Annotated in this window: 52 protein-coding genes (1 of these 52 only partly in view); 30 read left to right on the forward strand and 22 right to left on the reverse strand. The window is 71.5% G+C overall.

Annotated elements, in window-relative coordinates; all coding sequences use genetic code 11:
* Positions 1-74: 74 nt before the first annotated feature.
* Genes NUV38_RS00725 through NUV38_RS00735 form a run of 3 tightly spaced genes read left to right on the forward strand, consistent with a single transcriptional unit; the run spans position 75 to position 3371 of the window.
* Complete coding sequence (locus NUV38_RS00725) at positions 75-848, forward strand: ATP-binding cassette domain-containing protein (RefSeq protein WP_257727299.1); 774 nt, start codon at positions 75-77, stop codon at positions 846-848.
* A complete protein-coding gene (locus tag NUV38_RS00730; RefSeq protein WP_257727300.1) occupies positions 845-2134 on the forward strand; it encodes a sugar ABC transporter permease in 1290 nt (429 codons plus the stop codon). The genes NUV38_RS00725 and NUV38_RS00730 overlap by 4 nt, the downstream gene beginning before the upstream one ends.
* A 7-nt stretch (positions 2135-2141) precedes the next feature.
* Complete coding sequence (locus NUV38_RS00735) at positions 2142-3371, forward strand: ROK family protein (protein ID WP_257727301.1); 1230 nt, start codon at positions 2142-2144, stop codon at positions 3369-3371.
* Between the two features lie 21 nt (positions 3372-3392).
* On the opposite strand, the gene NUV38_RS00740 is transcribed toward NUV38_RS00735, so the two are convergent.
* The 3 genes from NUV38_RS00740 to xylB are packed head-to-tail and all read right to left on the reverse strand — an operon-like array spanning position 3393 to position 7145.
* Complete coding sequence (locus NUV38_RS00740) at positions 3393-4541, reverse strand: ROK family protein (RefSeq protein ID WP_257727302.1); 1149 nt, start codon at positions 4539-4541, stop codon at positions 3393-3395.
* A gap of 2 nt (positions 4542-4543) precedes the next feature.
* Positions 4544-5704 (reverse strand): xylose isomerase, encoded by a 1161-nt coding sequence (gene xylA / locus NUV38_RS00745; RefSeq protein WP_257727303.1) that lies wholly within the window; start codon positions 5702-5704, stop codon positions 4544-4546.
* A 46-nt stretch (positions 5705-5750) separates the two neighbouring features.
* Positions 5751-7145 carry a xylulokinase gene (gene xylB, locus NUV38_RS00750; RefSeq protein WP_257727304.1) on the reverse strand — a complete coding sequence of 465 codons (1395 nt, stop codon included), beginning with the start codon at positions 7143-7145 and terminating at the stop codon, positions 5751-5753.
* 146 nt (positions 7146-7291) lie between these two features.
* On the opposite strand from xylB, the gene NUV38_RS00755 reads away from it, so the two are divergent.
* From NUV38_RS00755 to NUV38_RS00770, 4 genes are read left to right on the forward strand one after another with little or no spacing between them, the layout of a single operon-like run.
* Entirely contained in the window at positions 7292-9010 is a 1719-nt protein-coding gene (locus tag NUV38_RS00755) for an alkaline phosphatase (RefSeq protein ID WP_257727305.1), read from the forward strand.
* Positions 9011-9060: 50 nt separating this feature from the next.
* Positions 9061-9564, forward strand: coding sequence for a flavin reductase family protein (locus tag NUV38_RS00760; RefSeq protein WP_257727306.1), 504 nt, complete (start codon positions 9061-9063; stop codon positions 9562-9564).
* Positions 9565-9610: 46 nt separating this feature from the next.
* Positions 9611-11500: a 1-deoxy-D-xylulose-5-phosphate synthase gene (gene dxs / locus NUV38_RS00765; RefSeq protein WP_257727307.1), complete on the forward strand. Its 1890-nt coding sequence runs from the start codon at positions 9611-9613 to the stop codon at positions 11498-11500.
* 10 nt (positions 11501-11510) lie between these two features.
* A complete protein-coding gene (locus NUV38_RS00770; protein ID WP_257727308.1) occupies positions 11511-12413 on the forward strand; it encodes a PAC2 family protein in 903 nt (300 codons plus the stop codon).
* A 24-nt stretch (positions 12414-12437) separates the two neighbouring features.
* Here NUV38_RS00770 and NUV38_RS00775 read toward each other — a convergent pair whose 3' ends face one another.
* Complete coding sequence (locus NUV38_RS00775; protein WP_257727309.1) at positions 12438-13100, reverse strand: hypothetical protein; 663 nt, start codon at positions 13098-13100, stop codon at positions 12438-12440.
* 105 nt (positions 13101-13205) lie between these two features.
* Between NUV38_RS00775 and NUV38_RS00780 the strand changes: the two genes are divergently transcribed.
* On the forward strand, positions 13206-14072 hold the full coding sequence (locus NUV38_RS00780) for an acyl-CoA thioesterase II (RefSeq protein WP_257727310.1): 867 nt from the start codon (positions 13206-13208) through the stop codon (positions 14070-14072).
* 12 nt (positions 14073-14084) lie between these two features.
* Here the strand turns inward: NUV38_RS00780 and NUV38_RS00785 are convergent, their stop codons facing one another.
* From NUV38_RS00785 to NUV38_RS00795, 3 genes are all read right to left on the reverse strand, one after another.
* Positions 14085-16001 (reverse strand): CocE/NonD family hydrolase, encoded by a 1917-nt coding sequence (locus tag NUV38_RS00785; RefSeq protein ID WP_257727311.1) that lies wholly within the window; start codon positions 15999-16001, stop codon positions 14085-14087.
* A 69-nt stretch (positions 16002-16070) separates the two neighbouring features.
* Complete coding sequence (locus NUV38_RS00790; protein ID WP_257727312.1) at positions 16071-16949, reverse strand: MaoC/PaaZ C-terminal domain-containing protein; 879 nt, start codon at positions 16947-16949, stop codon at positions 16071-16073.
* Positions 16946-18292 (reverse strand): 3-oxoacyl-ACP reductase, encoded by a 1347-nt coding sequence (locus NUV38_RS00795; RefSeq protein ID WP_257727313.1) that lies wholly within the window; start codon positions 18290-18292, stop codon positions 16946-16948. Before NUV38_RS00795 ends, NUV38_RS00790 begins: the two co-directional genes overlap by 4 nt.
* Before the next feature lie 247 nt (positions 18293-18539).
* Between NUV38_RS00795 and NUV38_RS00800 the strand changes: the two genes are divergently transcribed.
* Positions 18540-19955, forward strand: a complete 1416-nt coding sequence (locus NUV38_RS00800) for an acetyl-CoA C-acetyltransferase (protein WP_257727314.1) — start codon at positions 18540-18542, stop codon at positions 19953-19955.
* Between the two features lie 98 nt (positions 19956-20053).
* Here the strand turns inward: NUV38_RS00800 and NUV38_RS00805 are convergent, their stop codons facing one another.
* A complete protein-coding gene (locus NUV38_RS00805; protein ID WP_257727315.1) occupies positions 20054-20794 on the reverse strand; it encodes a TetR/AcrR family transcriptional regulator in 741 nt (246 codons plus the stop codon).
* 81 nt (positions 20795-20875) lie between these two features.
* Here NUV38_RS00805 and uvrB point away from each other — a divergent pair, with 81 nt between their 5' ends.
* From uvrB to NUV38_RS00830, 5 genes are all read left to right on the forward strand, one after another.
* Positions 20876-22960: an excinuclease ABC subunit UvrB gene (uvrB, locus tag NUV38_RS00810; protein ID WP_257727316.1), complete on the forward strand. Its 2085-nt coding sequence runs from the start codon at positions 20876-20878 to the stop codon at positions 22958-22960.
* On the forward strand, positions 22957-23775 hold the full coding sequence (locus NUV38_RS00815) for an aldose 1-epimerase (protein ID WP_257727317.1): 819 nt from the start codon (positions 22957-22959) through the stop codon (positions 23773-23775). The genes uvrB and NUV38_RS00815 overlap by 4 nt, the downstream gene beginning before the upstream one ends.
* Before the next feature lie 52 nt (positions 23776-23827).
* Entirely contained in the window at positions 23828-24562 is a 735-nt protein-coding gene (locus NUV38_RS00820; protein WP_257727318.1) for an N-acetylmuramoyl-L-alanine amidase, read from the forward strand.
* Positions 24563-24616: 54 nt separating this feature from the next.
* The gene (locus NUV38_RS00825; RefSeq protein ID WP_257727319.1) at positions 24617-26266 is read left to right on the forward strand and encodes a hypothetical protein; all 1650 of its coding nucleotides are present in this window, start codon (positions 24617-24619) and stop codon (positions 26264-26266) included.
* A 197-nt stretch (positions 26267-26463) separates the two neighbouring features.
* Positions 26464-27537, forward strand: a complete 1074-nt coding sequence (locus tag NUV38_RS00830) for a TerC family protein (RefSeq protein WP_257727320.1) — start codon at positions 26464-26466, stop codon at positions 27535-27537.
* A 31-nt stretch (positions 27538-27568) separates the two neighbouring features.
* Here the strand turns inward: NUV38_RS00830 and NUV38_RS00835 are convergent, their stop codons facing one another.
* The gene (locus NUV38_RS00835) at positions 27569-27883 is read right to left on the reverse strand and encodes a putative quinol monooxygenase (protein ID WP_257727321.1); all 315 of its coding nucleotides are present in this window, start codon (positions 27881-27883) and stop codon (positions 27569-27571) included.
* Complete coding sequence (locus NUV38_RS00840) at positions 27876-29324, reverse strand: APC family permease (RefSeq protein WP_257727322.1); 1449 nt, start codon at positions 29322-29324, stop codon at positions 27876-27878. The genes NUV38_RS00835 and NUV38_RS00840 overlap by 8 nt, the downstream gene beginning before the upstream one ends.
* Positions 29325-29435: 111 nt before the next feature.
* Here NUV38_RS00840 and NUV38_RS00845 point away from each other — a divergent pair, with 111 nt between their 5' ends.
* Positions 29436-30716, forward strand: coding sequence for a cytochrome P450 (locus NUV38_RS00845; RefSeq protein WP_257727323.1), 1281 nt, complete (start codon positions 29436-29438; stop codon positions 30714-30716).
* A 19-nt stretch (positions 30717-30735) separates the two neighbouring features.
* Here the strand turns inward: NUV38_RS00845 and NUV38_RS00850 are convergent, their stop codons facing one another.
* The 3 genes from NUV38_RS00850 to NUV38_RS00860 form a co-directional block, all read right to left on the reverse strand.
* Complete coding sequence (locus NUV38_RS00850; RefSeq protein ID WP_257727324.1) at positions 30736-31134, reverse strand: hypothetical protein; 399 nt, start codon at positions 31132-31134, stop codon at positions 30736-30738.
* 55 nt (positions 31135-31189) lie between these two features.
* Positions 31190-31453, reverse strand: a complete 264-nt coding sequence (locus NUV38_RS00855) for a hypothetical protein (protein ID WP_257727325.1) — start codon at positions 31451-31453, stop codon at positions 31190-31192.
* A 67-nt stretch (positions 31454-31520) separates the two neighbouring features.
* A complete protein-coding gene (locus NUV38_RS00860) occupies positions 31521-32174 on the reverse strand; it encodes an MBL fold metallo-hydrolase (protein ID WP_257727326.1) in 654 nt (217 codons plus the stop codon).
* Between the two features lie 52 nt (positions 32175-32226).
* On the opposite strand from NUV38_RS00860, the gene NUV38_RS00865 reads away from it, so the two are divergent.
* Together NUV38_RS00865 and uvrA are read left to right on the forward strand one after the other, a co-directional pair.
* Complete coding sequence (locus NUV38_RS00865) at positions 32227-32430, forward strand: hypothetical protein (protein WP_257727327.1); 204 nt, start codon at positions 32227-32229, stop codon at positions 32428-32430.
* Positions 32431-32528: 98 nt separating this feature from the next.
* The gene (gene uvrA / locus NUV38_RS00870; protein WP_257727328.1) at positions 32529-35396 is read left to right on the forward strand and encodes an excinuclease ABC subunit UvrA; all 2868 of its coding nucleotides are present in this window, start codon (positions 32529-32531) and stop codon (positions 35394-35396) included.
* 119 nt (positions 35397-35515) lie between these two features.
* Here the strand turns inward: uvrA and NUV38_RS00875 are convergent, their stop codons facing one another.
* On the reverse strand, positions 35516-36313 hold the full coding sequence (locus NUV38_RS00875) for a hypothetical protein (protein ID WP_257727329.1): 798 nt from the start codon (positions 36311-36313) through the stop codon (positions 35516-35518).
* 437 nt (positions 36314-36750) lie between these two features.
* On the opposite strand from NUV38_RS00875, the gene uvrC reads away from it, so the two are divergent.
* From uvrC to NUV38_RS00925, 10 genes are all read left to right on the forward strand, one after another.
* Entirely contained in the window at positions 36751-38691 is a 1941-nt protein-coding gene (gene uvrC / locus NUV38_RS00880; RefSeq protein WP_257727330.1) for an excinuclease ABC subunit UvrC, read from the forward strand.
* Positions 38688-39548, forward strand: a complete 861-nt coding sequence (rapZ, locus tag NUV38_RS00885) for an RNase adapter RapZ (protein WP_257727331.1) — start codon at positions 38688-38690, stop codon at positions 39546-39548. Before uvrC ends, rapZ begins: the two co-directional genes overlap by 4 nt.
* On the forward strand, positions 39545-40528 hold the full coding sequence (gene yvcK / locus NUV38_RS00890; RefSeq protein ID WP_257727332.1) for a uridine diphosphate-N-acetylglucosamine-binding protein YvcK: 984 nt from the start codon (positions 39545-39547) through the stop codon (positions 40526-40528). Before rapZ ends, yvcK begins: the two co-directional genes overlap by 4 nt.
* Before the next feature lie 37 nt (positions 40529-40565).
* A complete protein-coding gene (gene whiA, locus NUV38_RS00895; protein WP_257727333.1) occupies positions 40566-41549 on the forward strand; it encodes a DNA-binding protein WhiA in 984 nt (327 codons plus the stop codon).
* Between the two features lie 40 nt (positions 41550-41589).
* On the forward strand, positions 41590-42330 hold the full coding sequence (locus NUV38_RS00900; RefSeq protein ID WP_257727449.1) for a putative protein N(5)-glutamine methyltransferase: 741 nt from the start codon (positions 41590-41592) through the stop codon (positions 42328-42330).
* A gap of 63 nt (positions 42331-42393) precedes the next feature.
* Complete coding sequence (gap, locus tag NUV38_RS00905; protein ID WP_056554530.1) at positions 42394-43398, forward strand: type I glyceraldehyde-3-phosphate dehydrogenase; 1005 nt, start codon at positions 42394-42396, stop codon at positions 43396-43398.
* Between the two features lie 25 nt (positions 43399-43423).
* Complete coding sequence (pgk, locus tag NUV38_RS00910; RefSeq protein ID WP_374625714.1) at positions 43424-44617, forward strand: phosphoglycerate kinase; 1194 nt, start codon at positions 43424-43426, stop codon at positions 44615-44617.
* A complete protein-coding gene (gene tpiA, locus NUV38_RS00915) occupies positions 44617-45411 on the forward strand; it encodes a triose-phosphate isomerase (RefSeq protein WP_257727335.1) in 795 nt (264 codons plus the stop codon). The genes pgk and tpiA overlap by 1 nt, the downstream gene beginning before the upstream one ends.
* A gap of 15 nt (positions 45412-45426) precedes the next feature.
* Positions 45427-45663, forward strand: a complete 237-nt coding sequence (gene secG / locus NUV38_RS00920; protein ID WP_055968002.1) for a preprotein translocase subunit SecG — start codon at positions 45427-45429, stop codon at positions 45661-45663.
* 1 nt (position 45664) lies between these two features.
* Positions 45665-46018 (forward strand): RNA polymerase-binding protein RbpA, encoded by a 354-nt coding sequence (locus tag NUV38_RS00925; RefSeq protein ID WP_257727336.1) that lies wholly within the window; start codon positions 45665-45667, stop codon positions 46016-46018.
* A gap of 74 nt (positions 46019-46092) precedes the next feature.
* Here the strand turns inward: NUV38_RS00925 and pgl are convergent, their stop codons facing one another.
* Genes pgl through tkt form a run of 6 tightly spaced genes read right to left on the reverse strand, consistent with a single transcriptional unit; the run spans position 46093 to position 54170 of the window.
* Positions 46093-46815, reverse strand: a complete 723-nt coding sequence (gene pgl, locus NUV38_RS00930; protein WP_257727337.1) for a 6-phosphogluconolactonase — start codon at positions 46813-46815, stop codon at positions 46093-46095.
* On the reverse strand, positions 46815-47714 hold the full coding sequence (locus NUV38_RS00935) for a glucose-6-phosphate dehydrogenase assembly protein OpcA (protein WP_257727338.1): 900 nt from the start codon (positions 47712-47714) through the stop codon (positions 46815-46817). Before NUV38_RS00935 ends, pgl begins: the two co-directional genes overlap by 1 nt.
* Positions 47714-49246, reverse strand: coding sequence for a glucose-6-phosphate dehydrogenase (zwf, locus tag NUV38_RS00940; RefSeq protein ID WP_257727339.1), 1533 nt, complete (start codon positions 49244-49246; stop codon positions 47714-47716). The genes NUV38_RS00935 and zwf overlap by 1 nt, the downstream gene beginning before the upstream one ends.
* Entirely contained in the window at positions 49243-50847 is a 1605-nt protein-coding gene (locus tag NUV38_RS00945) for a glucose-6-phosphate isomerase (RefSeq protein WP_257727340.1), read from the reverse strand. Before NUV38_RS00945 ends, zwf begins: the two co-directional genes overlap by 4 nt.
* A gap of 3 nt (positions 50848-50850) precedes the next feature.
* On the reverse strand, positions 50851-51939 hold the full coding sequence (gene tal, locus NUV38_RS00950) for a transaldolase (protein WP_257727341.1): 1089 nt from the start codon (positions 51937-51939) through the stop codon (positions 50851-50853).
* Positions 51940-51977: 38 nt separating this feature from the next.
* Entirely contained in the window at positions 51978-54170 is a 2193-nt protein-coding gene (gene tkt, locus NUV38_RS00955) for a transketolase (RefSeq protein ID WP_257727342.1), read from the reverse strand.
* Between the two features lie 97 nt (positions 54171-54267).
* On the opposite strand from tkt, the gene NUV38_RS00960 reads away from it, so the two are divergent.
* Genes NUV38_RS00960 through NUV38_RS00970 form a run of 3 tightly spaced genes read left to right on the forward strand, consistent with a single transcriptional unit; the run spans position 54268 to position 56122 of the window.
* A complete protein-coding gene (locus NUV38_RS00960) occupies positions 54268-55308 on the forward strand; it encodes a heme o synthase (protein ID WP_257727343.1) in 1041 nt (346 codons plus the stop codon).
* On the forward strand, positions 55305-55661 hold the full coding sequence (locus NUV38_RS00965; protein WP_257727344.1) for a hypothetical protein: 357 nt from the start codon (positions 55305-55307) through the stop codon (positions 55659-55661). The genes NUV38_RS00960 and NUV38_RS00965 overlap by 4 nt, the downstream gene beginning before the upstream one ends.
* Positions 55658-56122, forward strand: a complete 465-nt coding sequence (locus NUV38_RS00970; RefSeq protein WP_257727345.1) for a GNAT family N-acetyltransferase — start codon at positions 55658-55660, stop codon at positions 56120-56122. Before NUV38_RS00965 ends, NUV38_RS00970 begins: the two co-directional genes overlap by 4 nt.
* Positions 56123-56147: 25 nt before the next feature.
* On the opposite strand, the gene NUV38_RS00975 is transcribed toward NUV38_RS00970, so the two are convergent.
* Both NUV38_RS00975 and NUV38_RS00980 read right to left on the reverse strand, forming a co-directional pair.
* On the reverse strand, positions 56148-56849 hold the full coding sequence (locus NUV38_RS00975; RefSeq protein WP_257727346.1) for a hypothetical protein: 702 nt from the start codon (positions 56847-56849) through the stop codon (positions 56148-56150).
* 58 nt (positions 56850-56907) lie between these two features.
* Positions 56908-57525, reverse strand: the 3' portion of a protein-coding gene (locus tag NUV38_RS00980; protein ID WP_257727347.1) for a heme A synthase. It continues 345 nt past the right edge of the window; only the last 618 of its 963 coding nucleotides appear in the window; its start codon lies beyond the right edge, outside the window — the gene reads right to left on this strand; the stop codon is at positions 56908-56910.

Here is a 57525-nt window from a genome sequence, read left to right on the forward strand (position 1 = left end):
ACCGCCCCCACGGGTGACACCTCACCTGTCCCGAGACCGACCGACCACCTCCTCGCACGCACCCTGGAGACCACATGAGCACCACACCGCTGCTGGAGCTGCGCGGCATCAACAAGAGCTTCGGCGCCGTCCACGTCCTCCACGACGTCGACCTCACCGTCCACCCCGGACAGGTCACCGCCCTCGTCGGTGACAACGGCGCCGGCAAGTCCACCCTCGTCAAGACCATCGCCGGCATCTACTCGGCCGACTCCGGGCAGCGCTACTTCGAGGGCGAGCCCGTCGACATCCACGGCCCCCGCGACGCCTCGGCCCTCGGCATCGAGGTCGTGTACCAGGACCTCGCCCTCTGCGACAACCTCGACATCGTCGAGAACCTGTTCCTCGGCCGCGAGCTCATGAAGGGTCCGGCGCTCGACGAGGCGACCATGGAGGCCCGGGCCCGCGAGACCCTCGCGTCGCTCTCGGTGCGCACCGTCAAGTCGGTCCGCCAGAGCGTCGCCAGCCTCTCGGGTGGCCAGCGCCAGACCGTCGCCATCGCGAAGTCGGTGCTCTGGAACTCCAAGGTCGTGCTGCTCGACGAGCCGACCGCCGCCCTGGGCGTCGCCCAGACCCGTCAGGTCCTCGACCTCGTGCGCCGCCTGGCCGACCAGGGCCTCGGGGTCGTCCTCATCTCGCACAACATGGTCGACGTCTTCGAGGTCGCCGACCGCATCACCGCCCTGTACCTGGGCCGCGTGGCCGCCGACGTGGCCACGAAGGACGTCACCAACACCCAGGTCGTCGAGCTCATCACCGCAGGTCGCTCGGGCGACCTCGGTCTCACGTCCGTCGGAGAGGCATCATGACCACCACCCCCACCGATCCGTCCTCGAAGGGCGGCAGCGGCCTGGCCGAGACCGACTTCGCGATCGACGCTCGCCAGGCGGCCACGCTCGGCGACGCCTGGCAGGACTACCTCAACCGCCTGCGCGGCGGCGAGATGGGCGCCCTGCCCGCCGCCCTCGGGCTCATCATCCTGTTCATCGTCTTCAGCGCGGCCAGCGACACCTTCCTGACGGCGCTGAACATCGCCAACCTCATCACCCAGGCCGGCGCCATCTGCGTGCTCGCGATGGGGCTGGTCCCCGTGCTGCTGCTGGGTGACATCGACCTGTCCGCCGGCGTCGCCGGCGGCGCCGGCGCCGCCATCGCGGCGCTCGGCATCGTCGACCACGGGCTCCCGTGGTACGTGGCGGTCGTCGGCGGACTCGTCTTCGGTGCGGTGCTCGGTGCCCTGATCGGCGCCCTCGTGGCGAAGCTGGGCATCCCCAGCTTCGTCGTGACGCTGGCCTTCTTCCTGGCGCTGCAGGGGTTGACCCTCAAGCTGATCGGGCAGGGCGGCTCCGTGCGCGTCGCCGACCCGGTGCTCCGCGGCCTCACGATCAAGAACATGCCGGTGGTCGCCGGCTGGACGATCGCGGTCGTGGCCGTCGTCGCCTTCGCCCTGCTGACGCTCCTGCGCTACCGCACCCAGGTGAGCCGCGGGCTCGCGCACCAGCCGCTGAGCCTGCTCCTGGTCAAGATCGCCGGCATGGGTGTCGTGGTGCTCGGCCTCACGGCGCTGCTGAGCGTGAACCGCAGCCGCAACCCCAACTTCCCGATCCAGGGCGTGCCCTACGTGCTGCTGCTCGTCGGCGTGCTGCTCGTCATCTTCACCTTCGTGCTGAGCCGCACGCGCTACGGACGCCACGTCTACGCGGTGGGCGGCAACCGCGAGGCGGCCCGACGGGCCGGCATCGACGTCGACAAGATCCGCATCTCCGTCTTCGTCCTCTGCACCTCGACCGCCGTGATCAGCGGCATCCTCGCCGCGTCCTACGCCGGCAAGGTGTCGCCCTCCTCCGGCGCGGGCAACACGCTGCTCTACGCCGTGGGTGCGGCGGTCATCGGCGGCACCAGCCTGTTCGGCGGCAAGGGCCAGGCCCGTGACGGCGTCATCGGCGGTGTGGTCATCGCGACGATCATCAACGGACTGGGCCTGCTCAACCAGGCCAGCTGGATCAACTACGTCGTCACCGGCGCGGTGCTCCTGCTCGCCGCAGCGGTCGACGCGGTCTCCCGCCGGCGCCGCTCGGCGTCCGGCGTGAGCTGAGCCGGTCGTGCAGACGAGCGCGCGGTCGGGGGCGGGCACCAACCAGGAGGCCGTCCGGCGCCACAACCTGGGCACGCTCCTGGGCCACGTGCACCTGCTGGGTCGGGTCTCCCGGTCCGACCTGACGTCGGCGATGGGACTCAACCGGAGCACCATCGCCGGGCTGGTCACCGAGCTCCAGGGGCTCGGACTGGCCGAGCAGGTCAGGTCGGAGGCGGTGCGCAGCAGCGCCGGGCGCCCGTCGCCCGACGTGGTGCCCACCCAGGACGGCGCGCACGTGCTCGCGGTCGACGTGCGCGTCGACGGACTCACCGTCGCGCGAGTCGGCCTGGGCGGTGCGGTGCTGGCCCGCGCCACGGGTCCGATCCCCGCGTCGCGAGACCCGCACGCGGTGGCCGACGCGGTCATGGCCATGCTGCGCCTGGTCGTGCGTGACGCCTCACCGGGCAGTGCGCTGGTCGGCGTCGGCATGGCCGTGCCCGGCGTCGTGCGGCGCTCGGACGGACTCGTCCGCCTGGCCCCCAACCTCGGCTGGCGGGACGTGCCCTTCAGCGCGATCATGTCGGACCGTCTGGGCGGCATCGCTCCCGTGGACCTGGGCAACGACGCCGATCTCGGGGCGTTCTCCGAGCACCTGCGGGGTGCCGGGGTCGACGTGGCGGACCTCGTCTACCTGTCCGGCGAGGTCGGCGTCGGTGCCGGCGTCATCGTCGACGGCCACCGGCTCGTCGGGGCGGGTGGGTATGCCGGGGAGATCGGGCACATGTCGCTCGACCCGGCCGGCCGCGAGTGCCACTGCGGCAACCGGGGGTGCTGGGAGACCCAGGTCGGCGCGCACGCGATCGCCGAGGCGATCGGCTGCCCGCCCGACCGGGTCGGATCCCTGGGAGAGATGCTCGACGGCCTGCAGGAGGTCGACGACGACCTGCGGGAGGTCGGCCGGCTCCTCGGTCGTGGGCTCGCGAACGCCGTCAACCTGCTCAACCCGCGGGTCGTCGTGCTCGGCGGGTTCCTGCGCTCGCTCTACCCGCTCGTGCAGGACGAGGTCGACCGGACGCTGCACGACACCGCCCTCGTGGCGCCGCGTGAGCTGGTGCGGATCGAGCTGCCGGGACTGGGTGCCGACGCCGTGCTCGTCGGTGCGGCCGAGACGGCCTTCGAACGGCTGCTCGCGGACCCCGTGACCTGCCTGGCGGCGGCCCAGGTCGACGTCGAGTCAGCGCTCAGCGTCGCCTGAGCACGCTACGACCGCGGGTCCTCAGAGCGCGACGGAGCCCTCGAGCACGTCGGTGAGGGCCTGCTCGGCCGCGCCCAGGGCAGCGGCCTCGATCCCGAGGGTGCCGACCCGGACGTCCGGGCGCTGGTGGTGGGCGGCGGGCAGCCGCCGGTGCACCACGTCCTGCGCACTGCGCAGGATCCACGGAGCCAGTGGCTGGAAGTAGCCACCGAGCACGATCACCTCGGGGTCCAGGACCGTGCAGAGCGTGGCCAGTCCGTGACCGAGCTGTGCGCCGAGCACGTCGAGGGCGGTCGCCACCTCGGCCTCGGTCTCGGCCCTGGCCGCCACCTTCGCCGCACGTTCCATCGGCGTGCCCGAGGCTCGCATCCCGACGGCGGCGAGCGCGGCACGCAGTCCCACGGTGGTCTCCCAGCATCCCTGCCGTCCGCAGGCGCAGCGGCGGGCGAGGTCACCGATCGGCATGTGGCCCACCTCGCCGGCGAATCCCGACCCCCTCACGAGGCGGCCGTCCTGCACGATACCGGCGCCGATGCCGACGGTCCCGGTGATGTACAGCGTCGAGACGGAGTCCTGGGCGGCTCCGTGGGTCGACTCGGCGACCGCGGCGAGGTTGGCGTCGTTGTCCACCAGGACGGTGAGGCCGAGCGCCTCGGCGAGCACGTCGCCGGGCCGGGTGCCCGTCCAGCCGAGGTTCGGGGCCAGCGCGACCGTGGCGTGGTCACGCTCCACCAGCCCCGGGACGGCGAGGTGTGCACCGACGATGCGCCCGGGTGCCTGCTCGGCCACCTCGAGGGCGAGCTCCTGCAGGGTCTCGAGCGCGTCGACGCCGTCGGGCACCTGGCGCGTCGTGGTGAGGACCCGCGTGGCGGCCAGGTCGACGAGTGCCGCGGCCACGTAGTCGACGTTGACCTCGAGGCCCAGGCCGAGCACCGAGCCCGCCGCGAGCTCCACCGGCCGGGACGGTCGACCCCGGCCCTGCGACGACGCGTCTCCCTCGACCACCACCGCCCGCTCCGACAGCTCCCCGACGATCGCTCCGACCGTGGCCTTGGCCAGACCGGTGCGCCGGGCCAACGACGTGCGGCTGCTCGGGCCCGCGTCGCGCAGCGTGCGGACGACGAGCGCCGTGTTGGCCCGGCGCAGCTGGTCGGGGGCGGCCGGGGGCATGCTCAGCGCACCCCGTACAGGTGCTCGAGCGCGAGCTGGTCGAGGTGCTCGAAGGCCATGCCACGGGCGCCGAGGACCTCGGGGTCCTCGCCGGTCTCGGCCTGCAGGTCGGCCCAGGTCTCGCCGGCGGCCAGCGTCGGCTCGGAGAGCTCGGGCACCCGCGCTGCCGTGAGCGCCTCCTGGACCTCGGGGTCGGCACGGAAGGCCAGGGCCTTCTCGCGCAGCACGAGGTAGTTGGTCATGCAGGCGGCAGCCGCGGTCCACACGCCGTCCTCGTCCTCCGTGCGCGGGGTCTTGAAGTCGAAGTGCACCGGTCCGTCGTACCCGCCCTGCAGCAGGGTGTCGACGATCCAGAACGCTCCACGCGCGTTGCCCGCGCCGAAGCGGAAGTCCTGGTCGTAGCGCGGACCCGACTGGCCGTTGAGGTCGATGTGGAACAGCTTCCCGTGCCACAGCGCCTGGGCGTAGCCGTGAGCCGCGTTGAGTCCGGCCATCTCCTCGTGCCCGATCTCGGGGTTGACGCCGACCATCTCGGGCCGCTCGAGGCTGTCGATGAAGGCGAGCGCGTGCCCGATGGTGGGGAGCAGGATGTCGCCCCGGGGCTCGTTGGGCTTGGGCTCGATGGCGAACTTCAGGTCATAACCCTGGTCCACGACGTACTGGCCCAGCAGGTCGAAGCCCTCCTTGTAGCGCGAGAGGGCCGCCTGCACGTCCTTGGCGGCACCGCTCTCGGCGCCCTCGCGCCCACCCCAGCAGACGTAGACCTGGGCACCGAGCTCGGCGGCCAGGTCGATGTTGCGCATGACCTTGCGCAGGGCGAACCGGCGAACGGCGCGGTCGTTCGAGGTGAAGCCGCCGTCCTTGAAGACCGGGTGGCCGAAGAGGTTGGTGGTCGCGGTCGTGACGGCGAGCCCGGTCTCGGCCAGGCCCTTGCGGAACCGGTCGAGGATCGCGTCGCGCTCGGACTCCGAGGAGCCGAAGGGCACCACGTCGTCGTCGTGGAAGTTGACGCCGTAGGCGCCGAGCTCGGCCAGCTTCTCCAGCGCGTGGACCGGGTCCATCGCCGCGCGGGTGGGGTCGCCGAAGGGGTCGCGGCCGGCGTACTGCACCGTCCAGATGCCGAAGGAGAACTTGTCGGTGGGGACGGGGGTGGGGACGGTCATGTCGGGCCTTTCGAGGGGTTCGGGTGGTCGGTCGTGAACGGGGACGTCAGGTGGTCCAGGGCGCCGTGAGCTCGCGCAACGTGGCGTAGGCGTCACGGACGTGGGGGAGAGGGGCGGCCTCGCGCACCCGGCTCTCGGGCAGCGCCCAGGCCGGCGGCTCGGCGGACCCGGAGAGCGACCAGGCTGCCTGGCGGGCCGCGCCGAGCGCGACGTACTCCGCGTCTCCCGGCAGCGTGACGGCTCGGCCGAGCACGGCCGGCGCCAGCGCCTGGACGGCACGGTTCCGCGCCCCACCGCCGATCAGCAGCACCCGCTCGACGGTGCCGGGGCCGCCGAAGCCCTGGGCCACGGCCTCGAGGGCGTCGGCGAGGGAGCAGAGCAGGGCCTCGACCGCTGCCCGTGCGACGTCCTCGCGGCTCGTGGACGGGGTCAGTCCGGCCCAGGTGCCGGTGGCGTCCGGACGGTTCGGGCTGCGCTCCCCGGCGTAGTAGGGGCTGACCGTGAGCCCGTGGGCGCCGGCCGGTGCCGCGAGGGCCAGGTCCGCGAGGCCGTCGTGGTCGACCCCGAGGAGCCTCGCGTGCAGGTCGAGGATGCGCGCGGCGTTCATGGTGGTGGCCATGGGGAGGTACCGGCCGGTCGCGTCGGCGAACCCGGTGACGACGCCGGTCGCGTCGGCGACGGGCTTCTCGCTGACCGCCGAGGCGACCCCGGAGGTGCCGATCGACAGCGACACGTCGCCGGCCACCAGTCCGAGTCCGAGGGCAGCGGCCATGTTGTCCCCGGTGCCGGCGGCCACGACGCACCCGTCGGCGGTCGTCGTCACCTGCTCCGCCGGCTGGGCCACCCGCGGCACGTGCGGGACGCGCCCGAGCGCCAGCTCGAGCAGGTCGGTCCGGTAGGCGTCGTCGACGGCGGAGTAGTAGCCCGTGCCGGACGCGTCGCCGCGATCGGTCGCGGGCTCGGCCCGCTGACCCGAGGCGTGCCAGGTCACGTAGTCGTGCGGCAGCATCACGCGGACGGTCTGCCGAGCGGCGTCGGGCCTGTGGTCGCGGAGCCAGCGCAGCTTGGTGATGGTGAAGGAGGCCACGAGCACGCTGCCCACGGCCTCCGCGCACGCGGCGGGTCCACCCATCTCCTCGACGAGGTCCGCCGCTGCGCCGGCGGAGCGGGTGTCGTTCCAGAGCAGGGCGTCGTGCACCGGGAGGTCGTCGGCGTCGAGCGCCACCATGCCGTGCTGCTGCCCACCGACGGCCAGCGCTGCCGCCCGCGGCAGCAGGGGCCCGGCAGCCTCGTCGAAGGCGGCCAACCAGGCACGGGGATCGACGCTCGAGCCCTCGGGGTGCCGGGCGGTGCGCGACTCGACGACGGTGCCGTCGTCGGCGTCGACGAGCAGCGCCTTGGTGGACTGCGTCGAGGAGTCGACGCCGAGGACGAGAGGCATCCTCCGATTATTCGTTCAGTGCCCGAACAAAGTCAAGACCGAGCGTGGTCCACGTCACGATCTCGTCATGGGACCGCGTCGTGACGGCCGTCTGGTGCTCGACGCCGCGACGTCCATCGTTCACCAGGCAGGGTTCTGCTGAGGCCATGACCAGCATCGAGTCCTCGCCCTCGGCCGGCCCTCCGGACCCGCCACCTCCGTCCCGCCGACATGTCCTGACCGGTGCCGCCGTCGGCGCCGGGGCCGTCCTATGGCCGACGACCGCCTCGGGGGCCGCCGTCGACCGCCGAGCCCACGCCGTGGCGCTGCGGCGCACCCCGTTCACGCTCGGCGTCGCGTCGGGCGACCCTGTGCCCGACGGCTTCGTGCTCTGGACCCGGCTCGCGCTCGACCCGACGGCAGCCGACGGGCTCGGCGGGATGCCCCGACGTCCGGTCGAGGTGAGCTGGCAGGTCGCCGCCGACGACGGATTCCGCCGTGTGCTGCGCAGGGGCAGCGTGACGGCCCTGCCGCGTGACGCGCACAGCGTGCACGTCGAGGTCGACGGCCTCGGCCCCGGCCGTGAGCCCTGGTACCGCTTCCGCGTGGGGCGCCACGTCTCGCCCGTCGGACGGACCACGACGTCGCCCGCCGCCGGCAGCATGCCGAGGTCGCTCAGCATGGCGTTCGCGTCGTGCGCCCAGTACGAGCACGGGTTCTTCACCGCGTACCGACGTCTGGCCGAGGACCGGCCCGACCTGGTCCTGCACCTCGGCGACTACCTGTACGAGTACACCGCGAACGACTACGTGGCCCCGGGTGGGAACGTGCGCAGCCACGAGGGGCCCGAGACGGTCGACCTCGCCTCCTACCGCCAGCGACACGCGCAGTACAAGGCCGACGCCGACCTGCAGGCCGCGCACGCCGCGGCGCCCTGGCTCGTCGTGTGGGACGACCACGAGGTCGACAACAACTGGGCGGGTGGGACGCCGGAGGACCCGCTCGAGACGCCCGGGTTCGCCGCTCGGCGTGCAGCCGCGTTCCGTGCCTACTACGAGAACATGCCGCTGCGACGCTCCTCGATCCCGCGCGGGGACCACCTGCAGCTCTTCCGACGCCTCCACTGGGGCAGGCTCGCGTCGTTCCACATGCTCGACACCCGGCAGTTCCGCGACGACCAGGGGTGCGGTGACGGCTACCGGGCCGACTGCCCGGCCGCGGTCGACCCGAACCGCACGATCGTGGGCCCCGCCCAGGAACGGTGGCTCCTCGACGGCTTCCGCCGGTCGCGTGCCCGGTGGGACGTGATCGGCCAGCAGGTCTTCTTCGCCCAGCGCGACAGCACCGACGGGCCGGTCAAGACGGTCTCGATGGACGCCTGGGACGGCTACCAGGCCTCACGCGACCGGATCACCCGCGGCTGGGTCGACGCCGGTGTGCGCAACCCGGTCGTGCTCACCGGGGACGTGCACGCTCACTGGGCCGGCGAGCTCAAGCTCGACTACGACGACCCGACCACGCGCACCGTCGGGACCGAGCTGGTGTGCTCGTCGGTCACGTCGGGCGGCAACGGGGCGGACGGCCCCGTGGACGGGCACGCCTGGCTGCGGTGGAACCCGCACCTGCGCCTGCAGAACAACCTCCGCGGCTACGTCCGGACCCGGATCACGCCCGACGACATGACGGCGGAGTTCCGCTGCCTCGCCCAGGTCCGGGCGCCGGGGGCCGAGGCCTTCACCCGGGCGACCTTCGTGGTCGAGGACCGGGTCCCCGGGCTGAACCTCGTGCAGGACCGCGGTGTGCCCGGGGCCCGGACCTTGGCCGGGAGGTCGGCCGAGCAGGACACGCGCGAGACGATCGAGCGGGAGACGGACCGGCCGGACTGAGGTGACCGCTCACGCGGTGGGGAACGAGGTGGCGGGCCTAGGCTGGCGGGGTGACGATCCACGACGAGCACCCCTTCGCGTCCCCCGAGGGTGATCGGGACGGGTTCCGTCGTCTGCGCGGACGCCTGCCCGCCGCCGTGACGGTGTGGGCGGCAGGGGAGGGACGGGCGCGCGTCGGCCTCACCGTCTCCTCGCTGCTGCTCGCCGCCGGGGATCCGCCCCGGGTCCTGGCCCTGGTGGACGAGGAGTCCACGCTCTGGGAGGCGCGGCCGACCACGGTCGTCGTGAACGTGCTCGGCCCCGACCACGCCTTCCTCGCCGACGCCTTCGCGGGGACCGCTCCGGCCCCGGGAGGACCGTTCACCCTCGGGACCTGGGACGACGGCCCCTGGGGCCCGCGGCTCGCCGACGCCGTCGGGTGGGTGGGGGTGCGTCTGGACGGGACCGAGCCGCGTCGCGAGGGCTGGGGGCTGCTGCTCGCCGGCACCGTGGAGCACGTCGACCTGCGGGACGGGGAAGCCCTGACGCACGTCCGGGGCCGCTACCGGACCTGAGCGGAGGCCGACGGCGGGGGTGGGACGGGATCGCTAGACTGACCGAATGGCGTTGCTCGACCAGATCACCGGCCCCGCGGACCTGCGGGCCCTGTCCGACGCCGAGCTGGAGACCCTCGCGCACGAGATCCGCGAGCGGACGATCGACGCGGTCGCCGCGCACGCCGGTCACCTCGGGCCCAACCTCGGCGTGGTCGAGCTGACCCTCGCGATCCATCGCGTCTTCGAGTCCCCGCGCGACCGCGTCGTCTGGGACACCGGGCACCAGGCCTACGTCCACAAGATGGTCACCGGGCGGGCCGGCGACTTCGACACGCTGCGCCAGGAGGGGGGCCTGTCGGGCTACCCCTGCCGCGGCGAGTCCGAGCACGACTGGGTCGAGAACTCGCACGCGTCCACGAGCCTCTCCTACGCCGAGGGCATGGCGCGGGCCAACCAGGTCCTCGGCCGCGACGACCACGTGGTGGCCGTCATCGGTGACGGTGCCATGACCGGCGGCATGGCCTGGGAGGCGATCAACAACATCGCCGCCTCGCAGGACAGACGCCTCGTCATCGTGGTCAACGACAACGGCCGGTCCTACCAGCCCACGGTCGGTGGCCTCGCCAACCGGCTCACCGACATCCGGACGAACCCGCGCTACGAGCCCGCCCTCAGCGCCATCCGCGACCGGCTCAACCGCGGCGGACCGGTCGGCCCCGCGGCCTACGGCGCCCTGCACGCGATCAAGAAGGGCGTCAAGGACGCTCTCGCCCCCCAGGGCATGTTCGAGGATCTCGGCCTGAAGTACGTCGGTCCGGTCGACGGTCACGACCGCGCAGCCCTCGAGCAGGCGCTCACGCTGGCCAAGCGGTTCGGAGGGCCCGTCCTCGTGCACGTGCTCACGACCAAGGGCCAGGGCTACGACATCGCGGTGGCCAACGAGAACGACCAGATGCACCAGGCCCCGCCGTTCGACCGTGAGACCGGCGACGCGGTCTCCGTGGCCCCCGCGGGCTGGACCTCGGTGTTCCGGGACGAGGTCGTGCGGATCGCCGACGAACGCCCCGACGTCGTTGGCATCACGGCGGCCATGCTCTACCCCGTCGGGCTCGACGCGTTCGCCGACAAGTTCCCCGACCGGGTGTTCGACGTCGGCATCGCCGAGCAGCACGCGGCCACCAGCGCGGCGGGCATGGCCATGGCGGGCCTCCACCCGGTGGTGGCGGTCTACGCGACCTTCCTCAACCGCGCGTTCGACCAGGTGCTCCTCGACGTCGCCCTGCACCGCTGCGGCGTGACCTTCGTGCTCGATCGGGCCGGGGTCACCGGCGACGACGGCGCGAGCCACAACGGCATGTGGGACATGTCGATGCTGCAGATCGTGCCGGGGCTGCGGCTCGCCGCGCCCCGCGACGGCACGCGGCTGCGGGAGCTGCTGCGCGAGGCCGTGGCCGTCGACGACGCCCCCACGGTGGTCCGCTTCGCCAAGGGCGCCGTGCCCGCCGACGTCGACGCGATCGACACGGTCGGCACCGCCGACGTCCTCGCGCGCGGGGACTCCGACGACGTGCTCGTCCTCGCCGCGGGATCCATGGTGCCCGTGGGCCTCGGGGCCGCCGAGAGGCTGGCCGCCGACGGACTCGGCGTCACCGTCGTCGATCCCCGCTGGGTCAAGCCGTTCGACCCGGCCGTCGTCGCACTCGCGGCCTCCCACCGCCTCGTGGTCACCATCGAGGACAACGGTCGCATCAGCGGTGTGGGTGCCGCGTTCACGCAGGCGCTGCGCGACGTCGAGAGCGACGTCCCGGTCCGCGTGCACGGTGTCGCGCAGGAGTTCCTCGACCATGCCAAGCGTCCGGTGATCCTCGAGCGCCTCGGCCTCACGCCCGACGCCGTGGCGGCCGACACCCGTGCCGCCTGGCAGCGGGTCGTCGGGAACAATCTCGAGCCGTGAGGTCTTGACCATGAAGTGGCCCTCTCGACGTGACCCTGAATCCTCGGACCCGACCCCGTCTGGTGACGGCCCGGTCCTGATCCATGCCCTCGACGGCTTCCTGACGGCCGGTGGGGCCTCGCGCATCGCGGCCGAGCACCTGGTGAGTGGGCGAGGCGAGGTGGTGCGCAGCTTCGACGTCGACGAGCTGTACGACTACCGCGCCCGTCGGCCCATGATCACGTTCCGGCAGGACCACTACGTCGACTACGACGAGCCCCGCCTCGACATCGTGCGCGAGCTCGACCGCTCCGGCACGCCGTACCTGGTGCTCGCCGGTCCCGAGCCGGACTTCCGCTGGGAGTCCTTCGTCGACGGGGTGCAGGAGGTCGTCGAGGACCTCGACGTCAGCCTGACCCTCGGGCTGGGAGCCGTGCCGATGGGTGTCCCGCACACCCGGCCGCCCATGATCACGGCCCACGGCTCGCGACCGGAGCTGGTCGACCGCAAGAACCTGTGGCAGGCGGAGGTGCGCGTGCCGTCGTCGGCACAGTCGCTCCTGGAGTACCGGTTGGCGCAGCGCGACATCGACAGCGCCGGCTACGTGGTCCACGTCCCGCACTACCTCACCCAGGTCGACTACCCGCCGGCCGCGCTGGCGCTGCTCGAGGCGGTCATCGACCGCACCGGGCTCGACCTCGATCTCGACCCGATCCGCGCGGTGCAGGGCGCCACGGTGGCCGACATCGAGCGGCAGATCGCCGAGCAGGGCGGCGCGGAGGTGCTGTCCGGACTCGAGGAGCAGTACGACGCCTTCACCCGTGGGGCGGCTCAGTCGCTGCTCGCCGACGACGACTCGATCCCGAGCGGCGACGAGCTGGCCGACCAGTTCGAGCAGTTCCTGGCGCGGCAGCGCAAGAACGACGAGGGATAGCCCGACCACGAGGGTCGGCCCGGCTCAGGTGCCGGCTGCGTCGGCTGCCGGCACGCGATGCGTGTCCATGAGGCCGGTGGGCCCCGAGCGCCGACCGCGGCCCTGGCGTCGATGGACGACGACGGCAGCGACGACGCAGCCGAAGGAGCCCAGTGCGAGGTCCGCGAGCGTGTCGCCGTAGGCACTGCGACGCTCGCTGGACCGACTGATGAACGCGAAGTACTCGGCGATCTCCCAGAACACCGCAGCCGGCACCCCGAAGGCGAGCGACCGCTCCAGAGTCGCGCCGAAGGTGGCCGAGCGGGGCAGCGTGAGCAGGATGAACGCCGCCGCGAGGAGGCCGGTGTTCATGAAGTGCATGAAGTCGTCGAACCAGACGATGCGGTCGTAGAGGTCGAGCCGGTTGCCCAGGACGTCGGTGAAGCACGTGATGGTGACCATGAGGTCCGCTGCCCAGGGGAACGGGCGACGCTCGCGCCAGAAGAGCCACCAGACCACCGGGACGGTGAACGAGAGCAGCGGATAGGCGACGGCGCGGAGACCGGCCGCCTTGTCGGCCATGTTGCCGAGGTCCGGCGCGGACATCGCCAGCGCCAGCAGCAGCACGAGGGCGGCCTTCGCGACGAGGTCCAGGGTGCGGACGAGCTGCGGGACGGGGTGGCGCGCGGGGGCGGGAGCGACGGACATCTGTGTGAACTCTAGGTGATGGGCCCGGACGCCCGGTCGTCGCTGCGGTGAGGTCGTCGGTCGGGTCGTGGCATGGGCGAGGCCTCGAGTCGATACGATCGCGGCGTGCCCGCCTCACTGGACCAGCTCGTGACCCTCCTGGACCTCGAACCTCTCGAGGTCGGCCTCTACCGGGGTGGCCAGCCGGAAGGATCGAGCCTCACGCGCGTCTTCGGTGGCCAGGTGGCCGCGCAGGCCGTCACGGCCGCGCAGCTGACGGTCCCCGAGGACCGCTACATCCACTCCCTGCACGCCTACTTCCTGCTCGGCGGCGACCCGTCGATCCCGATCGTGTACGACGTCGAGAACGTCCGCGACGGCGGGTCCTTCACCACGCGCCGGGTAGCCGCACGCCAGCACGGCGAGACCATCTTCTACATGACCGCCTCGTTCCAGAAGGCCGAGGAGGGCTGGGACCACCAGGACGTCATGCCCACCGTCCCCGCGCCGGCGGACTCCACGCCGCTGCTCGAGGTCATCCGCGCCGTCCGACCGGACGAGGTCGACACCTGGAAGCGCGAGTGGTCGTCGTTCGACCTGCGGTACATCGGCGACAACCGGCCGGACGACGACCCGACCCGACAGAGCGTCCCCGCGGTCCAACGACTCTGGTTCCGCGCCGACGGCACGCTTCCGGACTCGCGCATCGTCAACACGGCGGCCTTCGTCTACATCAGCGACTTCAGCCTGCTCGGGGTCGCGCTGATCCCGCACGGACAGTTCATCGGTTCCCCGGAGGTCGTCCCGGCCTCGCTGGACCACACCATCTGGTTCCACCGGCCCATCCGTGCCGACCAGTGGCTGCTGTACGACCAGACGTCGCCGTCGGCCTCCGGCGCCCGCGGGCTCAGCACGGCCCGCGTGTTCACCGAGGACGGCACGCTGGTGGCCACCGTGGCCCAGGAGGGCCTGATCCGTCGCCGTCGCTCCTGAGCGGACCGCCGCTCAGGGGGTCCCGAAGGTCAGCGCCGACGGGTGCTGCGGGCCCGTGTGGACGGTCATCGGGGCCAGCGAGGGCAGCAACGAGCCCAGGGTCGGGAGCAGGTGCGGCACGTCGAAGCCCTGCACCGAGACCCGCAGGCGGTGCCCCTTGGCCAGTCTGGCGCGCGTGGGGAAGACCTCGACGTCGACCGGGGCGACGGTGCCGGCGGCCAGCGGCTTCTGGGCCTGCTTCGTGAACGGATGGTGCGGTTGGACCAGGGTGCCGCGGACGTAGCGGGATCGGGTCGTGTCGAGGGCGCGGTGCGACACGACCTGCCAGCCGCCGGTGAGCCGTGAGACGGTCCCGTCCGGCGCCACGTCGGAGACCGTGACCGAGAGCATCCCGTCGCCCGTCGGCGTCGACGTGTACAGCCGGGCGTTGAGCGGGCCGTGGACGACGACGTCGGAGGTCAGCGGTGCGGTCTCGAAGACCGGGCCGAGGGTGTCGTTGAACTGGTTGTTCGTGAAGCAGGGCAGGTCGGGCACCACCAGTCCGACGACGCCGGCCGTCCACTGGTTGGTGGACCGGCTGCAGAGGCCCTGCACGGGGATGGCGGGCACGGTGGTCCGCCCGGCGGTCGGGGTCCCCGTGGTCAGGCCTCCGGCCGACCCGGCGGTCCGGGCGGTCCCGCTGAGGCGGAACGTGCGCGGCGTCAGGCTCGACGGCATCCACTCCGTGCCACGGACCCAGCGTCCGCTGCCCTGCTCGTAGTAGCTGAGCCCGGCGATGTCGGACAGCCGCTGGTTCGGCAGCTTCTTGACGTAGTGGTCGAACCAGCGGAGCTGCAGCTCGCTGAGGCTGCCGTAGCCGGCCGACTCGAGGCCCTGGCCGCCGGAGGCCTGGAGGTGGTCCCAGGGGCCGACGATCATCTTGGTGGGCACGCCCCGACGCTGGAGGTTCTCGTAGAGCAGGGGAGTCCCGCGCTGGAAGAGGTCGTACTCGCCGGCCACCAGGAAGGTCGGCGTGGTGACCCTCGAGACCACCTCGATGGGAGAGCGCTGCGTGTAGAACGCGCCGTCGTAGGCGGGCTCGCCCCCGCCGAGGGCGCTGACGAGCAGGTCTAGGCTGAAGGCGCCGTTGCCGAGCAGGTGCGTGACGAGGGTGCCGAGGCCTCCGGCCGGGTCGGTGGCGGAGAGGTACGGCGGGATGATCGCGGTGCCGTTGACGAGACCGATCCACAGCGGGATGAACCCGACGTCGAGCGCCCCGCCGGAGGCGACCACGTCGCGGTACACGTCGGCGGCCGGGACCTGCGGGAAGATCGCCTTGAGTCCGGCCGGTCGGTCGGCGGCCGCGAACATCTGCGCGATGCCCATGTAGGAGGGGCCGCGCATGGCGGTGCTGCCGTTCGACCAGGACTGCTTCGCGGCCCAGGTCATGACCTCGCCGAAGTCCTTGCCCTCGCGCGAGCAGAAGGCGCACCACGTCCCGGCCGAGCTGCCCGTCCCGCGCGCGTCGACGGTCAGCTGCAGGTACCCGCGCTTCACCAGGTAGGACCCGTCTCCGCCACCCAGTCCGCCGGCCTGGTCCTGCACGTTCTTGTTGTACGCGGTGATGGTCACGACCACCGGGAGCCGGCGGGTCTCGACGCGTCCTGCGGCGTCGACCGGTCTCATGAGGTTGCCCCGCAGGACGGTCCCGTCGGACATCGGGATCGCCAGGTCGCGCTCGGTGGTCGTCGTGGGGTACTGCTCGGGGCGCGGCGACCACCCACCCGTGGCCTGCACCGGTCCTGCTGCTGCGGTCGCCGACCGTGCGGTGGCGCCGGAGACGGGCGACGGTGCTGCGGAGGCGGGGACGCCCGCGAGCGCGACCGCCGTCGTCACGGCGAGGGCGGACGCGACGACGGCGAGGGGACGACGTGTGGTGCGACGGTTCATGACGGGCTCCTCCTGGGGTCCAGGAGGTCCAACGACGAGATGCCCGTCACGTCACTGTCCGGATCGTGCTCAGGACGGGGTGACGCGGCCGACCAGGTGCGTGGAGTCCTTCTTCTGCGCACGGACCCCGAAGTCGGTGCCGTCGTCACCGGTCGTCGACCCGAACACCACGGTCGTGGGCAGGAGGACGGGCTTCTTGAACTCCACGTCGACGACGAACGCGTCGGGGAGCCGGTTCTGCAGGGCCGCCAGGCTGCGGGCCTTCGTCCACATGCCGTGCGCGATGTTGCTCGGGAAGCCGAACGCCTTCGCGGTGACGGGATACAGGTGGATGGGGTTGCGGTCGCCGGACACGGCGCCGTAGCGCCGGCCCAGGTCACCCGCGAGCCGCCAGTGCACGACGCCCCGGGGAGCCTCCACGCCGTCCAGCGGCGCGGGCGACGACTCAGGCGCTCCGCCGCGACCGCGCGAGAACAGCGTCGTCACCTCGTCCCACACGAGCTCGCCGTCGATCGTGACGGCCGTGAGGAGGTCGACGAGTCGTCCCTTCGGGTGCGGTCGCAGGTCGGCGGCGCGCACGGAGACGTCGAAGACCTCGTCGGCACCGATGGGACGGTGCTGCGTGATGCGGTTCCGCAGGTGCACCAGGCCCATGGGCGCGAAGGGGAACGCGGTGTCCGTCATGAGGGCCATGTGCAGCCCGAACGCCGCCATGTGCGGGTACGTGGCAGGCAGGTGCTCGACGTGCGGGAAGCCGCACACGTCGAGGTACCGCTCGAGGTGCGCCGGGTCCGTCCCGACGCCGGAACGCTCCAGCACGAGGTCGGGCACCGCGCCCGACGCGTGCTTGACCCCCGGCAGCGAGCCCACGACGGGCAGGGCCGGCAGGGCGGCCTTCAGCATGAGAGGCAGCGTGGACGGTGCCTCCTCGAAGCGCCTGGTGGTCACGAGGCCCCCAGCAGCATCTGGCCGTTCACGCCGAGGACGTTCCCGCTCACGGCGCCCGAACCGGGGTTCGCGAACCAGGCGATCGCCTCGGCGACGTCGACGGGCAGGCCGCCCTGCGACATGGAGTTCATGCGGCGCCCGGCCTCGCGGATGCCGAGCGGGATGGTCTTGACCATCTCGGTCTCCATGAAGCCCGGGGCGACGACGTTGGCCGTGATGCCGTCGGCGGCGACCCGCTCCGCGAGCGACTGGATCCAGCCGATCACGCCGGCCTTGGCCGACGCGTAGTTCGTCTGGCCGTTGTTGCCGGCGATGCCCGCGATCGAGGCGATGCCGATGATCGTGCCGCCGGTGTTGACGAGGCCCTGGGCCAGCAGCTCGTCGGTGATCCGCTGGGGCGCGCCCACCGAGATGTCGACCACCAGCTGCCAGTTCTCGGCCCTCATGTTCCGCAGGCGCTTGTCGCGCGTGATGCCGGCGTTGTGCACCACGACGTCGACCGCGCCGTAGTTCTCCTTGACGTAGGCGGCGATCGTCGCAGGGGCGTCGGGCGAGGTGATGTCACCCACGATGTAGCCGCCGCCCAGCTCCTCGGCGAGGGCCTTGAGGTCGCCCTCGAGCGGCGGGACGTCGAGGCCGATGACGGTGGCCCCGTCGCGGGCGAGGGTGCGCATGTCGGCCTCGCCGAGGCCGCGCGAGGCGCCCGTGACGAGCGCGACCTTGCCGGCGAGCGGCTTCTGGAGGTCGGCCGGCTCGGTCACCGTCGTGATGCCGGTCGAGCCCACGCGGACGACCTGGCCCGAGACGTAGGCGGACTTGGCGGAGAGGAGGAAGCCGAGCGTCGAGGCGATGGACTTCTCGGCGCCCTTCGCGAGGTAGACGAGGTTCGCGGTGCTGCCGGACCCGACCTCCTTGGCGAGCGAGCGGGTGAAGCCCTCGAGGGCTCGCTGAGCGACCCGCGCGCCCTCGGTGGAGGCGTCCTCGGGCACGGAGCCGACGACGACGACCCGGCCGCAGCCCTGCAGCTGACGGAGCACCGGGGTGAAGAACTCCTGGAGCGCCACCAGCCCGGCGGCGTCGGCGATGCCCGTCGCGTCGAACACGAGGCCCTTGTAGCGCTTGCCCTGGGCAGGCACGCCCGTGGCCTCGATCTTGTCGGCCTTGAGTGCAGCGGTGATCGCCTTGGAGACCGTCCCGGCCTTCGCCGTGCCGGTGAGGACGGTGCCGTCGACCAACGGGCCGCCGTCGTAGCGCTCCAGGTACGGAGGGTTGGGCAGTCCCAGGTTCTTCACGAGGAACTTGCCGATCGGGTTGTGGGCCAGGTCCTGGTAACGATCGCTCATCAGGGGGTGTGTCCTATCTCTCGCATACCATCGGTATCTGGAATCGCACGTGAACTGTAACTTGGAGTGACAACCGCGTCCACCGGGCGTGGTGAGGCGCACACCGCACGGCCCCGGCCCTCGCCGGGACCCTCGCGGGCTGTCGGCTCACCCTGCCACGTGGCACCATCGTCCCGCACGCACCTGCCCGGTGTCGCACGACCCGCACCACCACCTCGCCCACCCCGAAGCGCAAGGAGCACGCGCCATGGCGGAGAACACCCCCGCGAAGAAGTCACCGGCCAAGAAGGCCCCCGCTGCCAAGAACGCTGCGACCAAGGCCGCCGGCACGAAGGCCGCGACGAGCGCGGCTGCGGCCGGCGCCTCCGGCAGCGAGCAGACCGTCCGCAAGGTCGTCGTCGTCGGCGGCAACCGGATCCCGTTCGCCCGGTCGAACACGGTCTACCAGAACGTCTCCAACCAGGACATGCTCACGGCAGCCCTCGACGGTCTCGTCGAGCGCTACGACCTCGAGGGCGAGAAGGTCGGCGAGGTCGTCGCCGGCGCCGTGCTCAAGCACAGCCGCGACTTCAACCTGGCGCGCGAGACGGTCCTCGGGTCCAAGCTCTCGCCCGAGACGCCCGCCGAGGACATCCAGCAGGCGTGCGGCACCGGTCTGCAGGCCGCGTTCCAGGTCGCCGCGAAGATCTCGCTCGGCAAGATCGAGTCCGGCATCGCCGGCGGCACGGACACCACGTCCGACGCCCCGCTGGCCGTGGGGGACAAGCTGCGCAAGATCCTCATCGAGGCCAACAACGCCAAGGACAACAAGGGCCGCCTGGCCGCCCTCGCGAAGATCCGGCCCGCGTACCTCGCCCCCGACCAGCCCCGCAACGCCGAGCCTCGCACCGGGCTGTCGATGGGTGACCACCAGGCGATCACGACCCATGCCTGGGGCATCACCCGCGAGGCCCAGGACGAGCTCGCGGCGGCCTCGCACCAGAACCTCGCCGCCTCGTGGGACGCCGGCTGGCAGGACGACTTGGTCACGCCGTTCAACGGTGTCACCAAGGACAACCACCTGCGCCCGGACTCGACGGTCGAGAAGCTCGCCAAGCTCAAGCCGGTCTTCGGCAAGCAGCTCGGCGACGAGGCGACCATGACCGCCGGCAACTCCACCCCGCTGTCCGACGGTGCCTCCGTGGCACTGCTCGCCTCGGAGGAGGAGGCGCAGCGCCGCGGCTGGACGCCCCGTGCGTACTTCGTGGACTACGAGACGGCGGCCGTCGACTACGTGAGCGGTGCCGAGGGCCTGCTCATGGCCCCGGCGTACGCCGTGCCGCGCATGCTCGCGCGCAACGGGCTCACCCTGCAGGACTTCGACTACTACGAGATCCACGAGGCCTTCGCCGGCCAGGTGCTCTCGACCCTCGCCGCGTGGGAGGACCCCGAATTCTGCAAGGAGCGTCTGGGCCTGGACGTCCCGCTCGGCTCGATCGACCGCAGCAGGCTGAACGTGAAGGGATCCTCGCTCGCCGCAGCGCACCCCTTCGCGGCCACCGGTGCGCGGATCGTCGCCAACCTGGCCAAGCTGCTGCACGAGAAGGGCCCGGGCAGCCGCGGTCTCATCTCGATCTGTGCGGCCGGCGGCCAGGGCGTCGTCGCCATCCTCGAGGGCGCCTGACCCTCCGGAACCGACGACAGGACCCCCACGGCCCAGCCGTGGGGGTCCTGTCGTTGGGGGTCCTTCGCGTCGGGCGTACGTCCTGCGGGGCGCGAAGGTCAGCGGCCTCGCGCCATCGCGAGGGCTCCGCGCAGCAGGTGGTCGAGGAGGTCGTCGGTCACGACCGGGTCCACGACGGGGAGCCCGGAGATGTGCTCGCGGACGGAGATCTGCAGGTGCGCCAGGTTCAGGGCACCGAGGCCCTGCGTGTAGAGGACGTTGGCGAGGAGGTTCGGGTCGGCCACGGCGAACTCGCCCTCGGCGTCCCCGGTCTCGAGGACCCGCACCACGTGGCCGAGGCAGGCGCTCATGGCGGTGCCGAGCCGGATCATCACGTCCTCGCTGACCTCCTCCATCAGCTCGACCCCGCGCCGACGCAGCAGCGTCTGCGCACAGTCGACGAAGGCCGGGTGCTCGAGTCCGTAGCCGAAGAAGGCCCGCACGAGCGCGTCGAGGCGCTGGGGGCCCGTGCGGTCGGGGTCGTCACCCGGCGCCAGGGCCCCGTCGAGCTCGGTCAGGTAGCCCAGCAGAGTCACCGCGAACAGCTCCTCCTTGCTGGAGAAGTGCCGGTAGATGATCGCCCGGTTGATGCCGACGGCCTTGGCGATGTCCTCGATCTGCGCCTCGCGCACGCCGCGTTCGTCGAAGAGCGCCCGGGTGGCGGCGACGATCTCCGCCGAACGCGCGGCACGTCGCTGCTCGGTGCGGGACCGAGGCCCGCGCGGGGCACCCTCCGTGGGGGCGGGGGTCGTCCCACCCTCGTCGTGGGTCTCGCCCGTGCTCGTCTCCGATGCAGACATGCATGCATCCTAGGTGTGGCCGATCACGGCCCCACGGCAGGAGCGACGCCGGTGTCGGTGGCAGGTCGTACGGTGGAGGTCATGAGGCCCAAGTCCGCGCTGCGCCGCCAGGTCGCGCCGTTCTCCGTCGTGTCCGAGTACGAGCCCGCCGGCGACCAGCCGACCGCGATCCAGGCCTTGCAGGAGCGCATCGAGTCGGGCGCGCAGGACGTCGTGCTCATGGGCGCCACCGGCACCGGCAAGACCGCCACCACCGCCTGGCTCACCGAGCGTCTGCAGCGTCCGGTGCTCGTGATGCTCCCCAACAAGACGCTCGCCGCCCAGTTCGCCACCGAGCTGCGGGAGCTGCTGCCCCACAACGCGGTGGAGTACTTCGTCTCCTACTACGACTACTACCAGCCCGAGGCCTACGTCCCGCAAACCGACACCTACATCGAGAAGGACTCCTCGATCAACGAGGAGGTCGAGCGCCTGCGCCACTCCGCCACCTGGTCGCTGCTCACCCGACGCGACGTCATCGTGGTCGCCACGGTGTCCTGCATCTACGGCCTCGGCTCGGCGCAGGAGTACACCGAGCGCATGATCGGCTTCAAGGTCGGCGAGGAGAAGCCGCGCGAGGAGCTGCTCCGTTCGCTGGTCCAGGCGCAGTACGTGCGCAACGACGTCGCTCCCACCCGCGGCACCTTCCGGGTCAAGGGCGACACCCTCGAGATCTTCCCCGTCTACCAGGAGATGGCGGTCCGCATCGAGTTCTTCGGCGACGAGATCGAGCGGCTCATGACGCTGCACCCGCTCACGGGCGAGGTCCTCAGCGAGGACACCGAGCTCTACGTCGGGGCCGCGACGCACTACACCGTGGGCCCGGACGTCATGACGCGGGCGATCGAGAGCATCGAGGTCGAGCTGGCCGAGCGCCTGGCCGAGCTCGAGGGCCAGGGCAGCCTGCTGGAGGCGCAGCGGCTGCGCATGCGCACCACCTACGACATCGAGATGATGCAGCAGGTCGGCACGTGCGCCGGCATCGAGAATTACTCGCGCCACATGGACGGGCGAGCTCCGGGAACGGCGCCGAACTGCCTGCTCGACTACTTCCCGGAGGACTTCCTGCTGGTCCTGGACGAGTCGCACGTGACCGTGCCGCAGATCGGCGCGATGTACGAGGGCGACATGTCGCGCAAGCGCACGCTCGTCGAGCACGGGTTCCGCCTGCCCAGTGCCATGGACAACCGGCCCCTCACGTGGGGCGAGTTCCTGGAGCGGATCGGGCAGACCGTCTACCTCTCGGCCACGCCGGGCACCTACGAGATGGAGAAGACCGGCGGTGAGGTCGTCGAGCAGATCATCCGGCCCACCGGCCTGGTCGACCCCGAGGTGATCGTCAAGCCGACCCGGGGCCAGATCGACGACCTCATCGCGCAGATCCGTGACCGGGTCGAGAAGAACGAGCGCGTCCTCGTCACCACCCTCACCAAGAAGATGTCCGAGGACCTCACCGACTACCTGCTCGAGGCCGGCATCCGCACCCGCTACCTGCACAGCGAGGTCGACACGCTGCGCCGCGTCGAGCTGTTGCGCGAGCTGCGCATGGGGGAGTACGACGTGCTGGTCGGGATCAACCTGCTGCGCGAGGGACTCGACCTGCCCGAGGTGAGCCTGGTGGCCATCCTCGACGCCGACAAGGAGGGCTTCCTGCGGTCGGGGCGCTCCCTGATCCAGACGATCGGTCGTGCCGCGCGCAACGTCTCCGGCCAGGTGATCATGTACGCCGACCGGATCACGGACTCCATGGCCCTGGCGATCGACGAGACCAACCGACGTCGCGAGAAGCAGGTGGCCTACAACCTCGAGCGCGGGGTCGACCCGCAGCCGCTGCGCAAGAGGATCGGTGACATCACCGACATGCTCGCGCGCGAGGACGCCGACACCGCGACCCTGCTCGCAGCCACGGGCGACCACAAGCGACGCGGTGCGCCCGTGCCGCTCGGACAGCACACCGCCGGTCTCGCGGACCTGCCGTCGGCCGACCTCGCCGCCCTCATCGAGCAGCTCAGCGAGCAGATGCACGCCGCGGCGGCCGACCTGCAGTTCGAGGTCGCGGCTCGCCTGCGCGACGAGATCGGGGAGCTCAAGAAGGAGCTGCGCGGCATGCTCGAGGCGCACGCGTGACGGTGCGGGCGGTCCAAGGACCCCTCGCGGTCGAGATCGATCCCGACCACGGGGCTCGGCTCGTCTCGTTCACGGTGGCCGGGCTGGAGCTGATCGCGACGGAGTCGGTGCCCGGGGTCCCCGACACGATCACCCGGGGCAGCTATCCCATGGTGCCGTGGGCGGGCCGGATCGGGCACGGCGTCGTGGAGCACGAGGGCGTGCGGCACCGGTTGCCGACGGCCGACGACGGCAACGCGCTGCACGGTCTCGGCCGTGACGCCGTCTGGACGCAGGTCGATGACCTCACCTTCGAGGCCGAGCTCGGTGATCCGTGGCCGGTCTCGGGGACGGCGAGGCTCCACTACGCCCTCACCGCATCTGGACTCACCTGCACGCTCGGGTGGGACGGCGCAGGGCCCGGTGCCTCGCTCGGGTTCCACCCCTGGTTCCGCCGCAGGCTCGCCGACGGCTCGGAGACGGTCCACGACGTCGCCCCCGAGCGCATGGTCGAGCGGGGCGAGGCGATGCTGCCCACAGGTCGGCTCGTCGAGCCGGCGGCCGAGCCGTGGGACGACTGCTTCGCGCTGCAGCGGCCGCCGTCGATCCGTTGGGGCGACACGCTCACCCTGCGGCTCGGCAGCGACGCACCGTGGTGGGTCGTCTACACCCGACCCGAGCACGCCGTGTGCATCGAGCCGCAGACCGCCCCGCCCGACGCCTTCGCCCACCCGTCCTGGCACCGGTACCTGGACGCGTCGTCGATCACCTTCACGCTCGACGTCGAGCTGCACGGTGCGGCGGGTCGTCCTGCGGGGGTTGCCGCAGCCCCGTAGCGTCGAGGCGTCGGAAGGTCCCGGGCGAGGGACACGAGCCCAGGGAGCCGCCATGCAGCAGACGGAGGACACGCCCCGGCCCCGCCTCGAGCCCGGCCCGGGGGGCGCCAGTCGGCGAGTCCTGCTCGGGGGCGCGTTGGCGGCGACCGCCACCATCGGGGGCCTGGCCCTCCTGGACCGCATGCCCTACGTCCGCGACCTGCCGATCCCCGGCCGCCGCAAGGTCGAGCTGACGTGGCTGCCCACTGCGCTGCGTGACGCCGGGCTGCAGGTCGAGGCCACACCGGGCTGGGCGGACCGTGGCCGCCCGTGGGCGTTCGACCCGTCGGGCGTCCTGGTGCACCACACGGCCTTCCGGGCCACCACCGCCGACCCGCACCCGGCGCTGGACACGGTGGTCGACGGCAGGACCGGCTTGCGCGGCCCGTTGTGCCACCTGCTCATCGACCGCGACGCCGTGTGCCACGTGATCGCGGCGGGGCGGGCCAACCACGCGGGGGAGGCCCGAGCCAGCGGTCCCATGCCCGCCGGGGACGGCAATGCGTCGTACGTCGGCATCGAGATCGACTACGCGCCCCAGGAGCCGTACGGCCAGCGACCCACCGCCCAGCAGGGTGAGGCGGCCGTGCGCGCCGCGGCGGTGATCGTGGCGCGCTTCGGAACCGGTGCTGACCACGTGCGCTACCACTCCGAGACCAGCACCGCCGGCAAGTGGGACCCCGGGAACACGGTCGACGCCGACGAGTTCCGTCGCCGTGTCGCGACCGAGCTGGGCGACCGGTCCTGAACGTCTTTCTCGGGTCCCCGCGCGCGCCGCGGTGCCAGGGGGCAGGATGTGCCCATGAGGTGGCGTGACGAGCTCGACGCGCTGACGTTCGAGTCCGTGAGCCGCATGATCGCCGGCGGCATCGTGCTGGGGGGCCTGGTCGGCGCGACCCTGGTGGGGACGGGCACGATCGGGGAGCGTTCGTCGGTGTCCGCCGCAGCCGAGCCGGTCGTCGAGACGAAGGAACGCTCGCCCGTCTGCCTGCGGGTCGACCCGCAGGAGATCGGCCTCAGCACACCGCTCGAGGCGGCGGTCGTCCAGGCGTTCCCGACCGCCGGCGACGACCTCTTCTCCGGCTGGCCGCAACGGGTCGACGGTCGCTGGCGCTGGGACCGGAGCACGCCCGACGACTCGGGCGAGGCGACGTCGGTCGACGTCGGTGCCACCGCCAAGGACTCCCGCGGTGTGGCCTGGACCTCCCTGGGCTATGACCTGGCCGACGGCCCGGCGGGACTCACGAAGAACCTGCGACTCGTGGTGCCGGCGAGCTACGTGGGCGACGACCCGCCGTCGTCCGGCCTGCCCGTGGCCGACGACCCGGCGCAGATCCCTCCGGGCGGATCGCTGGTCCTGGAGGCCGACGCGTTCGAGGCGGCCGGGGACACGTCGACGCTGCGCCGGCTCGCCGCGGAGCTGCCGGGCGGTGGGGGCGACGAGGTGGCTGCAGCGATCACGCCGATCGGCTCCGACGACGTGGTGGTGACGATCGGTACCGAAGCCGCTGTCCAGCGGAGTGCCGTGCTGTGGCCGGCCGTCACCGACGTGCACGCGGAGATCGCACCGGACGAGGACCTGCCCGCCTTCGCCCTGCGGCAGCTGGTCCTCGACCTCTCGTCGGACCGCGGACGGCAGGCGTACGCGTCGCTGCTCGACGGTGAGCTGCCGGCTCGGACGTCGGAGGCGGTGCGCTCCACGTCGCTCGTCACGGGCGGCGCCCCTGCCACGGCGCGTGCACGGACGCTGGACGCCGACCCCGTCGCCGTCCCGCCCTCCTTCTTCGCTGCGGGGGTCGAGCGGACGGTTCGTGAGGACGGTGACGGCGTCGTCACCCTCACCCGCTCGATCGATTCCCGCCAGGGTCGGCTCCGCTTCGGCGAGGTGTTCGGAGCCGACGGGCGACCCCGCGGCATCGAGGCCGCCATCCGCGTGCGCGACGTGAGCTCGGCCGTCGCCTCGACGTACAACCGCTCCTTCGCCGGCCGGCCGGCGGAGGTCTCGGGCTCGGTCAACCTCGTGCTCACCCTGGACTCCGAGGACCTGGCCACCATCCGTTCGGACTCCCTCCAGGTCGCGGCCGACTGGTTCAACACCGACGGCGACGGCCGACGCTTCGCGCGCGACGTCCTGCGGCTGAAGGGTCTTGCGGAGGCCGACGACGTGGCGGCGTGGATGGAGCAGGCCCAGCCCGCCCTGGTCGACCGCATCGCGGGCACCATGGCCGCCGGCGGCGGCGGGACGCCCGACCATGCGGCGGGCGAGGTCCTGCGGGCCACGTCCGCGGACGGCGAGGACCCGTGGGCGACGTATGTGGCCTACACCGGCGCCATCGACGACGCCGCCGCCGGTGTCCCGACCGCGCTGAGCCAGTGGGGAGCCGCGGTGCAGCGGGGGAGCCGGTCGAAGTACGCCGGCTTCGGCGACGCGACCTGCACGAGCGTGAGCTAGCTCGACCGCGGGACGTCACACCGACTCGGCGTGCGTCCCGACGCGTGCTGCTGCAAGAATGATCGGCGGAGGGGAGTATTCCTTCGCTGCAGTGTCGTCATCACGGTGGTCTCTCGACCGTCCGGTGCTGTGGGCTCCGGGGGCTCCCCGGGGTGGAAGAGACCTCCGGTACACGTCTGTCGACCGGAGGAACCTGAGTGAACGTCTCGACCATGGAGTGGTCCATCACCGTCGGTGTGACCATCGCCATCATCCTGTTCGACGTGTTCGTGGTGGCGCGCAAGCCGCACGAGCCGTCGATGAAGGAGTGCGCCACCTACCTGAGCATCTACGTCGGGCTGGCGATCGCCTTCGGCATCTGGACGTTCACCTACCACGGGTCCCAGTACGGCGTGGAGTTCTTCGCCGGCTGGTTGACCGAGTACAGCCTGTCGATCGACAACCTGTTCATCTTCATCATCATCATGGCCAGCTTCAACGTGCCGCGGAAGTACCAGCAGGAAGCGTTGCTGGTGGGCATCATCATCGCCCTGGTCTTCCGCGCGATCTTCATCGCCGTCGGTGCCGTGGCGATCAACAACTTCTCGTGGGTCTTCTACCTGTTCGGCGCGTTCCTCATCTACACGGCCATCCAGCTGATCCGCGACACCGACCACGACGACGACGCCGAGAACGCGGTCGTCCGGCTGGCCCGCCGCCGGTTCAACCTGACCGACCGCTGGGACGGCCTGAAGCTCGTCGTGAAGGAGAACGGCAGGCGCGCCCTCACGCCGATGGCCCTCGTGATCATCGCCCTCGGCACCACGGACCTGCTGTTCGCACTGGACTCGATCCCGGCGATCTACGGCCTGACCCGTGAGCCGTACCTCGTGTTCACGGCCAACGTCTTCGCCCTGATGGGCCTGCGCCAGCTCTACTTCCTGCTCGGCGACCTGCTCAAGCGACTGGTGTTCCTGTCGCAGGGCCTGTCGGTGCTGCTGGCCTTCATCGGCGTGAAGCTGCTGCTGCACGCGCTGCACGAGAACGAGCTGCCGTTCATCAACGGCGGCGAGCACGTCCCCGTGCCCGAGATCCCGACCCTGGCGAGCCTCGGCGCGATCATCGTCATCCTCGGCACCACTGCGGCGGCCAGCCTCTGGTACGCCAACAAGTACCCGGAGCGCGTCAAGGAGCACGCGGCCCCCAAGGCCGACGGCCACGAGGCGCACGAGCAGGCGACGCCCGACGTCGACGAGACGCCGGAGAAGGACGCCCGGCGCGGCGACCTGTAGCCACACGCAGCACGTCGCGGGGAGGGTCCGGCTAGGCCGGGCCCTCCCCGCTCACGTGGTAGCGCCGCACGCGGGCGTCCAGCACGTCGGGAAGAGTTGTCCCGCCGCCCGCGCCATCGTCGGGGAGTGCTCGGAACGCCATCAGCGAGGACTCGTCGGTCCACTGCTCGTGCACCACGACGAGGCCGGGGTCGACGCTGTCGGCCGTGACCGCGAAGGCCAGGCACCCGGGTGCACGCCGGGCGAGCTCGACGGCGTGACGGCACGCGTCGACGTACGCGTCACGATGGTCGGCCCCGACGCGGAGCCAGCCGGCGACGACGAGGGTGGTGGACCCGTCAGCCACCCAGGCCCTCGACGTCCTCGAACGAGCTGTCGGCCGTGCCGGTGGCCTTGTTGATGAAGTACGTGACCACCCACAGGGCGATGCCGATGAGCATGAGCGCCCCGGCGATCTTGTAGACCTCGGGGTCGCGGTCGACCCACGGGCCGGCGAGGAAGAGGCACAGGAACGCGGCCACGGCGGGCAGGACCCCCGGCGACATGAAGTGGTTCTTCTCGGCGCCGGTGGTGTCGCGCCGCAGGATGAGGCACGCGACGTTGACGATCGCGAACACGCACAGGAGCAGGAACGCGGTCACGTTGGAGAGGTTGGCGACGACGTTGCTCTCGGCGTCGCGGGTGACGTAGAAGATCAGGCCCAGCGCCAGGACGGTGGAGAACCCCACGGCGACCCACGGGGTGCGGCGTCCGGGCAGCACCGATCCGAGCTGGCGGGGGAGCACGCCCTGCTTGGCCATGCCGTAGAGGAGCCGGCTCGCCATGAGCATGTTGATCAGGGCGGTGTTGGCCACGGCGAACACGGCCAGGAACGGGAACACCCGGTCGATCGGGAAGTCGGGTGCACCCTTCGACACGACCTCGAGCAGGGCACGCCCCTCGGAGTCGGCGATGTTCTTCAGCTCGGGGGCGGTCAGCACCGCGACGACCGAGACGGCGACCAGCATGTAGAGGATGACGGCGATGCCCAGACCGGTGAGCATGGTGCGGGGGAAGATCTTGTTGGGCTCCTTGACCTCCTCGACCATGTTGACCGCGTCCTCGAAGCCGACCATGGCGAAGAACGCGATGGAGGTGGCGGCCGTGACCGCGAGGAAGAGCCCGCGATCCTCGTAGTCGCGGAAGGTCACGATCTCGCCCAGGTCGGCCCCGTTGCGGGTCATGGCGTAGAAGCCGACGCCGATGACGATCGACAGCGCGGCGAGCTCGACGATGGTCAGGACGACGTTGAACTTCACGCTCTCGCCGACGCCGCGCAGGTTGATGATCGCCAGCAGGACCATGAAGCCCATGGCGATCGCGACGATCACGCCGCTGCTCGGCGTGCCGTCGATCCAGCCGTTGACCTCGAGACCGCCGGTGAAGTTGTCGGCGAGCGTCTTGGCCGACGTCGAGGCGCTCGTGATGCCCGAGCACACGACCGCGAAGGCGATGAGGAACGTGACGAAGTGGATCCCGAACGCCTTGTGCGCGTACAGCGCGGCGCCCGCGGCCTGCGGGTACTTCGTGACCAGCTCGAGGTAGGAGAGCGCCGTCATGGAGGCGACCACGAAGGCCAGGAGGAACGGCAGCCAGACGAGCCCGCCGACCTTGCCGGCCATCTGGCCCGTCACCGCGTAGATGCCCGCACCCAGGATGTCGCCGACGATGAAGAGCAGCAGCAGCTTGGGTCCCATGACCCGGCGCAGCTCGGTCGGCCCCTGGACTCCAGCGGTGTCGGTGCTCATGTGGCTCCCTCGCGTCGTCACCCCCCGGAGCACTGCGCCCCGAAGCAGAGTTTGGAGGACACCTTCCTCCGGCTCCGCCTCCAGCGCAACACCAGTAGTAGGTTCTGTGGGGTGATCGACGTACGCGCACGACTCAGCTCGTGGTTGGGGAGTGTCGTCGTCCGTCGCATCCGGCGCAAGGGCATCGACCTCTCACGCATGTCCTTCATCCCCGAGGAGACCAAGGTTCCCCTCCAGCGCGACGGCACCGACCCGCTGCCACGGCTGGCCGAGATCCGCGGCCAGGAGCGCCTGCACAAGCTGGCCCTGCCGTTCTCGTTCAACGCCTACCTCGTCTCGGGGTACGACGAGACTCGCACCGTGCTCACCGACCGCGGCGCCTACTCCAACGACATCCGGCACCTGTTCCACGGCGACGGCCCGGCCACGTCCGACGACATCGGCGGGCTGGGCTTCACCGACCCGCCGCTGCACACCCGGCTGCGCAAGATCGTCACGCCCGAGTTCACGATGCGGCGGCTCTCGCGGTTGGGGCCGGTCATCGAGGACATCGTCGACGACGCACTCGACTCCTTCGAGGCCTCCGGCTCACCCGGCGACCTGGCGAAGCACCTCGCCTTCCCGGTGCCCTTCCAGACGATCTGTGCCCTGCTCGGTCTCGACTACGAGGACCGCGAAGCCTTCGCCGCGCTGGGCAGCGCGCGCTTCGACGCGACGAACGGAGCGGCCGCCGCCTTCGGTGCGGTGTCGGCGCAACGGGAGTTCCTCTTCGAGGCCGTCGCCCGCCAGCGGCTCGAGCCCGGCCCCGGGCTGATCGGCCAGATCATCCGCGCCGAGGGCGACGCCATCAGCGACGTCGACCTCGCCGGGCTCGCCGACGGCGTGTTCACCGGTGGCTTCGAGACCACCGCCGGCATGATCGCGCTCGGCACGATCGTCCTGATGCGCGACGAGAAGCACGCGGCCCTGGTGCGCAACGGCACGTCGCAGGACGTCGAGAAGGTGGTGGAGGAGCTGCTGCGCTACCTCGCCGTCGTCCAAGTCGCCTTCCCGCGCTTCGCCAAGGAGGACATGACGCTCTTCGGTCGGCGGATCCGCAAGGGCGACGTGCTGCTCGCGTCGCTCAGCGCGGCCAACCGCGACCCCGCCGGTGCCGGCGAGTCCCCGGAGGAGTTCGACCCCTTCCGGGTGCCGCGGAGCGGCCACCTCGCCTTCGGGCACGGCATCCACCGGTGCATCGGCGCCGAGCTGGCCCGCATCGAGCTGCGGACGGTGTTCCCGCGCCTGCTGCGCCGCTTCCCCGACCTCGCCCTCGCGGTGCCGGAGTCGGACCTGTCGTTCCGGCAGCTGTCCTTCGTCTACGGGGTCGACGAGCTGCCGGTCACCTTCTGAGCGACCGCGGGTCCCGAGGTCACGCCTCGGACTCCTGACCGGGGGAGTCCTCCGGCTGCGCGTCGCCGCACTGGCCGAGCGTCGTGGCCTGGTGGCGCTTGAAGTTCGGTGAGCTCTCGAACGCCTCGCGGTAGTCCTCCGCGGGCAGGGCTGCGTAGTACTCGACGGCCTCGAGCAGATCGTCGGCACGCTCGTCGTCACTCACCTCTGCGAGGTCCCGGGCCGGCTCCAGCGCCGCCTCGAACCGCTCGACGGTCTCGGCGTAGTCGTTCTCGTTGAACGCCGCCACGCCGGAGCGCACCAGCGCGCACGTCCGGTCGAACGCCTGCTGCGACGCGTCGGGCCCGTCGGCGCCGCCACCGATCGAGCACGCGCTCGCCAGGACCAGGACCATGGACGCGGCGGCGATCGACCTCATCGCACGAGCCTAGGCAGCGCGGAGCGTTCCCGCAGGGGAGCGGGGGGCGATCGGATCAGCCGCGGGCCCCGTCGCGTCGGGCGAGCCGGTGCCCCACCACCCCGGCGAGCAGCAGCGTGGCGACCCACACCGCCGTGGCGCCGGCGACCACGCCCGGCGTCAGGACGAGGAACGTCGCGTCGTCGAGGAACGAGAGGCCGTCGTTCGGCGCGTACGCGAACCAGCCGAACTCGTCCGGGCTCTCGCTGCCGAGGAGCAGCAGCGACCCCGCGGCCAGGAGGATCGCCGCAAGGGCGAGGAGGACGCGTGACGATCGCATGCGTCGAGTGTGGGCCATCGCCAAGCGTGGTCGTCGGCGAACCGCTCAGGTCGGACCGCGCCCGGTCTCACCAGCCGCGCTCGCGCCACTCCGGGAGGTGGGGGCGCTCGGCGCCGAGGGTCGTGTCGTTCCCGTGGCCGGGGTAGACGTGCGTGTCGTCGGGGTGACGGCCGAAGATCTTGGTCTCCACGTCGTCGATCAACGTGGTGAAGTCCTCGGGCGACCAGGTCTTGCCGACGCCGCCGGGGAAGAGGTCGTCGCCGACGAACAGGTGCACGACGCCGTCGGGGTCGTCGTAGGCCAGCACGATCGAGCCGGGGGTGTGGCCCACGACCTCGGTGACCTCCAGCTCGCACGAGCCGACGCGGACCCGCGCGCCGGTCGAGACCAGCCGGTCGGTGGGCACGTCGATGCCCTCGGCGTCGTTCTCGCCGGCCACGGTCTCGGCTCCCGTCGCCTCGACGACGGCGGCGAGCGCCTGCCAGTGGTCGCCGTGGCGGTGGGTCGTCACGATACGGGCCAGGCCGTCGTCACCGACCAGCTCGAGGAGCCGATCCGGCTCGGCGGCGGCGTCGACGAGGACCTGCTCGCCGGTCAGCTCGCACCGCAGCAGGTAGGCGTTGTTGCTCATCTCGCCCACCGCGAGCTTCGTGATCCGCAGGTCGCCTGCGTGCTGGACGTCGGCCGGACCGCCGACCTCGACCTCACCCGTGTACGTCATGCTGTGATCCTAGGCGGACGGGGCTCTTCCGCCCGCGGGACGAGGGGGAGACGTGGACGGCGCAGAGCTGGTAGGACGACTGATCGGGCTCGTGCTCTTCCTCACCATCCCGATCGCGATGGTCGTCGTCGGGCGACGTCGCAAGACGGCGTCGGCGGGGCAGAAGGGCGGCGTGCTCCTCGCCGTCGGCATCGTGCTGCTGGTGCTCGTGGTGCTGGGCATGCTCGCGCAGGCCGGCCAGGTCAACCAGGTCTGACCCCGTGGGTGAGGTCACCGTCGCTCGAGGTGTTTCTGTCGGCGGTCGCCACTAGGCTCGAGACGTATGCCTACACCTGCTGCCGGAACCTCGGAGGGATGTCCGTGACGTCGGACCGCATCGTCGTGCGCGGAGCGCGCGAGCACAACCTCAAGGACGTCTCCCTCGACCTCCCACGTGACTCGCTCATCGTCTTCACCGGCCTCTCGGGCTCGGGCAAGTCGTCGCTCGCCTTCGACACCATCTTCGCCGAGGGGCAGCGTCGGTACGTCGAGTCGCTGTCGGCGTACGCGCGCCAGTTCCTCGGCCAGATGGACAAGCCCGACGTCGACTTCATCGAGGGTCTGAGCCCCGCGGTCTCGATCGACCAGAAGTCCACGTCGAAGAACCCGCGATCGACCGTCGGCACCATCACGGAGGTCTACGACTACCTGCGTCTGCTCTACGCGCGTGCGGGTCGTGCCCACTGCCCCGACTGCGGCGAGCCGATCTCGCGCCAGACGCCGCAGCAGATCGTCGACCGCATCCTCGCCCTCGAGGAGGGCAGCCGGTTCCAGGTGCTGGCTCCGGTGATCCGCGGGCGCAAGGGCGAGTACCTCGAGCTGTTCAAGCAGCTCCAGCAGCAGGGCTTCAGCCGCGCGCTCGTCGACGGTCAGGTGCACAACCTCGCCGACGAGCCGCCCAAGCTGGCCAAGCAGAAGAAGCACACGATCGAGGTCGTCGTCGACCGTCTGCAGGTCAAGGCCTCGATGCAGCAGCGGCTCACCGAGTCCGTCGAGACCGCGCTCGGCATCGCCGACGGCCTGGTCCTGGCCGACTTCGTGGACCTGCCCGAGGACGACCCGCACCGCATCCGTCGCTTCTCCGAGAAGCTGGCCTGCCCCAACGACCACCCCCTCGCGGTCGACGAGCTGGAGCCTCGCTCGTTCTCCTTCAACGCACCGTTCGGCGCGTGCCCGGAGTGCCACGGCCTGGGCACCCGCATGGAGGTCGACCCCGAGCTCGTCGTGCCCGACCAGTCCGCGTCGGTGGCCGACGGCGCCATCGCGCCGTGGAGCTACAACCAGGTCTCCGAGTACTTCCTGCGCATCACCCAGGCGCTCGCCGAGGAGATGGGCTTCTCCACGTCCACCCCGTACGGCGACCTGCCCCAGAAGGTGCAGGACGTGCTGATGCACGGCCACCCCGACAAGGTGCACGTCACCTACAAGAACCGCTACGGCCGTCAGCGCTCGTACTACACGGCCTTCGAGGGCGCGATCGCGTTCATCGAGCGTCGGTACGCCGAGACCGAGTCCGAGACCAACCGCGAGCGGCTCGAGGGCTTCATGCGCGAGGTCGCGTGCGGCGAGTGCGGCGGCAGCCGGCTCAAGCCGGTCATCCGCGCCGTCCTCGTCAACCACCCCGAGCTCGGGCCCAAGAACATCGCCGAGGTCAGCAACCTCTCGATCGCCGAGGCGGCCGAGTACCTGTCCGGCCTCGAGTTGACCGACCGGGAGCGCCAGATCGGCGAGCGCGTGCTCAAGGAGATCCACGAGCGACTGCGCTTCCTGCTCGACGTCGGTCTCGACTACCTCAGCCTCGACCGCGCGGCCGGGTCGCTGTCCGGCGGCGAGGCCCAGCGCATCCGTCTCGCCACGCAGATCGGTGCGGGCCTGGTCGGCGTCCTGTACGTCCTCGACGAGCCCTCCATCGGCCTGCACCAGCGCGACAACCACCGGCTGATCGAGACGCTCGTGCGGCTGCGCGACATGGGCAACACGCTCATCGTCGTCGAGCACGACGAGGACACCATCCGCGCCGCCGACTGGGCCGTCGACATCGGTCCCGGTGCCGGCGAGCACGGTGGCCAGGTCATCGTCTCCGGGCCCGTCAAGGACCTGCTCAAGAGCAAGGACTCGGTCACCGGCAAGTACCTGTCCGGTCGTGAGGCCATCCCGCTGCCCGAGGTGCGGCGCCCGCGCGAGAAGGACCGTGAGATCACGATCCACGGCGCACGCGAGCACAACCTCAAGGACATCGACGTCACCTTCCCGCTCGGGCAGCTCGTCGCCGTCACCGGCGTGTCCGGGTCGGGCAAGTCCACCCTCGTCAACGACATCCTCTACACCTCGCTGGCCCGCCAGATCTACGGCGCGCGCACGATCCCGGGTCGGCACCGCTCCATCAGCGGCGCTGAGCAGATCGACAAGATCATCCACGTCGACCAGTCGCCCATCGGCCGCACGCCGCGGTCGAACCCCGCCACGTACACCGGGGTCTTCGACCACGTGCGCAAGCTGTTCGCGCAGACGCCCGAGGCCAAGATGCGCGGGTACCTGCAGGGTCGGTTCTCGTTCAACGTCAAGGGCGGTCGCTGCGAGGCGTGCTCGGGCGACGGCACGATCAAGATCGAGATGAACTTCCTGCCCGACGTCTACGTCCCGTGCGAGGTCTGCCACGGCGCCCGGTACAACCGCGAGACGCTCGAGGTCCGCTACAAGGGCCGCACCATCGCCGAGGTCCTCGACATGCCGATCGAGGAGGCCGTCGAGTTCTTCGAGGCGATCCCCGCGATCGCGCGGCACCTGCGGACCCTCGTCGACGTCGGCCTCGGCTACGTGCGCCTGGGCCAGAGCGCGCCCACGCTCTCCGGCGGCGAGGCGCAGCGCGTCAAGCTGGCGTCGGAGCTGCAGAAGCGGTCCACGGGCCGCACGCTGTACGTCCTCGACGAGCCCACCACGGGCCTGCACTTCGAGGACATCCGCAAGCTGCTCCTGGTGCTGGGCCGGCTGGTCGACTCCGGCAACACGGTGGTCGTCATCGAGCACAACCTCGACGTCATCAAGACGGCCGACTGGCTCATCGACATGGGCCCCGAGGGCGGCTCCGGCGGCGGCACCCTCATCGCCGAGGGCACCCCCGAGCACGTCGCCACGGTGAAGGCCAGCCACACCGGCCAGTTCCTCGCCCCCCTCCTCACCTGAAGGTGTTCGCGATTCCCATCACCTGATGGGAATCGCGAGCTCACCATGGTTCTTCCCCACTCACCACGGGACGCCCCTGAGGGTGAGTGGGGGATTCCCATGGTGAGTTCGCCGTCGGGTCAGGCGATGTAGGTGCGAGAGTGCGTGTAGAGCCGGCGGGACCGTTCGAGGTCGCGCCGGATTCGCGTGGCGGTGGCAGCCGACCCCTCCGGCTGGACCTCCACCCACGTCGCGCGGCTCAGCCCGTTTCCCAGGTCGCGGATCGCGTCCTCACGGATCTTCTCCCTGACGACGACGTCGCTGGCGTCCTCGCCCCGTCGAAGGTCGCGCCAGTACTTGCGCAGTCCGTCGAACTCCCCGAAGTGACAGTAGAGCTCCCAGCCCAGGTCCGTGCGCGCGACGAAGGATCCATCCGGCCGAACGACCACGACCTGGGTGTCGGGGGCGGGAAGCCCGTTCTCCCAGCAGAGGTAGCGCATCAGCGTCTCGCCCGGGTTCTCCGCGCCCCCGTCTGCCAGACACCCCATCAGGCGCGCAACGCGTGATCGAGGCCAACGCTGGAAGCGCTGGTCGGGATCGGAGAGGTCGTGCTTCGTCAGGAGTCGATGATGCAGTGCGGAGTCCATGACGACGAGAGCTCCCCGCCGGGTGCCGCTGCAGGCCACCTCCCAGACGGCGCGCTCCGGGTCGACGACGACCCGCCCGTCGAGCTGCACGAGCTGGTCGTCGTCGGGCCGGGCGTCATGGTGGATCACACCGGATTCACCACGACCGCAGCCGCCGTCGAGACGCACGAGGTGCACCACGCCGAGGTCCACCCCGTAGACGTCGAGCCCGTGGGCGAGGGCCGCACTGTGGTGTGAAAGTGCGACCGACCCAGGCTCGAACTTGTCGATGACCGACCTCGCGAGGACCATGTGCCTTTCCTCTGGTGTCAGGGAGTCGTGGACGTCTCGAAAGACGTAGGTCCCGACACGAATGCGGCGCAGTGTGCCCGTGGCGAGTGCGGAGGCGATCATCGCGTCGGTCCCGCCGAGATCGAGGATGTGCTTGCGGTGCAGGTACCCGCCGAGAAGGGTTGCGAGGCGGCGAAGGCTGTCGTCCATGGTCCGAGACTGGATGCAGGACGCGGTCTTCGGCAGACCCCCTCCGAAGGTTGTGGACGGAACTCGAGGTGGCTGCCTCGTCTGTGGATGGCACCACTCACCATGGGTTTCCCTCACTCACCTCGGAGGGCCCTCCATGGTGAGTGGGGGAAACCCGAGGGGAGCTCGCGATTCCCATCAGGTGATGGGAATCGCTGGGACGGAGGCGAACGGAGGGGAGTGTCGGTGGGGGCTCGTAGGGTGGGGGCGTGGCGGATCCAGCGACCTACCGGCCGGCGCCGGGGGAGATACCGGTCGAGCCGGGGGTCTACCGCTTCCGCGACGCGCAGGGCCGGGTCATCTACGTCGGCAAGGCCAAGTCGCTGCGGGCGCGGCTCAACAGCTACTTCCAGGACGTCGCGGGGCTGCACGAGCGCACGGCGCGCATGGTCACGACGGCCGCGTCGGTCGACTGGACGGTGGTCACCACCGAGGTCGAGGCGCTCCAGCTCGAGTACACCTGGATCAAGGAGTTCGACCCGCGCTTCAACGTCAAGTACCGGGACGACAAGAGCTACCCGTGGCTCGCGGTCACCGTCGGCGAGGAGGTGCCGCGCGTCCAGGTGATGCGTGGTGCCCAGCGCAAGGGCGTGCGCTACTTCGGTCCCTACGGCCACGCGTGGGCCATCCGCGACACCGTCGACACGCTGCTGCGGGTCTTCCCCATGCGCTCGTGCTCGGCCGGCGTCTACCGTCGCGCCCAGGGCATCGGTCGGCCGTGCCTGCTCGGCGACATCGGCAAGTGCGCGGCACCGTGCGTCGGACGGGTCACGCCCGAGGAGCACCGCGGCATCGTCGAGGACTTCATGGCGTTCATGGGCGGGCAGACCGCCGGGTTCACCCGCTCCATCGAGCAGCGCATGAAGGAGGCTGCGGCGAACCAGGAGTACGAGCTCGCCGCGAAGTTCCGCGACGACCTCGGGGCCCTGAGCCGTGCGCTCGAGAAGCAGACGGTCGTGCTCGGCGACGGCACCGACGCCGACGTGCTCGGCTTCGTCGACGATCCCCTCGAGGTCGCCGTGCAGATCTTCTCGGTCCGCGGCGGGCGCATCCGCGGCCAGCGCGGCTGGGTGGCCGACAAGGCCGACGAGGCGGGCTTCCCCGAGCTCGTCCAGCGGGCCGTCATGACCCTGTACGAGAACACCGCTGCCGAGGCGATCCCGCGCCAGGTGCTGGTGCCGCGGCTGCCGGCCGACGTCGAGGCGGTCACCGAGCTGCTCACCGAGCTGCGCGGGGGACCGGTCCGCATCCGCGTGCCGCAGCGGGGCGACAAGAAGCGACTGCTCGAGACGGTGGAGCAGAACGCCCAGCAGGTCATGGCGCGCCACAAGCTCAAGCGCGCCGGCGACCTCACGGCCCGGAGCAAGGCGCTCGAGGAGATCCAGGAGTACCTCGAGCTGCCCACCGCGCCGCTGCGCATCGAGTGCTACGACATCTCCAACCTCCAGGGCACCGAGATCGTCGCCTCGATGGTCGTGTTCGAGGACGGTCTGCCCCGCAAGGCCGAGTACCGCCGGTTCACCATCCGCCACGAGGGCCAGAGCGACGTCGCCGCCATGCACGAGGTCATCACCCGACGCTTCCAGCGGCTGCTCAAGGCACGCAAGGAGGGCGACGAGATCCCGGGCATCGACCCCGAGACCGGTCTGCCGCGCAAGTTCGCGTACGCCCCGGGCCTGGTCGTCGTCGACGGCGGTCCGCCGCAGGTGGCGGCCGCGCAGGCGGCGCTCGACGAGCTCGGCATCACCGACGTCGCACTGTGCGGCCTCGCCAAGCGGCTCGAGGAGATCTGGGTGCCGCACGACGCTGACCCGGTCATCTTCCCGCGCACCAGCGAGGCGCTGTACCTCCTTCAGCGCGTGCGCGACGAGGCGCACCGCTTCGCCATCGCCCACCACCGCCAGCGTCGGGCCAAGGCCATGACGGGCAGCGCCCTCGACGACGTCCCCGGCCTCGGCCCCACGCGGCGCAAGGCGCTCATGGCCGCCTTCGGATCCGTCAAGAAGATCCGCGCGGCCACCGGCGACGAGGTGGCCGCGGTGCCGGGCTTCGGCCGGGCTACGGCAGAATCCGTCGTGGCGGCGCTCGCCGCCGACACCCCAGGGCCCGCCGTCGACATGGCGACGGGCGAGATCGTGGAGGACCGATGACGCCGTTGACCACGTTCGTGCTCGTGACCGGCATGACCGGCGCCGGGCGCGGCACGGCCGCCAAGGCGCTCGAGAAGCTCGGCTACTACGTCATCGACAACCTCCCGGCCAGGATGATCGAGGGCGCAGTCGACGCCGCGGAGGGCGCCGACGTCGCCCGGCTGGCCGTGGTCGTGGACTCCCGCTCCGGTGCGTTCTACTCCGGGCTGGTCGACGCGCTCGAGTCGCTGCGCGAGCGCGGCATCCGCGCCCGGGTGCTCTACCTCGAGGCCGCCGACGAGGTCCTCGTCCGACGCCAGGAGGCCGCGCGCCGGCCGCACCCGCTCAGCATGGAGGGCCGCCTGCTCGACGGCTTCGACCGCGAGCGCGAGCTGCTACGTGCGGTTCGTGGCCGGGCCGACATCGTCGTCGACACCTCGAACCTCAACGTCCACCAGCTCGCCCGCCGGGTGCAGGCCGCCTTCGAGGAGCCCGGGGCCACGGGTCTGCGCGCGTCCGTCATGTCGTTCGGCTTCAAGTACGGCATCCCCATCGATGCCGACATGGTGGCCGACATGCGCTTCCTGCCGAACCCCTACTGGGTCGACGAGCTGCGACCGCTGAGCGGGCTCGACGCCGCGGTGAGCGACTACGTGCTAAGCCAGCCGAAGGCCCCGGAGTTCCTCGCCGCCTACGAGAACCTCGTGGACATGCTGACCGACGGCTTCCTGCACGAGGACAAGCGGTTCCTCACGATCGCCATCGGCTGCACCGGCGGGCGACACCGCAGCGTCGCCATGTCGGAGGCCTTCGCGGAGCGCCTGAGGTCCCACGGGGTCCGGACCCTCGTCGTGCACCGCGACCTGGGGCGCGAGTGAGCGGGTCGGCCGCTCCGGTCCCACCGACAGCCCCGGACGACGGTGTCAGGGTCGTCGCGCTCGGGGGTGGTCACGGGCTGGCGGCCAGCCTGTCGGCCCTCCGGCTGCTGCACACGCGGCTGACCGGCATCGTGACCGTGGCCGACAACGGTGGTTCGTCCGGTCGGCTCCGCGAGGAGCTGGGCGTGCTGCCCCCCGGTGACCTGCGCATGGCCCTGGCGGCCCTCTGCGCCGACGACCAGTGGGGCCGTCAGTGGGCCACCGTGCTGCAGCACCGGTTCCGCAGCGGCGGCGCGCTGCACGACCACGCCGTCGGCAACCTGTTGATCGCCGCCATCTGGGACATCCTCGACGACCACGTGGCCGGACTCGACCTGGTCGGGGACCTGCTCGGCGCACGCGGTCGGGTGCTGCCCATGGCGGCCGTCCCGCTCGACATCGAGGCCGACGTGCGCCTGCACGCCTCCCCGGACCACGTCACGGTGGTGAGGGGCCAGTCGCAGGTCGCCTCGGTCGACGGGCAGGTCCTGGCCGTTCGGCTCGACCCCCAGGACCCGCCGGCCTGCCCGGAGGCGGTGCGCGCCGTCGAGGACGCCGACTGGGTCGTGGTGGGTCCCGGTTCCTGGTTCACGAGCGTCATGCCGAACCTGCTCGTCCCGCAGCTGCGCGACGCCCTCGAGCGCACCCCGGCACGCCGTGCCCTGGTGCTCAACCTCCAGGAGCAGGAGGGCGAGACCGAGGGGCTGTCGCCCACCGACCACCTCGACGTGCTCGCCGCCCACGCGCCCGACCTGCGCATCGACGTGGTGCTCGCCGACCACTCGCTGGTCGACGACGGCGGTGTCCTGGAGCGCGCGGCGCGCGCCCTGGGGGCCCGCGTGGTGGCCGCGGAGGTGGCTGCCCGCCCCGGCGCCGACCAGCACGACCCGAGCCGCTTGGCGGAGACCTTCGAAGGGTTCTTGCACCCGGGCATACAGTGAGGGCTGACTGCCCGCGACGACGTTGGAGGACGCCCGGATGGCGATGACGGCCCAGGTCAAGTCGGAGCTCGCGAGCACGACGATCTCGAAGGCGTGCTGCCGCAAGGCCGAGGTGGCCTCGATGCTGCGGTTCGCCGGCGGTCTGCACATCGTCGCAGGACGGATCGTCGTCGAGGCCGAGCTCGACACCGGGGCGGTGGCGCGTCGGCTGCGGCGTGACATCCAGGAGGTCTACGGTCACGACAGCGAGGTGCTGGTCGTGCAGGGGACCAACCTGCGCAAGGGCAACCACTACGTGGTGCGGGTGGCCAAGGACGGCGAGGCGCTGGCCCGACAGACCGGGCTCGTCGACGCCAGCGGTCGCCCCGTGCGTGGACTGCCGCCGCAGGTCGTCTCCGGTGCGTCGTGCGACTCGGTGGCGGCCTGGCGCGGCACGTTCCTCGCGCACGGGTCCCTCACCGAGCCGGGTCGGTCGTCCGCCCTCGAGGTGAGCTGCCCCGGACCCGAGGCCGCCCTCGCCCTGGTGGGCGCTGCCCGACGTCTCGGCATCAGCGCCAAGGCCCGTGAGGTGCGTGGTGGCGACCGGGTCGTCATCCGCGACGGCGAGGCGATCGGGGCCCTGCTCACCCGCCTCGGTGCCCACGAGACGCTGCTCGCGTGGGAGGAGCGCCGCATGCGGCGCGAGGTGCGCGCCACGGCCAACCGGCTCGCCAACTTCGACGACGCCAACCTGCGCCGCTCCGCACGAGCCGCGGTCGCCGCCGGCGCACGCGCCCAGCGCGCGCTCGAGATCCTGGCCGAGGACGTGCCCGACCACCTCAAGATGGCCGGCGACCTGCGCGTGGAGCACCGCCAGGCCAGCCTCGAGGAGCTCGGCCAGCTGCACGTGCCGCCGCTCACGAAGGACGCGATCGCCGGCCGGATCCGCCGCCTCCTCGCCATGGCCGACAAGCGTGCGTCCGACCTCGGCATCCCCGACACCGAGGCCAGCGTCAACGAGGACTCCCTCCCTGAGGCCTGAGTCCGAGACCGGGCCCACGGTCGAGGCGCTCGCCGCGCGGCTGCGCGCCGCGGGCTGCGTCTTCGCCGAGGACGAGGCATGCCTGATCCTGCAGGCCACCGACGACGGAGCCCGGCGCGACGAGATGGTCGAGCGACGTGCTGGCGGCGCCCCGCTCGAGGTGCTGCTGGGCTGGGCCGAGCTCGCCGGCGTTCGGGTGAGCCTGCGACCGGGAGTGTTCGTGCCGCGTCGACGGTCGTCGCTCCTCGTCACGCAGGGGCTGGACGCGCTGGGCCCCGACGGCGCCGTGGTGGTCGACCTCTGCTGCGGCTCGGGCGCCCTGGGCCTGGCGCTGGCGCGCGCCCGGCCCGACGTCGAGCTCCACGCGGCCGACCTGGACGAGGTGGCGTGCAGGTGTGCGGCCGAGAACCTGCGCGGCGTCGGCGAGGTGCATCGCGGTGACCTGTTCGAGGCCCTTCCGGTCGACCTGCGCGGCCGGGTGGACCTCCTGCTCGTGAACGCTCCCTACGTGCCGAGCGACGAGGTGGCGCACCTGCCGCGTGAGGCGCGCGACCACGAGCCGCGCGTCGCGCTCGACGGAGGGGCCGACGGCGTCGACGTGCACCGCCGGGTGGCCGACCGGGCGGGGGAGTGGGCCGTGCGCGGTGGGACGGTCCTCGTCGAGACCTCCGAGCGCCAGGCCCGGAGCACCGCCGGGGCCTTCGACCCGGACCGGTGGACCGTCGAGGTGGTCACCGACGACGAGATCGGGGCCACCGCCGTGCGGGCGACTCGCCGGTAGCCACGGCGACTCGATAGGCTGCAGACGATCATCACCTCGACCCCAGTAGGAGCAGGTTTCATCGTGACCGTTCGCGTGGGCATCAACGGCTTCGGCCGCATCGGCCGCAACTTCTTCCGGGCGGCCCGTGCCGCCGGCGCCGACATCGAGATCGTCGCCGTCAACGACCTGACCGACAACAGGACGCTCGCGACGCTCCTCAAGTACGACTCGATCCTGGGCCGCCTCGACGCCGACGTGTCCTTCGACGACACCTCGATCACCGTCGGCGACCAGAAGATCGCCGCCTTCGCCGAGCGCGACCCCGCGAAGCTGGACTGGGCCTCCGTGGGCGTCGACGTCGTCGTGGAGTCCACCGGCTTCTTCACCGACGCCACCAAGGCCAAGGCCCACGTCGACGGCGGTGCGAAGAAGGTCATCATCTCCGCGCCCGCGAAGAACGAGGACGCCACGATCGTCATGGGCGTCAACCACGAGACCTACGACGCCGACGCGCACACGGTCATCTCCAACGCCTCCTGCACCACCAACTGCCTCGCGCCGATGGCCAAGGCCCTCAACGACGCGCTCGGCATCGAGCGTGGCCTGATGACCACGATCCACGCCTACACGCAGGACCAGAACCTCCAGGACGCGCCGCACAGCGACCTGCGCCGCGCTCGCGCCGCCGCGCTGAACATCGTCCCCACGTCGACGGGTGCCGCCAAGGCCGTGAGCCTGGTGCTCCCCGAGCTCAAGGGCAAGCTCGACGGCTACGCGCTGCGCGTCCCCGTGCCGACCGGCTCGGCCACCGACCTCACGTTCACCGCCTCGCGCGAGACGTCGGTCGAGGAGGTCAACCAGATCCTCAAGGACGCCGCCGAGGGCCCCCTCAAGGGCTTCCTGACCTACACCGAGGACCCGATCGTCTCCACCGACATCGTCACCGACCCCTCGTCGTGCATCTTCGACTCGGGCCTGACGAAGGTCATCGGCGACCAGGTCAAGGTCGTCGGCTGGTACGACAACGAGTGGGGCTACTCCAACCGTCTCGTCGACCTCGTCAAGCACGTCGGCGCCTCCCTCTGACGTGGCGGTCCAGACGATCGACGGCCTGCTCGACGAGCACGGCGGCGACCTCTCCGGCACGCGGGTGCTGGTGCGCAGCGACCTGAACGTCCCGCTCGACGGCAGCACCATCACCGACGACGGTCGGGTGCGCGCCAGCGTTCCCACCGTCCGTCGTCTGGCCGAGGCCGGCGCGCGGGTGCTCGTGATGGCCCACCTGGGTCGTCCCAAGGGTGCGCCGGACCCGGCGTACTCCCTGGCCCCGGTGGCCGAGCGGCTGGCCGAGCTGCTCGGCAGCCCGGTGCTGTTCGCCAACGACACCGTCGACGTCGAGGCGCAGCGGATCTCCGCGGCGCTGCAGGACGGGCATGTCGCCGTGCTGGAGAACGTCCGGTTCAACGAGGGCGAGACGAGCAAGGACGACGCAGTTCGTGGCGCCTTCGCCGACCAGCTCGCGGCGTTGGCCGACGTGTTCGTCTCCGACGGCTTCGGCGTCGTGCACCGCAAGCAGGCCAGCGTCTACGACGTCGCCACGCGGCTCCCGGCCGTGGTCGGTGGGCTGGTGCAGGCCGAGGTCGAGGTCCTGCAGCGGCTGACCGAGACCCCCGAGCGGCCCTACGTGGTCGTGCTCGGCGGCTCCAAGGTGTCCGACAAGCTGGGCGTGATCGACAACCTCATCGACAAGGCCGACAGCCTGCTCATCGGTGGTGGCATGGTCTTCACGTTCCTCAAGGCCGCCGGCCACGACGTCGGCTCCTCGCTGCTCGAGGCCGACCAGCTCGACGTCGCCCGTGAGTACGTGGAGCGCGCCGAGGCCAAGGGTGTCGAGCTCGTGCTGCCGACCGACGTGGTCGTGGCGCCGGAGTTCTCCGCCGACGCGCCGGCCACCGTCGTCGCCGCCGACGCGATCCCCTCCGACCAGATGGGTCTGGACATCGGCCCCGACAGCGCGGCCCGCTTCGCCGAGGTCGTGCGGGGTGCGCACACGGTCTTCTGGAACGGCCCGATGGGCGTGTTCGAGTTCGACGCGTTCGCCGCGGGCACGAAGGCCGTCGCCCAGGCGCTCACCGAGGTGGACGGCCTGTCGGTCGTCGGGGGTGGCGACTCCGCCGCCGCCGTGCGTCGCCTCGGCTTCTCCGACGACCAGTTCGGCCACATCTCCACCGGGGGTGGAGCGAGCCTGGAGTACCTGGAGGGCAAGACGCTCCCCGGTCTCGACATCCTGGAAGGGAACGCGTGATGGCACGGACTCCGCTCATGGCGGGCAACTGGAAGTCCAACCTCAACCACCAGGAGGCCGTCGTCCTGGTGCAGAAGCTGGCGTGGACCCTGCAGGACAAGAAGCACGACGGCACGCGCTCCGAGGTCGTGGTGATCCCGCCGTTCACCGACATCCGCAGCGTCCAGACCCTCGTCGACGGGGACCGCCTGTCCCTGCGCTACGGCGCGCAGGACGTCTCCGAGCACGACGGCGGTGCGTACACCGGTGAGATCACGGCGGCCATGCTGGCGAAGCTCGGCTGCTCCTACGTGGTCGTCGGGCACTCCGAGCGTCGCGAGTACCACCACGAGACCGACGCCGTCGTGAACGCCAAGGCCAAGCGCGCGCTCGCCGCCGACCTCACCCCGATCGTCTGCGTCGGCGAGGGACTCGAGGTGCGGCAGGCCGGTGAGCACGTCGCCCACACGCTCGCGCAGGTCGACGGCTCGCTGGCGGGCCTCACCCCGGAGCAGGTCGCCGGCCTGGTCGTCGCGTACGAGCCCGTGTGGGCGATCGGCACCGGCGAGGTCGCCACGCCCGAGGACGCCCAGGAGGTGTGCGCAGCCATCCGTGCCCGCGTGGCGGAGACCTGCTCGTCGGAGGCTGCGGACGCAGTGCGTATCCTGTACGGCGGATCGGTCAAGGCGGCCAACATCGCCGCGATCATGGCGAAGTCCGATGTGGACGGCGCCCTGGTCGGCGGTGCCAGCCTCCAGGCGGAGGAGTTCGCCGCCGTCGCCCGGTTCTACGACATGCCGGCCCTGCCCTCCTGACGGAAGACCCACACTGTGATCATCCTGTTCTCGTCCGTGCTGACGATCGCGAGCCTGCTCATGATCGTGCTGATCCTCATGCACAAGGGGCGCGGAGGCGGCTTGTCCGACATGTTCGGCGGCGGCATCTCGAGCTCGCTCGGAGGCTCCTCGGTCGCCGAGCGCAACCTCGACCGCATCACGGTCGGCATCGCCGTCATCTGGGCGATCTCGATCATCGCCCTCGGGCTGCTGCTGAAGGTGAGCAACTGACATGGCGGCAGGAGCCATCCGCGGCAGCCGCATCGGGTCCGGGCCCATGGGCGAGGCGGAGCGCGGTGAGGCCGCGCCCCGCAAGGCCGTCACGTACTTCTGCATCAACGACCACCAGACACTGCTGCACTTCGCCCTCGAGGCCGAGCCGCCGGAGTCCTGGGACTGCCCGCGGTGCGGCATGCCGGCCAGCGCCGACGCCGAGAACCGCCCGACGGCGCCCAAGACCGAGCCCTACAAGACGCACCTGGCCTACGTGAAGGAACGTCGCAGCGAGGACGAGGCGCAGGTGATTCTCACCGAGGCCCTCGACTCCCTGCGCGCGCGCCGCAAGTCCGGCGACGTCATCTTCTGATCCGCCTCCGGCACGGTCCGACCTCGACGCCCTCGTCCCACGGGACGGGGGCGTCGGCGCGTACCGGGCTCGAGCTACCGCAGCGCGCTCGCTGCCGCCTCGTCGAGGAACCAGAGGGTCTCGTCGAGGCCGTGGGCGCCCCGGGCGGGGGTCTCGTCGACCGTCCCCTCGGGAGCAAGCGCGCGGGCCACGGCATCGGCCTTGCCGTCACCGGACACGAGGAACCACGTGGCCCGAGCGTGGTTGAGGGCGCCGAAGGTGAGGCTGATGCGCTCCGGGGGCGGCTTCGGCGAGCCGAACACCTCGACGCACCGGCGCTCCTGCTCGTGCAGCTGGGTGAAGCCGGGGAACAGCGAGGCCACGTGCCCGTCCGGGCCCAGACCCAGGAGCACGACGTCGAAGGGCTCCTCGGGCAGGGTGGCGCCGTAGGCGTCGGCCGCCTCGGCCATGGAGGTGGAGCAGCCGTGCGCCGGCATGGACCGCACGTTCTCTGCCGGGACGCTGCACCGGTCGAGGAAGCTGTCGCGCGCCTGTTGGTCGTTGCGGTCGTCGTGTCCCTCCGGGACGAACCGCTCGTCACCGAACCAGTAGACAACGTCGGCCCAGCGCGCGGCGTCGACGTCGAGCCGCTCGTAGATCTCGATGGCGATGGTGCCACCGGTGAGCACCACGTGCGGGACCCGTCCCTCCGCCTGGGCCGCGGCCACCCGTTCGGCCAGCCGGGTCGCCACCGCCTCGGCCAGGGTCGTGGCGTCGGGGTGGACGTGGGTGACGGGCTCGGGTGCCGTGGGGCTCATCAGGACTCCAGCAGGTGGGTGATCGTCTCGTGGTACACGTCGTCGGCGTCGAGCCGGCGCAGGTCCTCGGCGAGGAGCTCGGCGAGCGAGCGGGCGCCGAGCGGCACGTGCCGGGGTGCCGATCCCGGGATGGAGAACAGGCACGACTCGGCGTCGATCCGCTCGATGGTCACGTCGCCGGTGGCCGTCTCGAGCACGACCCGTGAGATCTGCTCGGTGTCGCTGCGTCGCTGGGTGATCGGGACCCCGAGCCGACTCTGGAGCCAGGCGGTCAGCAGCGTGGCGGCGGGGTTGCCGGAGCCGGCCTCGACGACGCCACGCTCCACCGTGCCGGTGGCCTGGTCCAGCGCGGCGGCCAGCAGGGCGCGCCAGGGCGTGAGCCGCGTCCAGCTCAGGTCGGTGTCGCCGGGGGCGTAGTTCCGAGCCGTGCTCTTCAGCGTGCGCACCGGTGAGTCGGTCGCCTCGGCATCGGTCAGCCGGCGCTGGGCCAGCCGGCCGATCGGGTCCTGCGAGGGGGCGGCAGGGGGCTTGCCCGGCCACCACACCACCACCGGGGAGTCAGGGAGCAGCAGTGGCAGCACCACGGACTCGGCATGCCGGGTGAGCGGCCCCGACAGGCGCAGCAGGATCGACTCGCCGGCGGCGTTCTCGCCCACCCGGACGGTGGCGTCGACCCGCGGGTGCCCGCGCCCGTCGCCCAGGACGATGCCGATGACGCGAGAGGGGTGCTCGCGCGAGAGCACCGCGGCCGTGCGGAGCGCGTCGCCCACGGTCTCGTCGTCGGTCACGACCAGGGCCGTGAGCACCATGTCCATGGCCGGGCTGCCGGAGTCGACTCGCGCACGCACCATGGCGCGTGCGATCTCCGGTGAGGTCGTGTCGTCGAGGTTGATCTGCATCAGGGTCGCCTCCAGACGCGGCCGTCACGTTCCATCATGGCGTCGGCGGTCGGCGGTCCCCACGTCCCCGACGTGTAGGTGTCGATGGAACGCTGCCGCGTCCAGTGGGCGATGACGGGGTCGAGGATCTTCCAGGACAGCTCGACCTCCTCCTGCTGCGGGAACAGCGGTGGATCTCCGAGCAGGACGTCGAGGATGAGCCGCTCGTAGGCCTCCGGGCTGCTCTCGACGAACGCGCCACCGTAGGCGAAGTCCATGAGCACGTCGCGGATCTCCATCGTGGTGCCCGGGACCTTGGCGCCGAAGCGCAGCGTGACCCCCTCGTCGGGCTGGATGCGCATGACGAGGGCGTTCTTGCCGAGCTCCTCGATGTCGTTCTTGCTGAACGGCTGGTGCGGTGCGGCCTTGAACACGACCGCCACCTCGGTGACGCGTCGACCGAGACGCTTGCCGGTCCGCAGGTAGAACGGGACCCCGGCCCAGCGGCGTGTGGCCACGTCGACGCGCACCGCTGCGTAGGTCTCCGTGCGCGACTCCTGCGGGATGCCCTGCTCCTCGAGGTAGCCCACGACGTGCTCGCCGCCGGCCCAGCCGGCGGTGTACTGCGCCTGCGCCGTGTGGTCGGCCATCGGCGTGGCCGGGCGGGCGTTGGCCAGGATCTTCTGCTTCTCGATCCGCAGACTCTCGGCGTTGAAGGACACCGGCTCCTCCATGGCGATGAGGGCCATCAGCTGGAGCAGGTGGTTCTGGATCACGTCACGCGCGGCGCCGATGCCGTCGTAGTAGCCCGCACGCGTGCCGATGCCGATGTCCTCGGCCATGGTGATCTGCACGTGGTCGACGTAGTGGCTGTTCCACAGCGGCTCGAACATCCCGTTCGCGAAGCGCAGCGCGAGGATGTTCTGCACCGTCTCCTTGCCGAGGTAGTGGTCGATGCGGAACACGCTCTCGCGGGGGAACACCTCGGAGACGAGGGAGTTGAGCGTCCGTGCTGACTCGAGGTCGTGGCCGAACGGCTTCTCGATGACGACCCGACGCCACCCGCCCGACTGGTCGGCGAGTCCGTGCTGCTTGATCTTGCCGACGACCACCGGGAAGAGACCCGGGGGGATCGAGAGGTAGAAGGCGTGGTTCCCGCCGGTGCCCTGCTGCTCGTCGAGCTCGGCCATGGTGGCGGCCAGCTGGAGCCAGGCTGCATCGTCGTCGAACTCACCGGGCACGAAGCGGATGCCCGCCTCCAGCTGCGTCCAGACGGTCTCGCGCCAGGGTGTGCGGGCACCCGCCTTCGCCGAGTCCTTGAGCATGTCGGCGAACTGCTGGGTTCCGAAGTCGTGCCGGGCGAAGCCGACGAGCGCGAACCCCGGCGGCAGGAGACCGCGGTTCGCGAGGTCGTAGATCGCCGGGATCAGCTTCTTGCGGGCGAGGTCGCCCGTGACGCCGAACATGACGACGCTGCAGGGCCCGGCGATCCTCGGGAGCCGACGGTCGCGCGGGTCCCGCAGCGGGTTGGTACCGGTGCTCGTCCCGCTCATGCGAGCAGGTCGCGCACCGTGGCGGCAGCGGCCTCGGGGTCGGCGAGGTGGAGTCGGAGCACGGGCCTGCCGTGGTCCTGGAGCACCTGCGCGTCGCCGGCGGCCTGGGACGCGATGAACTCACCGAAGGTGAAGTCGCGACCGGGGACGGCGAGGTCCTCCGCGGGATCGCTCGTGAGCTGCAGGTAGACCCCCGTGGCCGGGCCACCCTTGTGGTACTGCCCGGTGGAGTGCAGGAACCGCGGACCCCAGCCGAACGTGACGGGGCGCCCCGTCCGGCGGGCCAGCAGCTCGCGGAGACCGGCGTACGCGCTGAGCTCCCAGCGGTCGAGGTAGGCGTGCACGGCGACGTACCCGTGCTCAGGGTCCAGCTGGTCGAGGAGCGCCTGGACCGCGTCGGGCAGCGATCCGGCGCTCGTGCCGAAGGCGCTGACGGGTCCGTCCGTGACGTCGGCCGCGCCCTCGTCGTCGGAGCCGCCGCTGAGCTTGTCGCGCGCAGCCTGCTTGGCGCTCTCGACGTCGGGCTGGTCGAAGGGGTTGATGCCGATGAGGGCACCCGCCACGCTGACCGCGACCTCCCAGAGCAGCATCTGGGCGCCGAGCCCGCCGGTCACCCCGGCGGACCAGCCCGAGGTGCTCGTGGGGGGCTGGGCGGAGCCCGTGACGACCAGGAGCGAGTCGGGCGTGCTGGGGTCGACGTTGACCGCGTGCGTGCTGGGCACGACGACGGGCAGGATCCCGCGACCCTGCTTGCCGGTCGACTCGGCCACGAGCTGCTCGATCCAGTCGCCCACGCCCCAAGCCCCGGAGGTGCCGGCGTCGTGGTCGAGCAGGACGAGCTTGTCGACCGAGGCCCGGTTGGCGACGCCGAGTGCGGCCCCGAGCCGGAGAGCAGGGTTGGCGGCGTCGTCGGCGAACAGCGCCGCTCCGGCAGCCTCCGCCTCGTCGAGCAGGGCGCCGACGTCGGCTCCGGCGAGGCCGCTGGGCACCAGCCCGAAGGCGGTGAGCGCCGAGTACCGGCCGCCGACCTCGGGGTCGGCGTGGAAGACGCGGTACCCTGCGGCCGTGGCCTGCTCGTCGAGTGGCGAGCCCGGGTCGGTGACCACGACGATGTGGTCGGCGGGGGAGAGGCCCGCATCGCCGAGAGCCTGCTCGTAGGCACGACGCTGGCTGTCGGTTTCCACCGTCCCGCCGGACTTGCTGGAGACGACCACGACCGTGCGCTCCAGACGGTCCGCGAGCGCGGACCGCACCATGTCGGGCTGTGAGGAGTCGAGCACGGTCAGCTCCACGCCTGCGGCGGCGCAGATGACCTCGGGCGCCAGCGACGACCCGCCCATGCCGCAGAGCACGACGTGATCGAGGCCGCGTGCGTGCAGCTCGGAGCGCAGAGCCTCGACCTGCGCGACGAGCGGACGCGACGTCTCGGCCAACGTCGTCCAGGACAGGCGCTTCGAGGCCTCGGACTCGGCGTCCGGGCCCCACAGGGTGGCATCACCGGCGAGCAGGCGGGAGGCGAAGCGCTCGGTGACCAGGTCGCCGAGCGCCGCCTCGAGGCCCGCCTCGTCGCCGACGGTCAGCGTGACGTCGGGTCGGGACACGGCTCAGGCCTTCTCGAGCTCGGCGGTGACGGTCTCGAGCAGCTCGGCCCAGGACGCGTCGAACTTCTCCAGCCCCTCGTCCTCGAGGACCTTGACCACCTGGTCGTAGGAGACGCCGGCCTCCTCGAGCGCGGCGATGACCGCCCGCGAGTCGTCGTAGGTTCCGTGCACCGTGTCGCCGGAGACCTCGCCGTGGTCGCTGAACGCCTGGAGCGTCTTCTCCGGCATGGTGTTCACCGTGCCGTCGACGACCAGCTCGCTCACGTAGAGCGTGTCGGGCAGGGCGGGGTCCTTGACACCGGTGGAGGCCCACAGCGGCCGCTGCGGGTTGGCGCCCTTGGCTCGGAGTGCCGCGAAGCGCTCGCTGCCGAAGACCTCCTCGTACGCCTCGTACGCCAGACGGGCGTTGGCCAGCGCAGCCTTGCCGCGCAGCTCGTGTCCCTCGCCGAGCTGCTTGTCGACCTCGGAGTCGACGCGGCTGATGAAGAACGACGCGACCGAGTGGATGGCCGACAGGTCACGGCCCTCGGCCGCCGCCGTCTCGAGACCCTCGAGGTAGGCGTCCATGACCCCGCGGTACCGCTCGAGGGAGAAGATCAGCGTGACGTTGACGCTGATGCCCTGGCCGATCGTCTTGGCGATCGCGGGCAGGCCCTCGACCGTCGCGGGGATCTTGATCAGCGTGTTGGGGCGGTCGACCCGGTCCCAGAGCTTGCGCGCCATGGCGACCGTCGCGTCGCTGTCACGCGCCAGTCCCGGCTCGACCTCGATCGAGACCCGGCCGTCGACGCCGTTGGTCGCGTCGTACACGCCCGTGAAGATGTCGCACGCCTGCTGCACGTCGGTCGTGGTGATCTCGAAGACCGCCTCGTCGACGTCGGCGCCGGCGGCCTTCAGCTCCTTGACCTGCTCGGCGTACTTCTCGCCCTTCGACAACGCCGAGGCGAAGATCGTCGGGTTGGTGGTGACGCCGACGACGTTCTGGTCACGGATCAGCTCGGCGAGGTTGCCGCTCTCGATCCGTTCGCGGGACAGGTCGTCGAGCCAGATGGACACTCCGGCGTCGCTGAGGTTCTGCAGTCGCTCGTTCATGGTCGTCTCCCGATCAGGGTTGAGGTCTCGTGACGTGCTCAGGACTCCCGGTGGCTGCCGCCACCGGGTGCGTCCGGGTTGTCGCCCGGTCCCACCGGTCCGGAGGGGCGGGCGAAGAACGGGACGCCGCCGGTGTGCTGCGACGCCTCGATGGACTCCTTGGCCGAGGCCACGACGGCCTCGGCGGTGATGCCGAACTTCTCGTACAGCGTCCCGGCGGCGGCCGAGGCACCGAAGTGCTCGATGCCGACGAACCGGCCGGCGTCGCCGAGGACGTCGCGCCAGCCGAAGGACACGCCGGCCTCGACGGCGACACGGGCGCGCAGCTGCGGGGGGAGCACGCTGTCGCGGTACCCGGAGTCCTGCTGCTCGAACCACTCGCGCGACGGCATGGAGACCACGCGGGCCTGGATGCCGTCGCCCGCGAGGAGCTCGCGCGCCTTGACGGCGAGCTGGACCTCGGAGCCGGTTCCCACGAGGACGACGTCGGGCTCACCGTCGGTGTCCAGCAGCACGTAGGCGCCACGGGCGGCGCCGTCGGCAGCTGCGTACCCCTCGGTGCCGCGGGGGAAGGTCGGCACGTTCTGGCGGCTGAGCGCGAGGGCGACCGGTCGGTTGGTGATGCCCATGAGCGTGCGCCACGCGACCGCGACCTCGTTGGCGTCGGCAGGTCGCACGACGTCGAGGCCGGGGATGGCGCGCAGGGCGGCCAGGTGCTCGATCGGCTGGTGGGTGGGACCGTCCTCGCCGAGGCCGATGGAGTCGTGCGTCCAGACGTAGGTGACCGGGAGCTCCTGCAGTGCCGCGAGGCGGACCGCGGGACGCATGTAGTCGCTGAAGACGAGGAACGTGCCGCCGTACGGGCGGGTGAGCCCGTGCTGGACCATCCCGTTCATGATGGCGCCCATCGCGTGCTCACGGATGCCGAAGTGCAGCACGCGGCCGTACCAGCCGCCCTGGAACTTCTCGGTGGACCACTCCGGGGGCAGGAACGACGGCTCGCCCTTGGGGGTGGTGTTGTTCGAGCCGGCGAGGTCGGCCGACCCGCCCCAGAGCTCGGGGAGCTCGGGAGCGATGGCCGTGAGCACGTCGCCGGACGCCGCGCGGGTGGCCACGCCCTTCTCGCTGGTCTCGAAGGTCGGCAGTGCCGACTCCCAGCCGTCGGGCAGGACCCGGTCGGTGAGGCGCTGCAGCAGGGCGGCGCCGTCCGGGTTCGAGGTGGCCCAGGCGTCGAAGCGCTGCTGCCAGTCCCCGCGCGCAGCGGCGCCGCGGTCGCGTGCGGACTGCGTGTGGGCGATGACGTCGTCCGCGACCGCGAAGGTCTGCTTGGGGTCGAAGCCCAGCAGCTCCTTCGTGGCCTTGATCTCGTCGGCGCCGAGGGCGGACCCGTGCGAGGCGCCGGTGTTCTGCGCCGACGGGGCCGGCCACGCGATGATCGTGTGCAGCTGGATGAAGGACGGCTTGTCGGTGACGGCCTCGGCGGCCTGGTAGGCGTCCCACAGCGCCTGCAGGTCCTCCTCGTAGCCCGTGCCGCCGTTGGTCCAGTCGACGGTCTGCACGTGCCAGCCATAGGCGGCGTAGCGCGCGGCGACGTCCTCGGTGAACGCCACGTCGGTGTCGTCCTCGATGGAGATCTTGTTGGCGTCGTAGAGCACCGTCAGGTTGCCGAGCTTCTGGTGACCGGCCAGCGACGAGGCCTCGGCGGAGACACCCTCCTGGACGTCGCCGTCGGAGGCGATGACGTAGACGGAGTGGTCGAAGGGGCTCTCGCCGGCGGCGGTGTCGGGGTCGAGCAGCCCCCGCTCACGACGGGCGGCCATGGCCATGCCCACGGCGTTCGCGATGCCCTGGCCGAGCGGGCCCGTGGTGACCTCGATGCCGGGGGTGTGGCGGTACTCCGGGTGGCCCGGGGTCTGGCTGCCCCACGTGCGCAGGCTCTTGAGGTCGTCGAGCGTCATCGGGTAGCCGGCGAGGTAGAGCTGGATGTACTGCGTCAGGCTCGAGTGGCCGCACGACAGCACGAAGCGGTCGCGGCCGACCCACTGCGGATCGCTGGGGTCGTGGCGCATGAGCTTCTGGTAGAGCAGGTAGGCCGCCGGGGCGAGGCTCATGGCGGTGCCGGGGTGGCCGTTGCCGACCTTCTCGACGGCGTCCGCCGCGAGCAGTCGGGCGGTGTCCACCGCCTTGGCGTCGAGCTCGGTCCAGTCCAGGGTGGTGGAGGTGCTGGTCACGGTGTGTGGCGCTCCTGCGATCGGGTTCGGATCAGGCTGTCGGGGCCCTGCGGAGCCCTCGGTTCGACCCTACTCGCGTGCGACTAGACTCTGCTACGTGAGTGCCCCGAGGTTGAGACGACGCGACATGTCCTCGGCCACCCCTCCCTCCGGAGTCCCCCCGGTCGACGGTTCCGTCGACGGTTCGGCCGACGCCGACCCCGTTCTCGGCCAGGGCCCCCGCAGGGTGACGTCGGCCCAGGTGACCCGCTCCGGTCCGGTCGACGTGGTCAACGCGTACGTGGCGCTCATGAAGCCGCGGATCATCGAGCTGCTGCTGCTCACGACCGTCCCGGTCATGTTCCTCGCCGCACGCGACGTGCCCTCCTTCTGGCTGATCGTGGCCACCGTGGTGGGTGGCACGCTCTCGGCCGGCAGCGCCAACGCGCTCAACAACGTCTTCGACGCCGACATCGACCAGAAGATGCGCCGCACGGCACGACGTCCGCTCCCGCGGCACGGCGTGTCGACGGCCGGTGCGCTGTGGTTCGGTCTCGCGCTCGCCGTCGTCTCCACGCTGGGGCTCGGTCTGCTGGTCAACTGGCTGTCCGCCTGGCTGTCACTGGCCGCGAACGTGTTCTACGTCGTGGGCTACACGATGATCCTCAAGCGCCGCACGCCGCAGAACATCGTGTGGGGCGGGGCGGCCGGGTGCTTCCCGGCCCTCATCGGCTGGACCGCCGTCACGAACGAGCTCGCGTGGCCGCCAGTGGTGCTGTTCCTGGTGGTCTTCTTCTGGACGCCGCCGCACTTCTGGTCGCTCGGTCTGCGCTACCGCGACGACTACGCCGCGGCGGGCGTGCCGATGCTGCCGTCGGTCGCCAGTGCTGCGGTCGTCTCGCGCCAGATCGTCGCCTACTCGTGGGTGATGGTCGCGACGTCGCTGGCCCTGTGGCCGGTTGCCGGCATGGGCTGGTTCTACCCGGGTGCGGCGATCGTGCTCGGCATCGTCTTCCTCGTCGAGGCCTACGACCTCCGCTCGCGTGCGAAGGAGTCCGAGGAGCTCTCGGTGATCAAGCCCATGCGGCTCTTCCACTTCTCCAACGCGTACCTCGCCCTGCTGTTCGTCGCCGCCGCGGCCGACCCGTTCCTGCGATGATCCCGGCGGCCTGGGAGCCGTACCACCGACCGGACGACGGCGAGCACGTCGGCTACCTGCGTCCCGACGGCGACCTGGTGGTGCCGTGCACCCTGCTCGGGACCGCCCTGGCGGAACCGCTCGAGCGCGACGACGCGGAGACCGTTCTTGACGACGTCGGGCTGTCCTACCTCGCCGAGACCTGGTTGCTGATCGACGACGACGGCACGCAGCGACGGGTGGTGCTCGTGGAGGTCGACGCGGCGCGCGCCGTCGTGACCGACGCCGGCTCGGCACTCGTGGTCGGTGCGCCGGCCGACGAGCGTGGCCGCAGGGAGGTCTCGCTCCCCACCGACCGGCTGCGACTTCGGTGACCACGACGGTCGAGCGGCTCGGGCCCGACGACTGGGCACGGTTCCGCGCGGTGCGGCAGGCCTCGCTGCGTGGCGACCCCTCCGCCTTCGCGGCCTCTGCGCACCGCTGGCTCGACGAGCTCGACGTCGAGCAGCACTGGCGGGCGCGCCTCGGCGACGTCCTGACGCTCGTGGCCACCCGGTCCGGGGTGGACGTCGGCACGGCAGGGCTCGACCGGTCCGGGCAGCTGATCGGCATGTGGGTGGACCCCGCGGTGCGGGGCACGGGGATCGGGTGGTCGCTGGTGGAGGCCGTGCTGGCGCTCGCGCCGCCGGAGGTGCCGGTGCACCTGCGGGTGATGGCCGACAACGGTCCCGGCGTGCGGTTCTACGAGCGCTGCGGCTTCCGCCTGGTGACGGTCGACGCCGACGCCGAGGGCTGCCTGGCGATGACCTACGCGCCGCAGCCCGACCACGGCTGAGCCGCGGAGCCCGGCGGGACCACGGTCAGGCGGTCAGCCGCCAGCCCGCGACGTCGATCACGAAGTGGGCGAGCACGAGCGCCCCGAGGTAGAAGGTCGAGACCGCCAGGGCGCCCGCGACCCGGTGCGCGAGCGGTCGTCCGCGGGTGAGCAGGAAGGCCGTGGCCGTGGCCCACCCGAGCGCCGCCTCGGCGGGCAGGACGTAGAGCGCGACACCGAGCACGCGGGTGGTCGCACCCGTCGGCTCCCACAGGCCGACCACCGGAGCGAGGAGCTCGGCGCCGGCGAACACCGCGAGCGCCGCCAGTGCCGACCTGCCGGGCCTCAGGCCGGCCAGGACCACGGCAAGGAACAACGGGGCGATCCACATCGCCGCCATCGCGAGCGGGATGACGTCGTCGACCCGCGGACCACCGCGATCGGGGAACGCCAACGTCCCCACGAGGTCCGCGAGCACCCAGTCGGGCAGGACCTGGAAGACGGAGACCGGCACCAGGAAGATCGCCAGCGCCGCCCAGTCGGCTCGGCCGACTGCCCGGCAGACCAGCGGGAGCGCCACCGCGTACGCCACGACGACGACGAGGACGCCCCACCCCTGCGCAGGGACGGGGAGCGACAGGGCCACGCCGCCGCCGACGAGCAGGGCTGCGTGGACGAGCACGAGGCCGCGGAGGGCCCCGGCGTCCGGGGCGACGAGCTCGTCGGCCGGTGCGGGGGTGGGGGACACGCGGTCAACCTAGGGTCGGCGCGCTGCACCGTCAACGGTCGCGCCGGGAGCTACGTCCTCAGGCCGGGCGGCCGACGACCGCGTCGTGCTCGAGCGGCCGCGGCGAGGCGGGGGACGGGTGGACGGTCACGACGAGCCGCGTGGCCACGGCCACCAGCACCGCCGCACCGACGAGGTGCACCGCCACCAGGGCGACCGGCAGGTCGGTGAAGTACTGCACGAACCCGATCACCCCCTGCCCGAGCTCGGCGACGAGCAGCCAGACGGCGGCCCTCAGCGCCGGCGTCCGCGACGTCACGTCGCGGCCGCGGCGCAGCAGGACGATCGTCGCCGCGGTCAGTCCGACGAGCAGGTAGACGGCCCAGGCGTGCACGTGGCTCCACAGCTGGGGGTCGAGGCCGTTGCGCGGCACGTCGAGGTCACCGGCGTGCGGGCCGCTGCCGGTGACGACGGTGCCGAGGTAGACCACGACCCAGAGCGTCGCGTACACCGCCAGCACCAGCCGCCGGACCAGCACCGAGGAGGTGGAGGCCGTCTCGGCACGCACGCGCAGGAGCAGCCAGGTGGACCCCGCGACGAGGAAGAGCGAGAGCACGAGGTGCAGCGCCACGATCCACGGGTTGAGGTCGGTGAGCACGGTGATGCCGCCGATGACCCCCTGGAACGGGACACCGGC

Source organism: Aeromicrobium sp. 50.2.37 (assembly GCF_024655735.1).
Classification (GTDB): Bacteria; Actinomycetota; Actinomycetes; order Propionibacteriales; family Nocardioidaceae; genus Aeromicrobium.

Coding starts and splice junctions, on each gene's coding strand:
- NUV38_RS00725 (WP_257727299.1), top strand. CDS start 75: ATGAGCACCACACCGCTGCTGGAGCTGCGCGGCATCAACAAGAGCTTC.
- NUV38_RS00730 (WP_257727300.1), top strand. CDS start 845: ATGACCACCACCCCCACCGATCCGTCCTCGAAGGGCGGCAGCGGCCTG.
- NUV38_RS00740 (WP_257727302.1), bottom strand. CDS start 4,541: ATGCCCCCGGCCGCCCCCGACCAGCTGCGCCGGGCCAACACGGCGCTC.
- xylA (WP_257727303.1), bottom strand. CDS start 5,704: ATGACCGTCCCCACCCCCGTCCCCACCGACAAGTTCTCCTTCGGCATC.
- xylB (WP_257727304.1), bottom strand. CDS start 7,145: ATGCCTCTCGTCCTCGGCGTCGACTCCTCGACGCAGTCCACCAAGGCG.
- NUV38_RS00755 (WP_257727305.1), top strand. CDS start 7,292: ATGACCAGCATCGAGTCCTCGCCCTCGGCCGGCCCTCCGGACCCGCCA.
- dxs (WP_257727307.1), top strand. CDS start 9,611: ATGGCGTTGCTCGACCAGATCACCGGCCCCGCGGACCTGCGGGCCCTG.
- NUV38_RS00770 (WP_257727308.1), top strand. CDS start 11,511: ATGAAGTGGCCCTCTCGACGTGACCCTGAATCCTCGGACCCGACCCCG.
- NUV38_RS00775 (WP_257727309.1), bottom strand. CDS start 13,100: ATGTCCGTCGCTCCCGCCCCCGCGCGCCACCCCGTCCCGCAGCTCGTC.
- NUV38_RS00785 (WP_257727311.1), bottom strand. CDS start 16,001: ATGAACCGTCGCACCACACGTCGTCCCCTCGCCGTCGTCGCGTCCGCC.
- NUV38_RS00795 (WP_257727313.1), bottom strand. CDS start 18,292: ATGAGCGATCGTTACCAGGACCTGGCCCACAACCCGATCGGCAAGTTC.
- NUV38_RS00800 (WP_257727314.1), top strand. CDS start 18,540: ATGGCGGAGAACACCCCCGCGAAGAAGTCACCGGCCAAGAAGGCCCCC.
- NUV38_RS00805 (WP_257727315.1), bottom strand. CDS start 20,794: ATGTCTGCATCGGAGACGAGCACGGGCGAGACCCACGACGAGGGTGGG.
- uvrB (WP_257727316.1), top strand. CDS start 20,876: ATGAGGCCCAAGTCCGCGCTGCGCCGCCAGGTCGCGCCGTTCTCCGTC.
- NUV38_RS00820 (WP_257727318.1), top strand. CDS start 23,828: ATGCAGCAGACGGAGGACACGCCCCGGCCCCGCCTCGAGCCCGGCCCG.
- NUV38_RS00825 (WP_257727319.1), top strand. CDS start 24,617: ATGAGGTGGCGTGACGAGCTCGACGCGCTGACGTTCGAGTCCGTGAGC.
- NUV38_RS00840 (WP_257727322.1), bottom strand. CDS start 29,324: ATGAGCACCGACACCGCTGGAGTCCAGGGGCCGACCGAGCTGCGCCGG.
- NUV38_RS00850 (WP_257727324.1), bottom strand. CDS start 31,134: ATGAGGTCGATCGCCGCCGCGTCCATGGTCCTGGTCCTGGCGAGCGCG.
- NUV38_RS00855 (WP_257727325.1), bottom strand. CDS start 31,453: ATGCGATCGTCACGCGTCCTCCTCGCCCTTGCGGCGATCCTCCTGGCC.
- NUV38_RS00860 (WP_257727326.1), bottom strand. CDS start 32,174: ATGACGTACACGGGTGAGGTCGAGGTCGGCGGTCCGGCCGACGTCCAG.
- uvrA (WP_257727328.1), top strand. CDS start 32,529: ATGTCCGTGACGTCGGACCGCATCGTCGTGCGCGGAGCGCGCGAGCAC.
- NUV38_RS00875 (WP_257727329.1), bottom strand. CDS start 36,313: ATGGTCCTCGCGAGGTCGGTCATCGACAAGTTCGAGCCTGGGTCGGTC.
- rapZ (WP_257727331.1), top strand. CDS start 38,688: ATGACGCCGTTGACCACGTTCGTGCTCGTGACCGGCATGACCGGCGCC.
- whiA (WP_257727333.1), top strand. CDS start 40,566: ATGGCGATGACGGCCCAGGTCAAGTCGGAGCTCGCGAGCACGACGATC.
- tpiA (WP_257727335.1), top strand. CDS start 44,617: ATGGCACGGACTCCGCTCATGGCGGGCAACTGGAAGTCCAACCTCAAC.
- NUV38_RS00925 (WP_257727336.1), top strand. CDS start 45,665: ATGGCGGCAGGAGCCATCCGCGGCAGCCGCATCGGGTCCGGGCCCATG.
- pgl (WP_257727337.1), bottom strand. CDS start 46,815: ATGAGCCCCACGGCACCCGAGCCCGTCACCCACGTCCACCCCGACGCC.
- NUV38_RS00935 (WP_257727338.1), bottom strand. CDS start 47,714: ATGCAGATCAACCTCGACGACACGACCTCACCGGAGATCGCACGCGCC.
- zwf (WP_257727339.1), bottom strand. CDS start 49,246: ATGAGCGGGACGAGCACCGGTACCAACCCGCTGCGGGACCCGCGCGAC.
- tal (WP_257727341.1), bottom strand. CDS start 51,939: ATGAACGAGCGACTGCAGAACCTCAGCGACGCCGGAGTGTCCATCTGG.
- NUV38_RS00965 (WP_257727344.1), top strand. CDS start 55,305: ATGATCCCGGCGGCCTGGGAGCCGTACCACCGACCGGACGACGGCGAG.